At 45.1% G+C, this 57671-nt stretch carries 53 protein-coding genes, 1 tRNA gene, 5 pseudogenes and 1 other annotated feature (2 of these 60 only partly in view); of the genes and pseudogenes, 36 read left to right on the forward strand and 23 right to left on the reverse strand.

Annotation, left to right across the window (positions count from 1 at the left end; translation table 11 throughout):
* Window positions 1-681 carry the 5' portion of an IS6 family transposase gene (locus W03_RS02860; RefSeq protein WP_244071222.1) on the reverse strand. The gene continues 3 nt to the left of window position 1, outside the view, so 681 of the gene's 684 nt are visible here — the first part of the coding sequence; its start codon is at window positions 679-681; the stop codon falls past the left edge of the window.
* Window positions 682-860: 179 nt separating this feature from the next.
* On the opposite strand from W03_RS02860, the gene W03_RS02865 reads away from it, so the two are divergent.
* Window positions 861-1022: a hypothetical protein gene (locus tag W03_RS02865; protein WP_244071224.1), complete on the forward strand. Its 162-nt coding sequence runs from the start codon at window positions 861-863 to the stop codon at window positions 1020-1022.
* A 363-nt stretch (window positions 1023-1385) separates the two neighbouring features.
* The gene (locus tag W03_RS02870) at window positions 1386-1901 is read left to right on the forward strand and encodes a DUF1566 domain-containing protein (RefSeq protein WP_244071226.1); all 516 of its coding nucleotides are present in this window, start codon (window positions 1386-1388) and stop codon (window positions 1899-1901) included.
* A gap of 431 nt (window positions 1902-2332) precedes the next feature.
* On the opposite strand, the pseudogene W03_RS02875 reads toward W03_RS02870, so the two are convergent.
* Window positions 2333-2437 (reverse strand): annotated as a pseudogene (locus W03_RS02875) (IS6 family transposase); the annotation flags it as partial.
* On the opposite strand from W03_RS02875, the gene W03_RS13345 reads away from it, so the two are divergent.
* The 4 genes from W03_RS13345 to W03_RS02900 all read left to right on the forward strand — a co-directional run bounded on the left by W03_RS13345 (window position 2418) and on the right by W03_RS02900 (window position 6174).
* A complete protein-coding gene (locus tag W03_RS13345; RefSeq protein ID WP_279599993.1) occupies window positions 2418-4637 on the forward strand; it encodes an RHS repeat-associated core domain-containing protein in 2220 nt (739 codons plus the stop codon). The pseudogene W03_RS02875 and the gene W03_RS13345 overlap by 20 nt on opposite strands.
* The gene (locus tag W03_RS02890) at window positions 4634-4972 is read left to right on the forward strand and encodes a hypothetical protein (RefSeq protein WP_244071227.1); all 339 of its coding nucleotides are present in this window, start codon (window positions 4634-4636) and stop codon (window positions 4970-4972) included. Before W03_RS13345 ends, W03_RS02890 begins: the two co-directional genes overlap by 4 nt.
* Before the next feature lie 129 nt (window positions 4973-5101).
* On the forward strand, window positions 5102-5860 hold the full coding sequence (locus tag W03_RS02895) for a polymorphic toxin type 37 domain-containing protein (RefSeq protein ID WP_244071229.1): 759 nt from the start codon (window positions 5102-5104) through the stop codon (window positions 5858-5860).
* Window positions 5857-6174, forward strand: a complete 318-nt coding sequence (locus W03_RS02900) for a hypothetical protein (protein WP_244071231.1) — start codon at window positions 5857-5859, stop codon at window positions 6172-6174. The genes W03_RS02895 and W03_RS02900 overlap by 4 nt, the downstream gene beginning before the upstream one ends.
* Window positions 6175-6335: 161 nt before the next feature.
* On the opposite strand, the gene W03_RS02905 is transcribed toward W03_RS02900, so the two are convergent.
* Window positions 6336-6677 (reverse strand): type II toxin-antitoxin system PemK/MazF family toxin, encoded by a 342-nt coding sequence (locus tag W03_RS02905; protein WP_244071233.1) that lies wholly within the window; start codon window positions 6675-6677, stop codon window positions 6336-6338.
* Complete coding sequence (locus tag W03_RS02910) at window positions 6670-6900, reverse strand: CopG family transcriptional regulator (protein WP_244071236.1); 231 nt, start codon at window positions 6898-6900, stop codon at window positions 6670-6672. Before W03_RS02910 ends, W03_RS02905 begins: the two co-directional genes overlap by 8 nt.
* Before the next feature lie 575 nt (window positions 6901-7475).
* On the opposite strand from W03_RS02910, the gene W03_RS02915 reads away from it, so the two are divergent.
* The 3 genes from W03_RS02915 (at window position 7476) to W03_RS02925 (ending at window position 9183) form a co-directional block, all read left to right on the forward strand.
* On the forward strand, window positions 7476-8174 hold the full coding sequence (locus W03_RS02915) for a DUF899 family protein (RefSeq protein ID WP_244071239.1): 699 nt from the start codon (window positions 7476-7478) through the stop codon (window positions 8172-8174).
* A gap of 353 nt (window positions 8175-8527) precedes the next feature.
* On the forward strand, window positions 8528-8767 hold the full coding sequence (locus W03_RS02920; RefSeq protein WP_244071242.1) for an Arc family DNA-binding protein: 240 nt from the start codon (window positions 8528-8530) through the stop codon (window positions 8765-8767).
* Window positions 8764-9183 (forward strand): type II toxin-antitoxin system VapC family toxin, encoded by a 420-nt coding sequence (locus W03_RS02925; protein WP_244071243.1) that lies wholly within the window; start codon window positions 8764-8766, stop codon window positions 9181-9183. Before W03_RS02920 ends, W03_RS02925 begins: the two co-directional genes overlap by 4 nt.
* 89 nt (window positions 9184-9272) lie before the next feature.
* On the opposite strand, the pseudogene W03_RS02930 reads toward W03_RS02925, so the two are convergent.
* The 7 genes and pseudogenes from W03_RS02930 to W03_RS02960 all read right to left on the reverse strand — a co-directional run.
* A pseudogene (locus tag W03_RS02930) lies at window positions 9273-9389 on the reverse strand (type II toxin-antitoxin system YoeB family toxin); the annotation flags it as partial.
* A gap of 137 nt (window positions 9390-9526) precedes the next feature.
* Window positions 9527-9768, reverse strand: a pseudogene (locus W03_RS13505) (type II toxin-antitoxin system Phd/YefM family antitoxin).
* A gap of 200 nt (window positions 9769-9968) precedes the next feature.
* Window positions 9969-10772, reverse strand: a complete 804-nt coding sequence (locus tag W03_RS02940; RefSeq protein ID WP_244071249.1) for a tyrosine-type recombinase/integrase — start codon at window positions 10770-10772, stop codon at window positions 9969-9971.
* Window positions 10769-10918, reverse strand: coding sequence for a hypothetical protein (locus W03_RS02945; RefSeq protein ID WP_244071250.1), 150 nt, complete (start codon window positions 10916-10918; stop codon window positions 10769-10771). The genes W03_RS02940 and W03_RS02945 overlap by 4 nt, the downstream gene beginning before the upstream one ends.
* A 14-nt stretch (window positions 10919-10932) precedes the next feature.
* Window positions 10933-11178 carry a type II toxin-antitoxin system prevent-host-death family antitoxin gene (locus W03_RS02950; protein ID WP_244071252.1) on the reverse strand — a complete coding sequence of 82 codons (246 nt, stop codon included), beginning with the start codon at window positions 11176-11178 and terminating at the stop codon, window positions 10933-10935.
* A gap of 48 nt (window positions 11179-11226) precedes the next feature.
* Window positions 11227-11499: a type II toxin-antitoxin system RelE/ParE family toxin gene (locus tag W03_RS02955; RefSeq protein ID WP_244071254.1), complete on the reverse strand. Its 273-nt coding sequence runs from the start codon at window positions 11497-11499 to the stop codon at window positions 11227-11229.
* Complete coding sequence (locus W03_RS02960) at window positions 11496-11747, reverse strand: CopG family ribbon-helix-helix protein (RefSeq protein WP_244071256.1); 252 nt, start codon at window positions 11745-11747, stop codon at window positions 11496-11498. The genes W03_RS02955 and W03_RS02960 overlap by 4 nt, the downstream gene beginning before the upstream one ends.
* Window positions 11748-11976: 229 nt before the next feature.
* Here W03_RS02960 and W03_RS02965 point away from each other — a divergent pair, with 229 nt between their 5' ends.
* On the forward strand, window positions 11977-12210 hold the full coding sequence (locus tag W03_RS02965; protein WP_244071258.1) for a hypothetical protein: 234 nt from the start codon (window positions 11977-11979) through the stop codon (window positions 12208-12210).
* On the forward strand, window positions 12197-12493 hold the full coding sequence (locus W03_RS02970; RefSeq protein ID WP_244071260.1) for a type II toxin-antitoxin system RelE/ParE family toxin: 297 nt from the start codon (window positions 12197-12199) through the stop codon (window positions 12491-12493). Before W03_RS02965 ends, W03_RS02970 begins: the two co-directional genes overlap by 14 nt.
* Before the next feature lie 200 nt (window positions 12494-12693).
* Here W03_RS02970 and W03_RS02975 read toward each other — a convergent pair whose 3' ends face one another.
* Both W03_RS02975 and W03_RS02980 read right to left on the reverse strand, forming a co-directional pair.
* A complete protein-coding gene (locus W03_RS02975) occupies window positions 12694-13119 on the reverse strand; it encodes a hypothetical protein (RefSeq protein WP_244071262.1) in 426 nt (141 codons plus the stop codon).
* Between the two features lie 278 nt (window positions 13120-13397).
* Window positions 13398-14225 (reverse strand): phosphatidylinositol-specific phospholipase C domain-containing protein, encoded by an 828-nt coding sequence (locus tag W03_RS02980; protein WP_244071264.1) that lies wholly within the window; start codon window positions 14223-14225, stop codon window positions 13398-13400.
* A 62-nt stretch (window positions 14226-14287) separates the two neighbouring features.
* On the opposite strand from W03_RS02980, the pseudogene W03_RS02985 reads away from it, so the two are divergent.
* Window positions 14288-14945: pseudogene (locus W03_RS02985) on the forward strand (IS1595 family transposase).
* 123 nt (window positions 14946-15068) lie between these two features.
* On the opposite strand, the gene W03_RS02990 reads toward W03_RS02985, so the two are convergent.
* A complete protein-coding gene (locus W03_RS02990; protein ID WP_244073750.1) occupies window positions 15069-15248 on the reverse strand; it encodes a hypothetical protein in 180 nt (59 codons plus the stop codon).
* 260 nt (window positions 15249-15508) lie between these two features.
* On the opposite strand from W03_RS02990, the gene W03_RS02995 reads away from it, so the two are divergent.
* From W03_RS02995 to W03_RS03010, 4 genes and pseudogenes are all read left to right on the forward strand, one after another.
* Window positions 15509-15763 carry a type II toxin-antitoxin system ParD family antitoxin gene (locus W03_RS02995; RefSeq protein WP_244071266.1) on the forward strand — a complete coding sequence of 85 codons (255 nt, stop codon included), beginning with the start codon at window positions 15509-15511 and terminating at the stop codon, window positions 15761-15763.
* Window positions 15756-16067, forward strand: coding sequence for a type II toxin-antitoxin system RelE/ParE family toxin (locus W03_RS03000; protein WP_244071268.1), 312 nt, complete (start codon window positions 15756-15758; stop codon window positions 16065-16067). Before W03_RS02995 ends, W03_RS03000 begins: the two co-directional genes overlap by 8 nt.
* Window positions 16068-16250: 183 nt before the next feature.
* Window positions 16251-17507, forward strand: a complete 1257-nt coding sequence (locus tag W03_RS03005) for an IS5 family transposase (RefSeq protein WP_244071270.1) — start codon at window positions 16251-16253, stop codon at window positions 17505-17507.
* Between the two features lie 109 nt (window positions 17508-17616).
* Window positions 17617-18812, forward strand: a pseudogene (locus W03_RS03010) (IS256 family transposase).
* Here W03_RS03010 and W03_RS13510 read toward each other — a convergent pair.
* Both W03_RS13510 and W03_RS03015 read right to left on the reverse strand, forming a co-directional pair.
* Window positions 18809-19078: an IS3 family transposase gene (locus W03_RS13510; protein ID WP_375792723.1), complete on the reverse strand. Its 270-nt coding sequence runs from the start codon at window positions 19076-19078 to the stop codon at window positions 18809-18811. The pseudogene W03_RS03010 and the gene W03_RS13510 sit on opposite strands and share 4 nt — an antisense overlap.
* Before the next feature lie 44 nt (window positions 19079-19122).
* Complete coding sequence (locus W03_RS03015; RefSeq protein ID WP_244071272.1) at window positions 19123-19395, reverse strand: transposase; 273 nt, start codon at window positions 19393-19395, stop codon at window positions 19123-19125.
* Window positions 19396-19694: 299 nt separating this feature from the next.
* Here W03_RS03015 and W03_RS03020 point away from each other — a divergent pair, with 299 nt between their 5' ends.
* Window positions 19695-21035, forward strand: a complete 1341-nt coding sequence (locus W03_RS03020; RefSeq protein WP_244071275.1) for a hypothetical protein — start codon at window positions 19695-19697, stop codon at window positions 21033-21035.
* Between the two features lie 98 nt (window positions 21036-21133).
* Here W03_RS03020 and W03_RS03025 read toward each other — a convergent pair whose 3' ends face one another.
* Together W03_RS03025 and W03_RS03030 are read right to left on the reverse strand one after the other, a co-directional pair.
* The gene (locus W03_RS03025) at window positions 21134-22381 is read right to left on the reverse strand and encodes a PepSY domain-containing protein (protein ID WP_244071277.1); all 1248 of its coding nucleotides are present in this window, start codon (window positions 22379-22381) and stop codon (window positions 21134-21136) included.
* A 4-nt stretch (window positions 22382-22385) separates the two neighbouring features.
* The gene (locus W03_RS03030) at window positions 22386-24056 is read right to left on the reverse strand and encodes a cyclic peptide export ABC transporter (protein WP_244071279.1); all 1671 of its coding nucleotides are present in this window, start codon (window positions 24054-24056) and stop codon (window positions 22386-22388) included.
* Between the two features lie 256 nt (window positions 24057-24312).
* Between W03_RS03030 and W03_RS03035 the strand changes: the two genes are divergently transcribed.
* The 9 genes from W03_RS03035 (at window position 24313) to W03_RS03075 (ending at window position 39708) form a co-directional block, all read left to right on the forward strand.
* Window positions 24313-25413 (forward strand): GNAT family N-acetyltransferase, encoded by a 1101-nt coding sequence (locus W03_RS03035; protein WP_244071281.1) that lies wholly within the window; start codon window positions 24313-24315, stop codon window positions 25411-25413.
* A gap of 10 nt (window positions 25414-25423) precedes the next feature.
* A complete protein-coding gene (locus tag W03_RS03040; RefSeq protein ID WP_244071283.1) occupies window positions 25424-26725 on the forward strand; it encodes a lysine N(6)-hydroxylase/L-ornithine N(5)-oxygenase family protein in 1302 nt (433 codons plus the stop codon).
* A 119-nt stretch (window positions 26726-26844) separates the two neighbouring features.
* Window positions 26845-29043: a TonB-dependent siderophore receptor gene (locus W03_RS03045; RefSeq protein ID WP_244071285.1), complete on the forward strand. Its 2199-nt coding sequence runs from the start codon at window positions 26845-26847 to the stop codon at window positions 29041-29043.
* Between the two features lie 50 nt (window positions 29044-29093).
* Complete coding sequence (locus W03_RS03050) at window positions 29094-30071, forward strand: alpha/beta hydrolase (protein WP_244071287.1); 978 nt, start codon at window positions 29094-29096, stop codon at window positions 30069-30071.
* Between the two features lie 4 nt (window positions 30072-30075).
* Window positions 30076-31482 (forward strand): efflux transporter outer membrane subunit, encoded by a 1407-nt coding sequence (locus W03_RS03055; protein WP_244071289.1) that lies wholly within the window; start codon window positions 30076-30078, stop codon window positions 31480-31482.
* A gap of 48 nt (window positions 31483-31530) precedes the next feature.
* Complete coding sequence (locus tag W03_RS03060; RefSeq protein WP_244071291.1) at window positions 31531-32703, forward strand: efflux RND transporter periplasmic adaptor subunit; 1173 nt, start codon at window positions 31531-31533, stop codon at window positions 32701-32703.
* Window positions 32700-35837: an efflux RND transporter permease subunit gene (locus tag W03_RS03065; protein ID WP_244071293.1), complete on the forward strand. Its 3138-nt coding sequence runs from the start codon at window positions 32700-32702 to the stop codon at window positions 35835-35837. The genes W03_RS03060 and W03_RS03065 overlap by 4 nt, the downstream gene beginning before the upstream one ends.
* Before the next feature lie 33 nt (window positions 35838-35870).
* Window positions 35871-37502 (forward strand): long-chain-fatty-acid--CoA ligase, encoded by a 1632-nt coding sequence (locus tag W03_RS03070; protein ID WP_244071294.1) that lies wholly within the window; start codon window positions 35871-35873, stop codon window positions 37500-37502.
* A 16-nt stretch (window positions 37503-37518) separates the two neighbouring features.
* The gene (locus tag W03_RS03075; protein WP_244071296.1) at window positions 37519-39708 is read left to right on the forward strand and encodes a penicillin acylase family protein; all 2190 of its coding nucleotides are present in this window, start codon (window positions 37519-37521) and stop codon (window positions 39706-39708) included.
* A 122-nt stretch (window positions 39709-39830) separates the two neighbouring features.
* On the opposite strand, the gene W03_RS03080 is transcribed toward W03_RS03075, so the two are convergent.
* From W03_RS03080 to W03_RS03095, 4 genes are all read right to left on the reverse strand, one after another.
* Entirely contained in the window at window positions 39831-41135 is a 1305-nt protein-coding gene (locus W03_RS03080; protein WP_244071298.1) for an IS5 family transposase, read from the reverse strand.
* Window positions 41136-41867: 732 nt separating this feature from the next.
* A complete protein-coding gene (locus W03_RS03085; RefSeq protein ID WP_244071300.1) occupies window positions 41868-43343 on the reverse strand; it encodes a hypothetical protein in 1476 nt (491 codons plus the stop codon).
* A 105-nt stretch (window positions 43344-43448) separates the two neighbouring features.
* Entirely contained in the window at window positions 43449-44468 is a 1020-nt protein-coding gene (locus tag W03_RS03090; protein WP_244071302.1) for a toll/interleukin-1 receptor domain-containing protein, read from the reverse strand.
* Window positions 44469-44740: 272 nt separating this feature from the next.
* Window positions 44741-45969, reverse strand: a protein-coding gene (locus W03_RS03095; protein WP_375792707.1) for an IS3 family transposase whose coding sequence is annotated in 2 segments (ribosomal slippage) — window positions 44741-45678 and window positions 45678-45969 — 1230 coding nt in all. Because the reading frame shifts where the segments join, the coding sequence is not laid out codon by codon here.
* Window positions 45575-45691: a sequence feature (AL1L pseudoknot), on the reverse strand. Its footprint overlaps the gene before it by 117 nt.
* Window positions 45970-46333: 364 nt before the next feature.
* Here W03_RS03095 and W03_RS03100 point away from each other — a divergent pair.
* The 4 genes from W03_RS03100 to W03_RS03115 all read left to right on the forward strand — a co-directional run bounded on the left by W03_RS03100 (window position 46334) and on the right by W03_RS03115 (window position 49954).
* The gene (locus W03_RS03100) at window positions 46334-47239 is read left to right on the forward strand and encodes a hypothetical protein (protein ID WP_244071306.1); all 906 of its coding nucleotides are present in this window, start codon (window positions 46334-46336) and stop codon (window positions 47237-47239) included.
* A gap of 116 nt (window positions 47240-47355) precedes the next feature.
* The gene (locus W03_RS03105; RefSeq protein ID WP_244071308.1) at window positions 47356-48738 is read left to right on the forward strand and encodes a replication initiation factor; all 1383 of its coding nucleotides are present in this window, start codon (window positions 47356-47358) and stop codon (window positions 48736-48738) included.
* On the forward strand, window positions 48735-49064 hold the full coding sequence (locus W03_RS03110; protein WP_244071310.1) for a helix-turn-helix domain-containing protein: 330 nt from the start codon (window positions 48735-48737) through the stop codon (window positions 49062-49064). Before W03_RS03105 ends, W03_RS03110 begins: the two co-directional genes overlap by 4 nt.
* Window positions 48974-49954: a site-specific integrase gene (locus W03_RS03115; RefSeq protein ID WP_244073682.1), complete on the forward strand. Its 981-nt coding sequence runs from the start codon at window positions 48974-48976 to the stop codon at window positions 49952-49954. The genes W03_RS03110 and W03_RS03115 overlap by 91 nt, the downstream gene beginning before the upstream one ends.
* A gap of 35 nt (window positions 49955-49989) precedes the next feature.
* On the opposite strand, the gene W03_RS03120 is transcribed toward W03_RS03115, so the two are convergent.
* Window positions 49990-50065, reverse strand: a tRNA-Thr gene (locus W03_RS03120).
* Window positions 50066-50215: 150 nt separating this feature from the next.
* Here W03_RS03120 and aroQ point away from each other — a divergent pair.
* From aroQ to metH, 6 genes are all read left to right on the forward strand, one after another.
* Window positions 50216-50674, forward strand: a complete 459-nt coding sequence (aroQ, locus tag W03_RS03125; protein WP_244071313.1) for a type II 3-dehydroquinate dehydratase — start codon at window positions 50216-50218, stop codon at window positions 50672-50674.
* Window positions 50675-50781: 107 nt separating this feature from the next.
* Window positions 50782-51264, forward strand: a complete 483-nt coding sequence (gene accB, locus W03_RS03130) for an acetyl-CoA carboxylase biotin carboxyl carrier protein (RefSeq protein ID WP_244071315.1) — start codon at window positions 50782-50784, stop codon at window positions 51262-51264.
* 29 nt (window positions 51265-51293) lie between these two features.
* Window positions 51294-52649 (forward strand): acetyl-CoA carboxylase biotin carboxylase subunit, encoded by a 1356-nt coding sequence (accC, locus tag W03_RS03135; protein WP_244071317.1) that lies wholly within the window; start codon window positions 51294-51296, stop codon window positions 52647-52649.
* 48 nt (window positions 52650-52697) lie between these two features.
* Window positions 52698-53600 (forward strand): 50S ribosomal protein L11 methyltransferase, encoded by a 903-nt coding sequence (prmA, locus tag W03_RS03140; RefSeq protein WP_244071319.1) that lies wholly within the window; start codon window positions 52698-52700, stop codon window positions 53598-53600.
* Between the two features lie 89 nt (window positions 53601-53689).
* On the forward strand, window positions 53690-54682 hold the full coding sequence (locus W03_RS03145; RefSeq protein WP_244071321.1) for a zinc-ribbon and DUF3426 domain-containing protein: 993 nt from the start codon (window positions 53690-53692) through the stop codon (window positions 54680-54682).
* A 70-nt stretch (window positions 54683-54752) separates the two neighbouring features.
* Window positions 54753-57671 carry the 5' portion of a methionine synthase gene (gene metH, locus W03_RS03150; RefSeq protein ID WP_244071323.1) on the forward strand. 792 nt of this gene lie beyond the right edge of the window, so the window shows 2919 of its 3711 coding nt (coding positions 1-2919); it begins with the start codon at window positions 54753-54755; its stop codon lies beyond the right edge, outside the window.

The raw sequence follows: 57671 nt of genomic DNA on the forward strand, positions 1-57671 counted from the left end.
TCCTGCAAGGCTAGCAAACTGCTGAAATCCGGACAACCCTTGTCGGTTCAGCTGCCCCTTGCGGATCATGTGTGCGGTTTCAATGCCGGCCAAGGTTGCTTCGGCAGAATGGAACACCTTGAAACCCAGCATAGGCCGAGTAATTCTTTTGATAAATCTATGGTCTTGTTCGACGATGTTGTTCAGGTATTTGATTTGGCGGATCTCAACCAGGTAGTGCCAGCCAAGCCACAGAAGAAAGAGATTGAGTTTCAACAAACCGGCATAATTGGCTCCGCTTTTGTCGATAACGACCTTTTTTGGCAGCCCGTTTGAGCCTACCGTGCGCAGAAAGAAATGGGTGGCTGCTTCTTCGTCGCGGCGTTCGGATAGCATGAAATCCAAGGTATCGCCGTACTTGTCGATGGCACGGTACAGGTAAATCCATTGCCTCTTGACCTCGATATAGGTCTCATCAGTCCGCCATGACGGATTGCCGGGACGCTTCCTTTTCTTCGCTACCTGGGCAAGTGCCCTGGAATACTTGATGACCCAGCGGTTAAGTGTGGCGTGGTCAAGAGTGACACCGCGCTCAGCCATGATCTCCTCCAGGTCCCGGTACGACACGCTGTAGCGGACATAAAAGTAAACGGCATAGAGAACGACAGCTTCTGGGTAGTGGCAACCTTTGAAAGTGAGCATGATGGGTGTTGCGGCGACAAGGAAAATACCAAGACTAACACCACACGCTAAAATTTGCGACAGAACCGGATTTTGTGCTTATCATAGCAGACGGTTCTCAAGTGATGCACAACTGATATTTTGTGCTCATTTCTTTTTGAGATGTGCTGCTATTCACGCAGCCCGGGCGAACTGCAAAAGTGAGAGAAATCATAGAGCATTATGCCTTGCAAACCGACGGTGACCCACCGGTCAGTATCTGGCGAGAACTGCGCAGAATCAGCGATGCAGATGCACCCGATGGCATTCTGGAACAAACAAACCAAGTAGCAGTCCAAAAAGAGTGGTGGCAATTTATTTAACTGATGGGCGGTGTCACTTCCAAACGTAAAGACAACCCGATCAAGCTCATGAAGATAGATTCCAAGGAGCTGGGAAAGTATGGAGATCCCATAGGGTAAAAGATCTGCGGCGTTGAAACGGATTCGATTCAATTACCGGCCCGCTTGCATCAGTGGCAGTTTCAGAAAATTACAGTTGATGTGGAAGTAACTGAATGACGAGGCGCAAAGCGCCTGAGCGGAAGCGACCGCGAGGCCGCATTTGCAGCGCAGCCGCCTTGTGCTTCGCAAGCAACCGATATCAGAGCTTGAAATCAGCTTGCCTGTTGATTCATGGAAGAACAAGACACAATTTTGTATAACTGTGATTATTAGGAGAAAACTATGAAACAAAATATAGATAAACAACCCGCCGCGATTCTAACCATACTGTTATTTATTACTGCATTAATGCTGTCTGGGAGCGTATTTGCTGATAAGCTGACTACGAAAACTGAATTGGATGCAGCCACTGCTACCGATGCAAATACTAGCACTATTACGGCACCTGTCCGCCATATAGGCGACCGTTTATCTGATGGCAGCATCGTGTTTTGGGTTGATGAAACGGGTAAGCACGGTCTGGCAGCACAGCCATTTGATGATAATCGCCAAGCTAATTGGTATGCTGCAGAAGAACATGCTGAAAATCATGGCTCCGGCTGGCGTTTGCCTACAAAGCCTGAATTGAATCTACTGTTTCAACAGAGGGACGTTGTGGGTGGTTTTGCCGATCACCTCTATTGGAGTTCTACCGAGCACGATGCTACCCTCGTGTGGTATCAGCACTTCCACTCTGGCGTGCAATACTACGGCAATAAGGGCAAGACGCTCAGTGTTCGGGCTGTTCGGGCTTTTTAACTATTTGACTTTACCGCGTAGCGGTCGATTTTATTTTGGCGCTGTATTATGACTTGCCGGTTTATAGGGATACTTATTAGCGCATTCTGAAGATTCTTTGAATGTACTAAAGATTTTCCGAAAGAGTATAAGTATACCCTGGGGCAGGACATGAAGTGTGATGCCCTGCAACTGCTCAGAAGTATTTACCGCGCCAATCAAGCGACGCATAAGAGAGAGCATCTGGAGTTTTTTGGATGAGCTTGAAATTCTCAAACTGAAAATACGCCTATGCGCGGACATGAAGGTTTTGTCCTTCAAAAAAACAGACTGAACTGAATGTGTTAATGGACAGCATAGGCAAACAGATTGTCGGCTGGCATGCCAGTCCGTAAAAGGATTCTGTCGCAAATATTTAAACGAGGTGCAGCGAACACACCCTTCAGGCAAAGTTATCCTGCAAGAGTAGCAAACTGCTGAAATCCGGACAACCCTTGTCGGTTCAGCTGCCCCTTTCGGATCATGTGTGCGGTTTCAATGCCAGCCAGGGTTGTCAATCAACATTCAAAATTTACCAGATATCAACATCCAAAAAGAACTCAGCAACGCGAATATGACGCGCTCAATCGTCTTTGGAAAACCATCGGCGCACAAACCCAAACCACCCAATACCAGTACGACGCGCAAGGTAACCTGAAGCAGATTGCCGATCCACTTTCGCATGCGACGCACTTTCAATTCGACACGCGCAACCGCCTAAAGCAATCGACCGATCCGGCCAATGGCATAACGCAACAAACACTGAATGCACTGGATCAAATCACGCAGGTATCCGATCCCAGGAACATCAACACCACCTACGCGTACAACGGTTTTGGCGATGTGACGCAGGAAATATCGCAAGACCGGGGCACCACGACCTACACTTTTGATGCTGCCGGCAATGTCAAAACCATCACCGATGCCCGTGGCGTCAAACATACCTATACCTGGGATGCGCTCAATCGCCCGACCAAACGCACGCATACCACGGTTACCGGCGTGCCAGGGGCTACCCAACTCGTTTGGAGTTACGATACCGGCGCCAATGGTATTGGACGACTGACCGGCATGACGGACGAATCCGGTTCAACCAGCTTTGGCTACGACATACATGGCAACCTGCTCACTAAGACGCAGATCGCCAAGATCGGCACGATCAATTACACGCAAACGCTCAGCTATCAGTACGACAGCTTTGGTCGCCAGAGCCAGATGACGTATCCGTCCGGCACGCAAATCACCACCACCTATGGTGCCGATGGTCGCGCAAATGAATTACGCATCAATGGCAATCTGCTCTTGAGTAACATCGCGTACCAACCGTTTGGCGAACCCAAAAGCTGGGTGTGGGGCAATGGTCAAGCGTATACACGTACTTTCGACACCGATGGACGGCTTAAAACCCACCCGGTTGGCGGCGATACGCGCACGCTCACCTATGATCTGGCCAGCCGCATCACACAAACCACGGACACCAACCCGATCTACAACCGCAGCTTCGACTACGATGTGAACGATCGGTTGACGAATCAATCGGACAACACCAGCTTTAAAATCTGGAGCTATGACGCCAATAGCAATCGCACGCAATATGAAGCGGGCAGCGCAACCTACGTATATACGACCGCCGCCAACAGCAATCGCCTGCAAACGGTGTCAGGGCCAATGACCAAAACCTACACCTTTGATGCCGCAGGCAATCCGCTGAGCGATGATTTGACGACCTTTACTTGGAATGCCGCCGGAAAACTCGCAACCACGGTCAAGAGCGCCAAGACGCACACCTACAAAACCAACGCGCTCGATCAACGCATCAGCAAGAATGGTCCGATCAATCCCAAGCAGATCTTCTTTTATGACGAAGCAGGACAACTGATCGGCGAATACACGGACAATGCGGCTACTACCACGCCGACCAATGACTGGCTGGTTAGACAGGAAACCGTGTGGCTGGGGGACATTCCAGTCGCCGTGATCAAGAAACCCACCGCTACCAGCGCAATCCAGGTTCACTATGTTCATGCCGATCACCTCAACACTCCGAGAGTGATCGTCAACACCGCGAACACCACCGTCTGGCGCTGGGACAATGTACACGCGTTCGGCGCCAACCTGGCTGACGAAGACCCAGACGGCAATGCCCAACTGTTCGAATACAACCCACGCTTCCCAGGGCAGTACTTTGACAAAGAAACCGGTCTGCATTACAACTATTTCCGATACTATGAACCTGAGACCGGAAGATACATTTCACCTGATCCGATTGGGTTGGCGGGTGGTGTCAATGTTTATGGATATGTGGAACAAAATCCGTTAAGCTTTATTGATCCTTATGGTTTGTGGTCTATCGGTGATCCTCTATCGCAAGAAATAGTCGATGCTGTAGCGGGATTTGGGGATGGCGCCTACAAAGCAATCACTCTTGGGCTTGGTGACTTACAGGATATCCGCAATATTCTTGATATAAATGGAGGTATTAACAAGTGTTCTAATGAATACACAATATCGAGTGTAGCTGGGAATGTCGTAGGTGCTACTGCGTTGGGTGGTGCTTTGGCGAATAAAGCATTTAGACAAAGTGGTTGGTTAAATAATAATCGTTATTTGCGCATTGGTTGGGGAAAGAATGAAGGGCGTCGCGTTTTTAGAATTTCGGGACATGTTGTTAAAACCGAGAGTGGTCACATTGATATATGGAGAGGTTCGCGCTTATGAAAACATTAACCTTGTTTCAAGAAAAATGTGAAACTACGTTAGAGAATATTCTGAAAAAAGATGGCCTAGTTTTACGTAATAGAAATATTGCAGGAAAGCACGAGAAATATATTGTGGCAGAAATACCAAGTGTATGTATTAAAATTTGGATTTATGAGGAAGAAGCAATGTTTACCGTAGTAGATAAAAGCTATTTTTATGAAGCTCTAGATTATCCAGATAAGGATCTTCTCATATCTAAGTTTGTCGAAGCAATTATATCTTGTTCAAAAAATGAGGTGCGGATTGATACTGGAAGCTCGCGTATATCCTTGTTTAAAGGGAGAGAGCTCTAGATTAAAATGCAAACTTGCGAAACCTCAACATAATAAAATAACTGATGAATAGAATGCCAAGGGATCACTGCCACGCCGACCAATGACTGGCTGGTCAGACAGGAAACCGTGTGGCTGGGAGACATTCCGGTGGCCGTGATCAAGAAACCGACCGCCACCAGCGCAATCCAGGTTCACTATGTTCATGCCGATCACCTCAACACTCCGAGAGTGATTGTAAACCAAAGCAATACGCCGGGGCGCTGGGACAACGTGCACGCATTCGGTGCCAACCTAGCTGACGAAGACCCCGACGGCAATGCCCAACTGTTCGAATACAACCCGAGATTCTCTGGACAGTACTTTGACAAAGAAACTAGTCTCTATTACAACTACTTCCGATACTATGAACCTGAGACAGGGAGATATATCAGCCCCGATCCGATTGGGTTGGCGGGGGGTGTCAATGTTTATGGGTATGTGAATGGAAATTCTATGAGCCATCGCGATCCACTAGAGCTTAATCCTACAACTGCTGTTGGCGCGGGAGTTGGTTCGATAATTTTTCCAGGAATCGGTACAGTGGTGGGTGCAGGGGTGGGTACGGCGCTTGGAGTTGGCATTGGTTGGTTAATATACAGCAAACCTCCAGAGAATGCGTATGATCCTAGTGGCCCTAAGGCACCTGGGAAACCCGGTAAAGAGGAAGGTTTTTGCGATCCCAAGGGCGGAGAAGATTGGGTTAGAAACCCAAATGGGCGTGGCAGCGGTTGGCGAGATGCAAATGGCAACGTTTGGATTCCGAGTGGTCCTCCGAGATCAGGTGATGCTCACGGTGGACCTCATTGGGATGTACAAACGCCAGGCGGTGGTTATATAAATATCTATCCAGGAGGTAAGCGACGATGAAAAATTCCACTATCGTCGAACTTGAGGCACGGAGGATTCGCTTTTTCTCGAGAAACGATGAAGAAGCATTTTTTGAGTGGTTGGATAAGCTTACTTGTGTCGAAAAATATTTTGGACAAGGAGATGTTCTGTATATCAGCCTTAAACGAGTTGCTGTAGATGAAGAAGCCTTGCGTGAGTTGTTAGCTATTTCTCATCGCTATGGAATTGATATTAAGCAATTGCGCACATTCGATTGCGACGCATTTTCTTCGTGGTTTAGGGACTCGCGCGCATATTGGTTTGGCTCTGTTTTTGGTGAAGATAAAGAGTGATCTACGACTATCACCTTAACGCCCCGAGAGTGATCGTCAACACCGCCAACACCTAACAAATTGATCCATTTCCCGAGATTACAATCGCATAAAGATTTCACATTATCGACCATCTTTGATTTTCTCTTTCAAAGAACTACGTTTTCTAAACGAAAGAATTTTTATAAATCAAAAATAATGAATAAAGCTTCTTTGATCGATGGTAGATATTCGCTTTCTAGTCTTCCTTGTTTTTTACCGATCCGAGAAATATCAACCGCACGCAGTTGCTTGAGATTGATATGTCGGTCTTTATCTAGGCCATTATGATTACTCGGTATTAAGTTTACTGCAAATGGCCAAGGCTTATGATTTAGAAGTAAAGGCGCCACAATCAGAGTTTTTGATTGGATATTCACCAGATCACTTTGAATGATCACGCATGGTCCGAGTTTTTGCGTTTCAGCACCTTTGGTGGGTTCCAAATCAACCCAGTAAATATCAAGCTGCTTAAACTCAGTCATTTGAAAGACCATCGGACAGAGTTTTTTCCCATTCCTTCAATTCTTGCTGATAGTCAGAGTCTTCAGCTTCTTCTTGGTTTGCCCTTAGCAAAGCTTGCCTGAGATGATTTTTGCGTTCCTGCTTTAGAAGCTCATTAATATATGCACTGCGATTGTCACCAGCAATATTATTGAGAAATGCATAGCTCTCATCATCTAAAGTAATAGTCGTTCTATGTGCCATAGAATTATCACGTCAAAATGAATACATTATGATCATACTATAATGTACTCAAACATTACACTCTATCTATTGGAGTAATGATGTTTCTATATGTGATAATGTCCTTTATCTCATATATGAATGATAGTAAAATTTAAGCTTACAAATGTGGGTAAGAAGCTAGGAAAGAACCAAATGTTACATAGTAATATCTATTGTTCATAAATCTCTTATCCAATTATCTTTATCGGTCAGGATATTACAATCTGATAATCAAATTACGGCGTAATATGCGCTTGTAACTCTGGAAGAAATAAATGTACTGGTATGGAAGCATATACTGCTTCATAGAGAATACGATCTTAGTCACGAAGATACCAGAATTATAACTTTAACTTATATTGGATTTTGAAAGTCTCAAAAAATACTCTAATCATTGCGGATAAATATAAAATCAAAGTTGCTATGTAATATTTGGTTCTTTCCTAACTTCTTACCCATTATTGCAGGTTGCGCATTTTTGCAAAAAATCACGCTACCTTCGTCGGGTTATTTAATTCCTGGCGTTAGTGCGTGCGATTTTAGGGGAGTATGTCATGAAAGAATTAGTGATCCCAAAAATAGTTGATCGTGATGAGTGGGAGCGAGCCCGAGCTGAGCTACTGGTTCGCGAGAAGATGCACACTCGCGCCGGCGACGAAATAGCTGCAGTTCGGCGACGCCTACCGATGACCCGAATGGAAGTGGTCACGGTAGTGGGTCCGGACGGCCCCGTTTTACTGCGCGACGTATTTCAGGGTCGGCGCATGTTGATCGTGTATCACTTTATGTGGAGTCGGGGGGCGCCACACGACAAGCAGTGCGAGGGCTGCACGCATAGTCAAGTAGCGATGAATGCCGCTGTATGCGCTTATCTGGCCGAACGAGACGTGACCTACGCCGTTTTCAGCGCTGGCCCATGGAGTGAGATCGTCGCTTACCGCGACTTCATGGGTTGGACAGCACCTTGGTATTCAACCGCCGATTCCTCAGAAGTATTGGCAACTAGAACCGGCGGTGACCTCCGCTGCTATCTACGGGTTAATGACGAAGTGTTTGAAACATACGAAACGAAGTGGCGTGGAATTGAGGCCATGCTGCCCACACTGCAGTTGCTCGATATGACTGCGTACGGGCGGCAGGAAACGTGGGAAGACTCGCCAGACGGATGGCCGCAAGATCAGGCCGGGTCATGGTGGCGGCGGGACGGTCGACCCGTTGCTCAGTGGACGCGTACCAATGCAACGATCAAATGAACTGCAGTTAAGTGTTGTGGTTCAATAAAGCCGGATATCTTGTTAAGGTAACAGGAGGACTAATTAACGAGGTAAAGGATGAAAGAATCAGGGAAGTGAAGGCTCTAATATGATTTCATTCAAGGACGGCTTATATTCGATATTTGTAGTACCATCTGATACAGTGACATGATACTGTCCTATAGAATCCGCTATTTGAAATCGTTCATCGCTTATATCTATCTAAAAAGCCAATGCTAAACCACAATACAGATTTTTTGCAACAGAGCTCATTTGGGTAAGTATACATCAAAATTGATGTCACCTGTCTGTATATGATATCATTGATTTCGCGTAATAAGGAGTGAAGTCAAATGTCTGTTGTTACTGTTCGTAATTTGCCCGAAGAAACGCATCGTGCGCTTAAGCTGCGTGCTGCTCAGAATGGACGTAGCACCGAAGCTGAAATCCGTGAAATTCTGGAAGAGGCAGTGCGTCCTGAGGCGCGTATCAAAGTCGGATCTGAACTCGCTGCTTTTGGGCAATCCTTTGGGGGGCTCGATTTTAATGATATTCGTGATCAGACACCGGCTGATCCTGCGGTGTTCGAATGATCGTTCTGGATACGAATGTGATATCCGAGCCAATGAAACCCAACGGCAATCCCGCCGTTCAAACTTGGCTTGATCGGCAAACAGCCGAGACGCTGTATCTGACAGCAGTAAGTCTTTCCGAATTGCTAGTTGGTATTGAAATCATGCCGGAAGGAAAGAGAAAAGGAGGGCTTGATGCCGCACTGAGGAAACTGATGGAGAAGCTTTTTGACGCGCGCATATTACCATTCGATCAACAAGCTGCGATAGCATATGCATCCATGGTTGGTCGAGCTAGGACTAATGGTCGTATCATCTCTGTAGCAGACGGGCAAATTGCCGCAATCGCGGTCGTACATGGATTCACCATAGCGACGCGGGATATTGCACCTTTTGTCGCAGTTGGATTACCCGTCATTAATCCTTGGGAAAAATGATCTGTCAATCAACACTCAAATTTACCACCTATTAACACCGCTATTTATATAGACCAACGATACTATCATTAGGCTTACTTTTTTCATTCTTAATGTGTCCACATTCGTAATACTTTGATCTTCTTGTCTTGTGGATATATCTGATATATCAATCGGTGTTGAATAGTGATTCTTCTTGAATATACGCCTGATAAATCACCCATAAGCTTCTCATAAGGTAGAGGAGTTTAGAATGAATTCTCTACGAGTAATTTTAATAATTCAATTACTTTAGGCTTCAATCCGGCTTGACTAATTTTATTTGCATTCTTTTGAGCTTGTCTGGTGAAAAAGATTTCCCAATTCACCAATCCCAATCCCTAGCGCATTCAGATAAATTTGACTCTATGTCCTCCTTGATTGATGCTCGCATTCCTGGAATCAAAAGCAAATACAGCGTTTCATTTATTGCACTCCAATCTTCCTCTGAGATCAATACTGCATTATTTCTTTTGCCTGTAATGAAATTGGCTGATGTGTTTCAGCAGCTTCATCAATAAGAGTGTACAGCTTAGTGCGAGCCTCGGTAGCTTTAAGTATGTTCATAATAATTCCTTTCGCTAACGCATTATCGTACGCTATTCCGTACGGTAACGTAAAATCTTTAGAGGATTCCAAATCAAACCAGTAAATATCAAGCTGCTTAAACTCAATCATTTGAGAGGCCATCGGACAGAGTTTCTGCCCATTCTTTCAATTCTTGCTGATTCAGCTTCTTCTTGATTTGCTCTTAAGAGCTTGCATAATCAATAAGTAACTTTAAATGTTGGGCTATCCTCTGGTCTTGTTTTGCGATGATCATAAATCCTCGTCGTCGCAATATTGGCGTGTCCTAGCCATTCCTGTACTTTGGCAATATCCGCTTGATGATCGAGCGCATTGGTAGCTGCAGTTGCACGCAGTGAGTGTGCGCCAATCCTGAAACCTAACTTAATAGAATATCTCTGTACTAATTTATATATGCCGTCCGGGGTGATGGGTTGTTGCGAATATTTATCTCGGTTATTACTGACAGATCGAAATAATGCTTCGTTTTCTTCATGGCCATGCCCGGCCGCATCAAGATAATCATGAATTAAGCCATTTGCAGCAGGGTGCAACGGTATATATCGCGTTTTTCCTCCTTTGCCAGTTACTTTTAAATGCGGCACACCACGTCGTTCCTGCTTAAAATCTTTGACTTTCAATCGACACAGCTCATCACGACGCAATGCGTGATAAAGTAAGGTAGCCAATATCGCACGATCCCGTTTGCTCTTGAGAGAGTTGTCGTTGGGTGCATCCAGTAATTCACGCGCCTGGTGATCTCCGATTGCAGGTGTTTTGCCTTCATAACTCTCGACGGCTGGGCGCTTTACTCCTTTGACAGGATTATGCGTGACGGTGTTTTTCTCGCATAAATATTCAAATAACGACGACAGTGCAGATAGACGATGGCGAATGCTCATACTGCTCAAAGATCTATCTAATAAATCATCACGCCACGCGATAATATGAGCACGTGTTACAACTCTGAATTCTTCAGGGTTTTGAATGCCGGTAAAATTCATAAATCTTTCAGAGCATTTTCATAAGCGCGACGTGTAGCTTTATTTCCCAAGTTGGCGAACCATTCCAATTCAGGTGGAACATCTGCGAGACCCTGAAATTCTTTTGCAGTGAGTGCGCGATTATTGGTAGTTACAAGATTTGCCATATCACATAATATCCTCATAGACCGACCGGTCGCATGGTGCTCTTATCACGCGTCTCATCTAACTGATCGATTTCGTGTGGCGCATAAAGAATATGTTGCTCGAAACTTTTCTTTTGACCTACCAACCGTTCATATTCATTTCGCGAAAGAGTAACCACGTCACCATCTCGGCGATGCACAATTTGAATTTTTCCCGTAAGTGCATTATCGAACACTTCACTGAATTTATTTTTTGCATCTGTAATACGCCATTCATTCATACTATTTCCTAATTAATCTAGATCTACCGGAATAGGATAGGTTTAATATTAACGGTACTCACGCGAATGCCATAGCCGCAAAACAAAAATAGCTTTGTCAGTCGACTCATAACGTATTTCATAATCACCAATTATTATGTGCCTCACTTCACGGGGCTTAAAATCTTCTAGTCTTATTCCCAATTGTGGAAAGGCATCAATTTTCTCTATACCTTCTATCAACAGTTTTACAGTTTGAACGGCAGCTTTCGGATTGGAGCGCGCTAAAAAATCATAAACCTTTACAATATTCCGCTCGGCACTTGTGGTCCATTTAATCACAGTGAATCGACTGGCTTGTCTAAATTAGCCACCCAAGTTTTCAAGGTTGCGTGTTCAACAACTCGGTTTGCCTCTACATCTGCCAAACCTTCCAATGTTAAGCGGCGGCGTTCTTCTTCGAGTTCTACCCAGACAGTTAAAGCCTGTTTTATGATCCAACCTTTAGGTCGATCGATCCGCATTGCAATTTTGTCTAATGCCTCTGCAAGTTCAATCGGAATATGTGCAGTAACAGCGCGTGTATTCATAGTAAATCCTTTTTAATAAATTTAATTATAATTAAATCTCAATGTATCGATAAGTTAATTTTTATTCAGATCTAAATTCACTATTACGTACGCTGCTTTCTACTATTGATAACATATTTTATCAATAGTAGAGCTTCATAGAAAACAATGACACTATAACGTTATAACATGGAGACATTAAGATTATAAAAACGTTATAATGTTTCTTAAATTACTGGAGAATATTTGTATGAGCAATTTATCAAAACGATCGACTATTTATTTTGATCCTTCTATTCATCAAGCATTAAAAATTAAATCGGTGACTTCTTCACGATCTGTTTCTGAATTGGTGGATGAAGCACTCAGACAACTTATGAATGAAGATCAAGAAGACCTAGAAGCCTGCGCTAAAAGAAAAGATGAGCCTGACATCAGCTATGAGGAACTGCTGAATGATTTAAAGCAGCATGGAAAAATATAATATTACTTTTAAGCGCTCTGTAACAAAAGACTTTATCAGCATTCCAAAACAAGATGTCATGCGAATTCTGGATAAAATTGAGAGTTTGTCAGATAACCCAAGATCTGAAGGAGCTATAAAAATAGCAGGAAAAGAATTGTATCGAATCAGACAAGGTACCTATCGAATTGTCTATGAAATCTTTGATCGATATCTTATCGTCAATGTCATAAAAATCGGCCATCGATCAAATGTGTATGATTCCCTGTTAATTAGTCAGAAGATAGATGGTCAAAAAATATGACCTGCATCAATTTTGAAAATGGCGACCTGATTTGAAAAAAACACCCCCCACTTTTTTATGCTTTCCACTTAGTCGGATTGTCTGTCAGATCAAATTTCGCTCAGGACAATTTACCCAAAATCCCGGTAAGTTTTGCGCGCCTATTGACACCGAAACTCGACAACCTGATCTGACTCCAGATCGACGCCCCAATTAACCTGTCAGCGATCCCCGACCGCGAGATATGACTGGCTTGTATTGCTGCTTGTACAGTAAGCGTCGGCGTCCCATGATCCCGTGTGAGTCCACTGGCCGTCGTTACCACATGTAAAAGCCAGATCGGTCCAGGTCACGCGATTGCATTTCGGGAAGACATAATGGTTGTACGCGCCGCCCGTGATCTTGATCACGGTGCCAGCGGCGGAACCCGGCAATCTAAACTCCGCCCACGATGCGTCGCTCTCCGTCCGGTAGGTGCGCGCCGAGCAGGCCACGCTTGACGCAAAATTGGTCTTGATCGTGCGGTAAATCACCCATTCTCCTGGGAAATCCATGATCAAAACGCCGACCTTCTTCTTTCCAGAATAGGAGCCAATCTTCTCGTAGGCGGCGGCATTTGTCGCACGCGCGATATCACGCGGAACCATGCCGAGGGCACCGCTGAGATGATTTAGCGTCAGCCTGCCGCTCGTCGCCGCACTGTCAATGTATTGGTCGATTGGGCGTTTTTTCTGCGGGAGAGATACCGTGCCTTCACCAAACGGGTTGTCATTCGTGAGCCAATAGACTTCGTAGGCATCCTAAATCTCGTTGGCCGGATTGCCGTACATCAGTTGTCCATACCCCGTAAAGAGCGTATTGCTATCGCAGAGCACCACGATCTTGCCGCGCGCTTCGCCTAGCGTCGGCAAGCGACCGAAATCAGTCACACAAACAAATACCCGTAATTCCGCATGTAGCCGTCCCAGATATCGGAAAACGAACTACTGCCGTCTTCGGGCGTATACTCTTCCTTGACGCGCATCAAGATCGTTTCCCCCGGGTGAACCCGCAGGAAGTCCCGTATTTGGTTCAGCACGTCACCAAACATCATGTTCTGATAGCAAAGGCCGTGATGAATGGCGAAAGACGTTTTCGTCCTTCGATTTCGGATATCGAGGTAGCGAATGCCTGCCTCAAGCTGCTGCGCGATCGTCCAGTATTGCGTTTCGCATGCCTCGCCACCGAAGCGAGCGCCAGAATCGTGCGTTCCTGGAATCGAAATATCTCGAAGTTCAGTTGAATCCGGGAGCCGCCCCATCCAGTCCGATGTTGCCATTTTCAACCACCCCTGTGGCGTATCATCGGATGCAAGCGTGTCTCCGGCCTTTGTCTCTTCGTCGAAGAAACTAAAATCGCCGGACGGTGGCGTCCAGGTCGACCCGCCAACCTGCTCGACTTTGATGGATGAAACAAGGTCGTTGAATTGGGCAGACACGAGGCAAGATGAATCTGACGTAAGTTGCAGGGACTTGCCCCCATAGCTTGCGTGTTCATAGAGCGTCACCCGAAAAGCCGCAGGCACCCGTATTGAGGAAAGATCGTCGTTTTTGACACCGCGGCGTTGAAGTTCCGCCAAGTCATAAGAACCAACCGGAAGAGTGACGGAGTATCCGTCGTAACTGCAGTGCTGATAGACGATGACTCCTTGCGCGTGTGCATACCCAGTTAAGGAAATTGCGACGAGAAAGAACGTGAAGAAAAACCATGCCAACCTGGCGTATTTTGATTGTTTTAGGGGCTGTAGTAGATTAGCTTAGATGTTAAGCTAATCAAATGAAGATAAGTCATTGTAGATTATTAAGGAAAATACAGTTAAGGTTACTGGAATTTTTTGTGCTGGAAGTTACAGCAAGATCAGCAGCCAATATACTCGGAATACAACCCAATAGCGCCGCGTTGTTTTATCGTAAAATACGTGAAGTTATTGCTTATCATCTGGAGCGGGAATCTCACGAAATCTTTGATGGTATAGTGGAGTTGGATGAGAGCTATTTCGGTGGCGTTCGTAAAGGTAAACGTGGCCGTGGAGCTGCTGGTAAGGTGGCTGTGTTCGGCATATTGAAGCGTGGTGGTAAGGTATACACAAAAGTTGTAGGCGACACTAAATCAGAAACACTTATGCCGCTGATAACCAGAAAAATAGCACCTGACAGCGTAGTTTATACAGATTGTTATCGCAGTTACAATGCGCTTGATGTGAGCCACTTCTACCATGAACGGATTAATCATTCCACGTTATTTGCGCAAGGCAAGAATCACATTAATGGGATTGAGAATTTTTGGAATCAGGCCAAACGTGTTTTAAGAAAATACAATGGAATTCCCAAAGAGTCATTTCCATCTTTTCTTAAAGAATGTGAATTTAGATAGATTCAACTATGGAACACCTAAACATCAACTAAAAATATTGAAAAATTGGACTCAAATTTAAGCTGATCTACTACAGCCCCTTATCTTTTTCTTGTAAATTCAATAGTAATATGTTTGTCTGATATGTCCGTGTTTCAAAAAATGATGGAAATCAGACACAAAGAACATTCGAGATGTTACTCATTTACGAAGGAATCCTTACGGTACCCCAAATAGGTTCTTTCTTGCGCTGATAACCCGGTGGTACTGAATATTGGCACATCTTCTTGACTGTCTTCCGGTGAATACCAAAATAGCGCGCAACTTCTCGCTCACTTCTGCCTTCAACCATCACCGTTCGTCTGACCTTTATATAGTGTTCCACTGTATACATCCTTATCGCCTTCCTCTCGATATTCATCACATCAGATTACAGGCTAAAATCGGTACACTTTTACTCTGCGATTACCGCAAAATTTAGTATCCCTCAGTGGTACATTTTTACACCGCTATTTATAAATCTGAACATATCGTTGAGATAATTGATAGATTGGTTGCATAAAATAACCAACAATTATCAGATAATGCTAACATGCAATAAAGCACCAATAGTATGATTAATTCACTCAATACTTGAGAACCAAGATGGGAACCATACGAAAAACTATTACATTAACGGATAAACAGGATCAATGGATTAAAACGCAAATTGCGGCCGGTGAGTTTACCAATGACAGTGAATATATCCGTGATCTTGTTCGTCGTGATCAAGAACAAAATGCTCAATATATGGCATTAAAACAAGCTATTCAGGAAGGATTGGATAGTGGCGTAAGCAATAAAACTATAAGCGAGATTTGGGAGGAAGCAGAGCAACGTTCTAAAAATAGACGTGGGTAAATTCCACTTAACAAATCGTGCGGTTACTGACCTGTCTGAAATTGCCGATTTCACCATTCAATCTTTTGGTATTGAACAGGCTCGATTCTATCGTGATGGATTAAATAACTGCTTTGAAGTCCTGGCTGAAAATCCTCAGTTAGGTCGCAGTGCTGCTGAGCTTGCGCCAGACTTAAGACGGCATGAATATCAATCCCATATCGTGTTTTATATGTCTCAGGATACAAGTATTTTGATTGTTCGTATCTTGCATCAACGCATGGATTTCAAACGACACTTACCATCTTCGAGAAAAGAGCCGTGACACAGATTAATCTCTACCGGGGATTCTAAACCCAAACCCCGGAAATTTTGGAAGTTCTATTATAACAACGCCTTATGAAACAATGATGCAGCCGGCAGGGATTAATTAGTCGTCCCTGAAGAAAGTACAACTATTTGATAATGAGAAGAAATACAGAGATGTGTGTGATCCGATCGACCAGAAATGCTAGAATTGCAGCTTGATCGTTCTGATCCATTGCTACAGCTTGCATTGGAAATACCTTGGCTTGAGTTTGACGAAGCATATTCAATACACTACAGCGAAGGATTAGGCGCACCCAGTAAACCGATTCGGCTGATGGTTGGATTGTTGATACTCAAGCAGTTAGAGAACTTGAGCGATGAAGCAGTAGTATTGCAGTGGAAACGCAATCCGTATTACCAGGCTTTTTGCGGGATGAAAGAGTTTCAGCGAAGATTGCCCTGCCACAGCACGGAGTTGGTGCATTTTCGTAAGCGCATTGGCGCTGAAGGTGTTGAGCGTATTTTCCAGATGAGCGTTGGTTTGCATGGAGAAGCTGCGCTGGAAGACACGGTTCACATTGACACGACAGTGCAAGAAAAGAACATCGCCTATCCGACAGATAGCAAGCTGGCAATTAGAATCATCAACCGACTAAACAAGATAGCCCAAGCGCATGGTGTTCAACAGCGGCGTACTTTCGTCAAAGAAGTAAAATCATTGCGTCTGGCTATTCGGCATTTCCGTCACGTCACCAAAAGAGCAAAGGCCAAGCGAGCGCTAAAGCGGCTTAGAACGATTGCGGGCATCTTAATACGGGAACTGCGCCGAGAATTGCCGCAATACTGTTTATTTGAGTGCTACCAACAAGATTTTCTGATGTATGAGCGCATTTTAAGGCAGCAATCTAAAGACACAAACAAGATCTATTCATTGCACGAGCCGCAGGTGTACTGCGTGGCCAAAGGAAAAGACCACAAACAATACGAATATGGCAGCAAGGCATCGATAGCAAGCACCGCGCAAGGCAATCTGATCGTCGGTGTAGTCAGTCACGAACAAAACCGGCATGACAATCATACGCTGCCGGAAATACTGCGTCATGTTGAGGCATCTCGCGGCAAAGCCGTCAAACAAGCAGTATGTGATCGCGGCTATCGCGGCAAGCGAGAAGTTAATGGCACGAGTATTATTTTGCCGGGGAAAGCACTCAAACAAGATACTCGTTATCAAAGGGACAAGAAACGAAAGCAATGCAGAAGACGTGCAGCGATTGAACCCATCATTGGTCATTTGAAATCGGATTTTAGGTTGATCAGAAATTATTTAAAAGGTGCTATCGGAGATCGTATCAATCTATTGATGGCTGCTTGCGCATGGAATCTGAGACAATGGCTGCTGGCCATTCTTTGGCTGTTCTTCTCATGGCGAAAAACGCAAATTACCCCAATTTGTTAATGAAAACTTCAACCAGCGAAAGTTGTTTTCTACATGCAGCAAGGAAATCTGATCCACCCCAAAAAATAGCAATCGTCGAGGCTTTTTTCAGGGGCGACTAAGTAACGAATTGATTGACAGGCTTCTGGCCGATTACAAGAGACCTGAGGATTTGATAGGAGAGCATGGTCTGCTCAAACAGCTCACGAAGAAACTGGTTGAGCGGACGTTAGAAGTCGAGATGGCAGAGCACCTTGGTCATGGCCGCAATGAGCCGGTTGCCAACCCTGCTGGCAACACCCGGAACGGCAAGAGCAAGAAGACGCTGAAGGGCGAATTTGGGGAATTGCCGCTAGAAATTCCCCGCGACCGCCACGGCAGTTTTGAGCCACAAATCATTCCCAAGCATCAAACCCGCTGGACGGGCTTCGACGACAAGATTTTGTCACTGTATGCCCGCGGCATGACGGTGCGGGAGATTCAGGAACATCTGGAAGAAATATACGGAGTCGAGGTTTCTCCTACGCTGACTCGTCAGTCACCTATGCGGTCATTGACGATGTTAAGGTATGGCAATCTCGACCGCTGGATGCGCTGTACCCCATTATCTATCTGGACTGCATTCACGTTAAAACCAGGGATACCGGCACGGTTCGGGTGAAGGCGGTTTATCTGGCTCTGGGCATCAACCTGGCTGGCGAAAAGGAATTGCTCGGCATCTGGATCGCTCAGACCGAGGGTGCCAAGTTCTGGTTACAGGTAGTGACCGAACTCAAGAATCGCGGTGTACAGGACATCTTTATTGCCTGCGTTGATGGACTAAAAGGCTTTCCTGAAGCCATCGAAGCAGTTTACCCCAAGACAGCCGTTCAGCTTTGTATCGTCCATATGATGCGCTACAGTCTGAACTACGTCAGCTGGAAACTACGCAAGATAGTCGCTGCCGATCTGCGCCTGATTTACACTGCTGCCACGGTTGTGGAAGGCGAAACCCGGTTGGCTGAGTTCGAGGCAAAATGGGGAACAGACTATCCATCCATCGTGCAATCCTGGCAGCGCAACTGGATGCGCATCATTCCGTTCTTCGACTACCCGCCAGAAATCAGAAGGATCATCTACACCACCAATGCCATTGAGTCGATAAACATGTCATTGCGCAAGGTTACCAAAAACAGGGGGGCATTCCCCAGCGATGAAGCATTGCTGAAATTGTTTTATCTGGCACTGATGAACATCAGCTACAAATGGACCATGCCTCTGCTAAACTGGAAAGCCGCTCTCAACAGGTTTGCCATTATGTTCGAGGAGCGTATGCCTATCCATTAATACAAACACCGTTTACACAAAATTCGGGATACCCTTATCAATCCCAGTTTCTTCATGAGAAAACGTACTCGATATCGACCTACTTTAAAGCCTTCTTTGCGTAATTGCTTCATCATGCGTCGGCTACCCATGCTTTCTCTGGATTGAATAAAGTGCATCTTTATTCTCTGACACAGATTCCAGATTTGGCTATCTATAAGTTTTGCACCCTTTTTTCGCCAATCATAGTAAGCGCTGCTACTCACCCCCATCAATCTACAAAGCATAATCACTGGATAATGATTTTTCCGCACTTGAATGAAACCATATTTCACTTCATTTCTTGCGCAAAGAAGGCACTGGCCTTTTTTAGAATTTCTTTCTCCATGCGCAGCGTTTTTACTTCTCGCCTGAGACGATTTAGTTCTGCACGTTCATCGCTTATTCCTTGCACTTGTTGCTTGACCCACCGCTGCAGATTCTTCTCACTCGTATCAACTACTTGGGCTGCTTGCACAATAGTGTAACCGCGCTCAGTAACCAGTGATACAGCTTCCTTTTTGAATTCCTCTGGATAGAGTCTTCGCTTTCCTGATCCTTTCATCCTTCACCTCGCTAGTTAATAGTATAACTCTCTTAACAAGATATCCGGTTTTATTGAACCACAACACCCCTCTCAAATCATTTTATGTCCTGAAAATATACGGCGATTCAGTTCGTCTCAGATGCATAAGCTTGTTTTGAGATTCTCATAAAAACATGTGTGCTTTCTCACATACTTCTTAAGTAAGAAGAATTATTCTTGAATATGAATAATTTATGCTTGAAATCGTTAAAAAATTTGCTTATCAGGATTGGGGGAGTACCTAACCCGATCATTAATGAACATTAGTAGAAGGAAATATGAAAGGCACAACTCAAAAACTAAAAGAAGCAGCTCATAAGACTCAACTTGCTTCTCGTCAAGAGCTATTTAAATTTCTGGATTCAAAAAGCACAGAGTTTGAGACGGCTGAGAATGAAGCAGCGATATTAAAGATTTTAGAAGAGGCGATAGCGCAAAATTTGCTAACTCCTGAGGAGAAAAATGACTTATTAAGCGCTATTCAAGAACCTGAGAAAAAGAAGATCTGTAAAGTTGCGTCCGATTTAATTGCGGATTCCCGTAGTTATATAAATGCATTGGGAGGTATGTTATGGCTTCTTTTCCTATACATAGGCGCTACTTGGCTGGTTGTGGGAAGCCTTAGCTCCATTCAATTACGAGAAGATCTTGAAAGTAGCGATATTAAGCTTTATCGAATAAACGAATTAATAGAGGTTAGTCACGAATTGGAAAAATATAAATCTCAATCACTTGCTAATGTTTCAAAATGGGAGCTTGAGATTGCGAAATTTGCAGAAATACATCATGTTGATTTAGATTCAGATACTCATAAAACACTCTATAAAACATTTTGCATAAATGGAATTGAGAAAAATGAAGATTGTCAATCCTTAGTTGAAGCCACAGCGAATTTGAATGTTTATTTTTTGAATATAAATGAGAAATATAAAATAATTGAATCAAAGAAAATAACTAGCTCTACCGACAGTTCCAATCAAGTGACGAATGACTTGAGAGATTTTTTACCCCGAATTGAGTTTATGCGCAAGTTTAAATTTTCGGCGATGCTGGTGATGCCAGTACAAGTACTTACCTTAATATTAGCCATTGCTATGGGGATATTAGGCAGTACTATTACGATGACTTGGGCATTTTTCAATCAAAGTACGAGATTGTCTTCTGAAGAACTAGGTATGGTACGTTCTTTACGGTGGAATTTGCTACGCCCTTTTGTAGGAGCCTTGAGTGCACTCGTCATATTTATTTTTGCAAAAGCCGGACAGATGACTTTGCTGTCAGAAGCTGCTGATGCTACTTTGAATCCTTTTATGTTATCGCTATTGGGAATAGCTGCAGGTCTTTTTGCTGATCTCGCTTATAAGCGAATGTTTTTAGTAAGCAGTACAATTTTTGGAGGTACGGACGTTGAAAAAGAGCGATGGTCGATTAATTTAGGAAAGGCATTGGTAGGAAAGGGAGCTACACCCCAATCTTTAGCAACAGTCTTAAATCTGGATCAACAAAGAATTCAAGATATTGTAAACGGCCAGCAAGCAGCCACTTCAGTAGAACAGCAGAGAATTAGCGATTATTTAGGGATTCCTCTACGTGAGCTTTTTACTGATATACCACCTTAATTTCTGCGAGCACTTGATAGTTGAGGTATGTTATCAAAAATGGTGTGATGTGGTTTGACTTAAAACAAATAGTCTTTGGAAAACCTGGATGATTCAGGCTAGCGCATTCGCGCCCTGCGTTTGCGATACCAGATGATTACACCTGTAACCGACAGAGTTGCGACCAATAAGCCCAGTATCGAAACCATGATGCGTCCTGGTAACCCCAAGATACGGCCGGAATGGAGTGGAAACTGCGCATCCAGAAAAATATCGCCAGCACTGCCGTTACCTGGGACTTTATTGCCCAGAAAGCGGCCATCCTGACCGTCAAAATATAACCAGGGATTGCCGAGTCCACGATCCGCGTGATCTTTGCTTGGCTCATGAAATGTCACACCATAAATGCTATATTCCGGATCATAAAACATTCCACCCAGGGGTGTATTCCATCCTAGCCGATGCGCTTCAGCTTGTGCCGAATTAACGATTTCGTGCCGGCTTATACCAGGTTCGATCGGCTCATCATGCGGATTGGGTGATCTCATTGCAAAAGGATCTGGACTGAGTGTGGAAAATACCGAAACAATAGGGCGCATCACTTCCTGATTCAAGTTCATTGATACAGCCGTGACAGCTAAAATTAGCAAGAAGCCCCATAACCAGACCCCGCCGGAACGGTGTAAATCGAAATTCAGCCTGTATCCACCCTGATGCCAACGGAAAATAAATGATTTGCGCCATGCTTGCCAGTTGGGAAAAGACAGCAGCAAGGCCACAAAACAATCGATGGCCCAGACAATGGCCAGTATGCCCATGAACAGGATGCCGAATTCGATATCAAAAAAATCAGGAAGATGCATACTGTAATGCAGCTTGTATAGGAACGGTACGAAATTTTCCCGTGTCAGCGCAATATCGCCCCACATGCGTGATCCCTTGATTTCTGCAGAAACCGGATCAAGGGCGATTTGGTTTACTCCGATATCGATCGCTTTCCCGGTTTGTGGATCCGGTCGACCGATAACTGCTACCCCGAGATTCTGATCGAATTCAATGGAAAGTGGTAGCCAAGTGATTAGGATGCGGGGATCGGTTTTTTCTAAATGATCGGCTAGCGCGAGCGGAGGCAATGTTTCACCTTGGCTCTGTCGCTCAAATAGTTGTGGATTTAGCCATTCATCCAGTTCGTGATCCCATGAAATAATAGCTCCGGTAAATCCGGCAATAAACAGAAAAACGGCCAATAAAAGACCTGCCCAGCGATGGAGTGAAGTCAAAATGAGGCGTGTTGTTCTTGTTTTTGTGATGTTTCTTGTGGATTGCTGAGGATGACCAAGCAATTCCGTTGTGAGAGGCTTTTTCATAATGTCAAGTAGAGCTATTGAGAGCAAACAGCGGAACTGAGGTGGATCTAGATTGGTTAGAACGGCCGTGATTTTGATCAATTGTCAAACGACCATTTTCCATACGCAATAAACGATCAGCCAAATGAAAATAACGATCGTCGTGCGAAATCACCAGTACGGTTTTACCCATCGCGCGTAATTCGGGTAGTAGCTCGTGATAAAAAATATCCTTGAATAAAGGATCCTGATCGGCAGCCCATTCGTCAAATACCAAAAATGGGCGTCTTTCGAGATAAGCTACTACTAAGGCAAGCCGCTTGCGTTGACCCTGCGATAATGATAGCGTGGTAAAAGCGCCGTGCTGCACCTTGACCTTGTTCTGCAGATGCAGCTTGGCAAGCAGTTGGTTTCCGTTGTGATCCAGTTCCGTGTTTAATCCGGTTTCCAGAATCCTGTCAAAGAGGTGAAAATCCGAGAAGATGGCGGTGAAACATTGACGGTAATAATCGCGATTAAGATCTGTAATCGGAGTCTGATTCAACATAATCGTACCTGCTTCGGGTGAATATAAACCGACGAGCAGCTTTGCTAGGGTGGTTTTTCCACTGCCGTTTCCGCCTACCAGGAAAGTAATTTCACCTGGGTGAAACGATAAATCAATCGGACCGAGTGTGAACATTTCATCTTTTTGTTCATGATAGTAGCGATGCAGCACACCTTTGAGCACCATCGATTGGAGCGGTGGCACCGTTGTTTCGGTTACCGGTTGTTCCGTGGAAGCCATGGCTTGCGCAATTTCTTCAATCCGGTCTGCAGAAACCTGTGCTAAATTGGCACGTGGAATATTTAATAGCAATGCTTCCAGTGGTCCCACCATATAAACGAAAATCAAGGCATAGCCGGTCATGATCAGCGTACGGTCAGGCACATCACCTACCAAAACGAATAGCACCAGACCGATGAAGGCATAAATCAGAAAGTTGCCCCATCCGGCAGATGCGACAAAAACCGACATACCGAAGGTACGCTCCCTGCGCACTTTTTCGATGGAGCGTTGCAAGACATCGTCAAAAAAGACAATCCGCTTATCGTGATTAAGGCGCAATTCTTTTGCGCCATCAGTCAAGGAACGGAAGTGACCGAATAATTGATCTTGTTCCTGTGCTGCTGCATCGAGATGCCGGATTGCACGCAAGTGGGCAATGTGATAACCGATGCAACCAAGGCCAATGATAAGGATCGCCAGTAAAAAAACTTGCCAGGATAATAAGGCCATATAAACCAGACAACCAATTACGATCACAGCATTGGTCAGAATGACCGGAAAGCTAACGAAAAATTCGGCAACCCGACTGCAGTGATCGGATAGGGCGGATTGCACTCGTGCTGCACCCAAAACTTCCAATTGCCGATAATCCGCAGTAATCACTCGTTTTGCTATAAAGCTACGCAACTCGGCATGTGCCTGTTGGCCGAGACGTTCGAAGAGAATAGCTGCGATGACATAAGTGAACATTACACCGAGCGCGGTAACGGCAAAAAGCCACGCCATTTGCCCATGCTCTATATTTTCCGAAGTCAGTGCGGAATTGATTTGCGCTAATAACATTACACTGCCGATACCATGCAAGATGCTGGCAATTGACGCGCTAAGTAGCAATGGCTTTGACTGTTTAACAAGATATTTCAACATACTTCACCCGATTCATTTTGATACAACTTTTGAGACGAATGACAATAAGAATTATTTACAAGTCTACTGCCAAATTGTGTTGTGACAGTGTGACTTCCAAAGTTTCTTAAGTATCTCCATTGAAATATAAGTCAATTAATTAATTCTATTTCATGCAATTAAAGATAATAAAATTGATTTTTTAAATATTAATAATTCTCATTCGTCTTCAATTTTTAGAAAGCATATTGTTAAAATAAAATCGCATTGAATATAAATGAAACCAAATCTGCTAAGTGATTCGTCCGTGATTTTGATTGACGAGAGAATATCTGTTCAAGCGAGTTTACTGTCATATCCAGATCGGGGGTGTTGTGTCATCAGGCTTGATGGCCAAAGATTGCGTATTGAGCATCGTGAATATGGGCAATCATCAGCATGGTTATTGAGAAGTGTCGATGAACGACTCGAATTGGAGCCGATAAATGCCAGCAATCAATTCTCGATATGGGACTGCCTGGCAGCCATTGAAGCCTCCCTGGTTTGCTATCCATCTCAAAACAAGCTAACACTGGCAGTGGCACAATCGCAGTTTCCAGAATTGCTTGCCTCTGGGGTGTTTACTACCGAAAACAACCAAGTGGTGACCTATGCAGAAATGTTTTGGCAACAACCCAGGCTTTGGCATCAATGCGTCAGTGAAACACCTTATCCGATTCGATATGGATTCAGTTCAGGGCGACGTCATCCGCTGCGCCCGCCAAAACCTTCTGGGGTAGTCTATCGACGATATATTCCATGGCTTGGATGCACATTGAATTTCCGTCGACCGGAAATCAATATCGACTTGCAGCGTTTCAATCGCTGGATGAATGATCCTGTGGTTGCTGCTTTCTGGCAGGAAACTGGAGGTATACAGAAGCATCGAAGTTATCTCGAAGCGGTCGATGCAGATCCCCATATGCTGAGTCTGATTGCGTGCCTAGATGATGATCCATTCGGCTATTTCGAAGTTTATTGGGCCAAAGAGGATCGCATTGCGCCGTTTTACGATGCACATGACTTTGATCGCGGCTGGCATGTATTGATCGGAGAACAACAGATGCGTGGCAAGCCTTTTGTAACGGCTTGGCTACCATCTATCTCGCATTATTTGTTTCTCGATGAATGCCGTACACAACGCATTGTCATCGAGCCTCGTGTCGATAATCACAAGATGGCGCGGAATCTTGCTTATGCCGGTTATGCCAATCTCAAGGAATTCGACTTTCCGCATAAACGCGCTGCCTTGCATATGTTGCTGCGGGAGCGGTTCTTTTCTGATCAATTATGGGTGCCGCGCAATTCGGTTGCCACACATTCCTTATCGCTATCCTGAGGGTTATTTCATGCAAGTTTATGATTTGATAGGTATTGGTTTTGGTCCTTCAAATATCGCCTTAGCCATTACATTAAAAGAAAAGATGCAGGCCGGATATCACATCGATTCATTTTTTATTGAAAAACAGCCGGAATTTGCATGGCATGCCAATATGATGCTGAACAGTACTCATATGCAGGTTTCATTTCTCAAAGATCTGGTTACGTTGCGCAATCCAGCCAGTCATTTCACATTTATCAATTATCTGCACCAGAAAAATCGATTGCAGGATTTTATTAATTTAAAGACTTTTTTCCCCAGTAGACACGAGTTTAATGATTATTTGGCTTGGGCTGCTTCGCACTTCGAAGATAGTAGCTCTTATGGAGAAGAGGTAATTGAGGTTCTGCCGGAAAGAATCGGTAATGATGTGATGTACTTGCGCGTAAGGTCTCGCGATCAGAATAATAATTTGCATGAGCGGTTGACGCGTAGTTTAGCCGTGGGCATCGGTGGCAAACCGAGAATACCGGATAGTTTTTTGGCATTGAGGGATGACAACCGGATTTTTCATTCCAACGACTATTTGAGAAGGATTAAGGAATTCTCAAATGCCAAAAAAATCGCTGTTGTAGGTGGAGGGCAAAGTGCTGCGGAGATTTTCATGGATTTGCATGACCGTTTCGATGCCGCTGAAGTTGATTTGATTATGCGTGCCCGTTCGATCAGACCTTCCGATGACAGTCCGTTTGTTAATGAAATTTTCAATGCCGATTTTACTGATTTTGTTTTCAATAGTACGGAACAGGAACGTAGCAGGCTTCTCGGGGAATTCTGGCATACCAATTATGCCGCGCCGGACTTGGTGTTAATCGAGCGGATATTCAATGTGTTTTATCAGCAGAGAGTAGTAGGTGCGAAACGACACCGTTTTTTACGCAGGCATGAAGTAAAACGAGTTGATTCGTTTCCGCAAGGAATTAAGTTCGCACTGCACAATTTAAACAATAATCAGGGGTTCTCCGAAACCTATGATGCCGTAATACTCGCAACCGGATATCACCGTGATCACTTTCAGGCATTGTTGTCACCGCTTATGCCTTTTTTTAAGACTTTATCGGTGGATCGAAATTACCGATTGGATGCCATTCCGCAATTCAAACCGGCTATTTTTCTACAAGGAGCTTGTGAATCCAGCCATGGACTGAGTGATACGCTATTGTCCGTTACTGCAATTCGCGCCAGTGAAATTACACGAGCTCTGGTGGATTCATTGGATCAGATCAAGTCCCCGGTAACTGTACGAACTGTTTCACCGCTAATCGCCTGAGGACACTCGGGTTGATTTATTTTTTAACTAGAGCTTTTTATTTTTCCGTCATGTACAAAAAAATAATAATATTACTTGGCAATTCAATTCGGTGTGTATTTTCTCTTGCCTTCTTCAGTGTGAGTGTCACAGCCACGAGTCATAGTTTTGCGCAAATGCAACAGACCGAAGTGCCTAATTCAACCAAGGCAACAGATAGTAAAGCGAAATCACGCGAAGAAGGAGGCAATCCCGATACGGAAAAGGCTGCTAATTCGGTCCTGCCGACCATTGTAATCGAAGCCAAAGATAATGGAGAAGTCATAGGGAATGTTGCCAAGCGCAGCGCCACTGCAACCAAAACTGGTACACCGATTATCGAAACACCACAGTCAATCACGGTCGTGACGCGTAATGAGATGGATATGCGTAGTGTGCAGCATCTTACTGAAGCCTTGCGTTATGTACCTGGGGTTACCGTCGATCAATTTGGATTCGACGGGCGTGGTTTTGAGTATTTGTTTATGCGCGGATTCAATGCCACGACAACCGCCAATTTCCGTGATGGTTTGAGCAATGCGGCTAAGGGTTTGTTTTTTGCTGAGTTTATTACGGATACTTTTGGCTTAGAGCGGGTAGATGTTTTGCGAGGTCCTGCATCGGTATTGTATGGACGCGGTGATGCGGGTGGTATTGTAAACAGGATTACCAAGCGACCGACTGCTGCTCCGATTCGTGAGGTGGAATTTCAGTATGGTAATTTTGAACGGGAAAGGTTTGCCGCTGACCTTGGAGTGGTAAGTAAGGATGGAACGATCATGATGCGACTGGTGACTACCGCACTGGACAGTGATACACAAGTCAGATACCCGAATACCGGAGGTGATCGAGCACATAATGAACGGTTTTATATTGCGCCGTCCATCACTTTCCGGCCGAACGCCATGACATCTCTCACGTTAATGGGCGATATGCTCAACAACCGGAGTGGTTCGTCACCATTTTACATTACCGCACCGGATGGCCGGTTTACCAATGTGCTGCAGAGCGATCCCAAGTTTGCACGTTATTCCACTAATCAGGCTACATTCAGTTATCAATTTGAACATCACTTTAATGAAATACTGACAGTTCGGCAGAATTTTCGCTACGCATCTCAGAAAGGCCGCTTTCAGGATTTGTTTGCGTTGGGGTATAACGATCCTGATCGGCCGACTTTAATGGATCGCGGTACTTATGCCACGAATGAGCGTTTGAATCAAGCCGTGCTTGATACTCATTTGCAAGCAAAGATTGCCACCGGTCCTGTCAATCATACTATGTTACTTGGGGTAGATTGGAATCAGACCAATGCATTCATGCGCTATTTTGAGGGCTATAATAGTGATTATGTGCCGCCTCCGATTGATATTGACGATCCGGTTTATGGCGCGCAACCGATTCTGAGACCTGATTTGTTGGTGCAACATTCTAAACAACGGATCGATCAACTGGGTTTCTACATACAGGACCAGCTTAAATACGATAACTGGGTTTTGACTTTAAGCGGGCGGCATGACAGGCTTCATACTAAAGATAGCGACTTATTGAACGAATCGGTAATCCGGAACAAGAATAATGCATTTACTGGTCGAGCCGGTTTAACCTATCTGTTTGCAAACGGCATAGCGCCTTACTTCAGTTATTCGCAATCATTCATGCCGCAACCCGGCGTTGATGCTGAAAGCAAACCGTTTGACCCTTCTCGAGCTTCGCAATACGAAGCGGGTATAAAGTTTCAGCCGACAGGAGGGAAATCTCTCTATACGGTAGCGTTTTTTGACCTGACCAAAACGAATGCACTGACGCGGGATGTGAATGATCCTACCGGGGTGCATCTTATGCAAACTGGGGAAGTCAGGTCACGTGGCGTTGAACTGGAAGGGCGAAGTGAGTTGCTGCGCGGCCTGAATGTTATCAGTTCCTTCACTTACCTGGATGTAGATAATATAAAAGATACGGACTTCAAGGGAAAAAGACCGATACAGGTTCCCACTACAATGGCGTCTGGTTGGCTCGATTATTCCTTCGGTGCTTTGGGTTACGAGTGGCTGAAAGGATTTGGGCTGGGAGGAGGGGTTCGTTATGTCGGCAGCACATTTAACGATCAGGATAATACCAGCACCACACCATCGTTCACATTGTTCGATGCCACATTGCGCTATGAAAGAGGCCCTATGTTATTCAATATCAATGCCAGTAATATTTTTGATAAACACTACGTTAGCACATCATTTTTCAACAGATATTATCTCGGAACGGAACGTACCATAATCGGTACTTTGACATTCCGGTTCTAGCAGATGATTGCGGTTTTTTTCTACTATCGAATTAAGATTGAGGGGATCGCATGCCTTTGAATGACGAGCTTTTAGTATTTCTAGACCTGGCGGCTGAAGCGATGGCCAATGGTAGCCGATCGGCCATTCATGATCTGCCTCCGGATCTGGCGCGCCGGGAATACGAAGCGGCCTCACAGATACTAGATGTTCCTGGTCCAGAAATGGCAAGCGTGCAAGAACTGAGCATTGAGGGTCGCGACGGATACCAGATCGGCGCGCGGTTATACAAGCCTTTGGAATTTTCAGAAACCACAGATCCGCAACCGGTGTTGTTATACTTTCATGGCGGCGGCTATTGTCTTGGTAGTTTGGATTCGCATGATGCGCTGTGTCGCTCATTGGCTGCGTTGACACCTTGTTATGTATTGCATATTGCTTATCGACTGGCACCCGAAAATCGCTTCCCCAGCGCAGTGCATGATGCGCACGATGGATATCAATGGCTTCTGCGGCAAGGGTTAGCTTATGGCCTTGATACGAGCCGTATCGCTGTTGGCGGCGATAGCGTAGGTGGCTCATTAGCAACAGGAATCACGATTATGGCACGGGACAAGAATCTGCAACAACCGGTTTGTCAGCTCCTGCTGTATCCCTGTACGAGTGCGTGGCAAGATTCCGAATCCCATCGTCGACTTGCCAGCGGGTATTTGTTGGAAGCAAAAACCTTGCAATGGATGTTCAATTTTTATCTCCGCACTGATGCCGACCGGGTCGATTGGCGATTTGCGCCACTGGAAGCGCCCGATTTGTCCAAGCTGGCGCCAGCTCACCTTGTTTTGGCCGAATTTGATCCTTTGTTGGATGAAGGAATGGCTTATGCTGAGCGATTGCTAGACAGCGGGGTAGTGACACAAGTTCATGTATACTCAGGTATGGTTCATGATTTTGCCCGACTGAGCAATATCGTCGAAGAGGCCGAAGAAGTCCGACAGGATTTGGCGAAAATCCTGGCAAAAGCTTTTTATCCTGAAAATGACCGTATCTAGAAACATGAAAATGCGCACGCTAGCAGGTAATTGTTTCACTTTAAAACCATTCCGTATGGTTTTCTTTTTCCTGTCTTTACTTGCTATAAGTGCTTGCAGCATGTTGCCCGAACGTCGCGTCGGCGATGTTGGCGCAAACATTCCAGAGCAGTGGACTGAGTACACAGTAGAGCAATCGGTGGCAGTGAACTGGGTGGAAACATTTCAGGATGCCGCGTTAAAAAATCTGGTGGATATTGCCTTAGAAAATAATTATGAATTGAAAGCCGCGTCAGCAAGAATTCAAGCTGCTGCTGCACAAGCGCGCATTGACGGTTCTCCGCGCTGGCCGCAGTTTTTTCTCTCGGCGGATTATGAGGAAGCGAGAATCCGCGAAGCTGGTTTTGGTTCAGCCAGGCTAAATGTTTTCGAGGTTTTATTCGGCGTCAGTTGGGAAGTGGATTTATGGGGAAGAATTCGCGATTCACATATGGCAGCTATAACTGAAGCCACTGCAGTGCAGGCGGATTTCCGTGGAACTCGCTTGTCACTGGCGGCGCGTGTTACGCAAAGTTATTTCGAATTGATTGAAGCCAAATTGCAATCGGCTATCATTGAACAGTCGATCAAGGATCGAAGCGTGATTGTCGATTTAGTGCGTGGCCGATTTCAGCGCGGCCTCGTTCGTGGGCTGGATTTGCGCTTGGCCTTAACCGATCTGGCAAATGCCGAGGCGCAACTGAAGCAGACGCGTAATAGCATGCAGCAAATTTCCAAAAGGCTGGAAACCTTGTTGGGTCGCTACCCCAAGGATGAAGTAAGGGCTATCGCACAATTGCCGTCGCTACCGGTAGCCATGCCGGCAGGACTGCCATCAGAACTGCTGGAACGCAGGCCTGATCTGGTAGCTGCATTTAAACGCTTGCAAGCAGCTGATTTGCGAACAGTCAGTGCACAAAAATTACGATTGCCACGGATTACACTGACGGCGACGGGTGGAAGCCGTAGTGCTGATCTGACCGAATTGATCGATCCCAGAGCTGCGTCCTGGAATATGCTTGCCGGATTGGTGCAACCCATATTTACCGGTTGGCGTATTCAAGGTGAAATTTTTCGCAACAAGGCCCGTGTCGAAGAGGCTTTAAACCAGTACAAAAATTCGGCATTGAATGCTTTTCGCGAGGTGGAACAGGCACTGGCAGCCGAAGAATGGCTACGGCAGCAGGAAGCTGCGCTGCGCAAAGCGGTTGAACATACCGGATCTAGTCAGAAGCTGGCTACTTATTCCTATCGAAACGGCACCATTGAGATTCTAACACTGCTGGACAGCTACCGAAGCATGCTGAATGCACAGACGGCACATCTTTCCATAACCCGGCAGCTACTGAGTAATCGTGTCAATCTTTACTTGGCTTTGGGTGGTAATGCTTGATCGATCTGATGTAGTCATCCTACCACTTGTACAGAATTTTGTTCGTTGATGAAAGTACGTAAACAACTATTCATCGCTTTACTGGTGGTAATGGCGGGTATTGCTGCGGCCATAATTATTGTTCGGATGCCGCCTCAGGCGATTCAGCAACCACAGACTTTTGAACCGCCAGCGGTACAAACGATTGTGGTGCAACCACAGCGGTTGCAGATGACGGTACAAACCCGAGGACGTGTTAAAGCGCAAACCGAAATCGAGGTCATAACGGGCGTTTCGGGGAATATTACCTATGTGGCGCCGGCATTTGTCAGTGGCGGTTACTTTAAAAAAGGAGATTTGCTGGTTTCTATCGATCCGGCTGAATACGATTTACGTGTGGCGCAGGCACAGGCTCGAGTCATGGAAGCGCAATATCAATTGACTCGTGAGGAAGCCGAAGCAGAACAAGCGCGACAAGAGTGGTGGCAACTGGGGGAGGGCGAACCTAGTCCCTTGAATTTGAGAATTCCGCAGTTAAAAGAAAAAAAAGCGAAACTTGCCGCTGAGAAGGAAGAATTGAAAAATGCACGCTTGTTACGACAACGGACAGAAATACGCGCACCCTTTAATGGTCGAGTGCGCAACAAATCTATAGGAATGGGGCAGTATCTGAATACTGGAGACGTATTAGGCAGTATCTACAGTAGCGATTTGGCAGAAGTGCGTTTTCCACTCAATACACAAGAATTGTCTTGGATTAATGTGCCGGAGTGGCCATCGCGCTCCGCTGCAACTGAAGGTGCTGAAGTAGTTTTGTCAGCAAACTATCGTGGAGAAATGCAAGCCTGGCGAGGGCGGATCGTCCGCAGCGAGGGTGCTATCGATGAGAAAACGGGTATGGTGGTGGTTGTGGCCCAGGTTAACGATCCGTTTGGGTTGTCAGGAAATAAGCAGGATCGCGCGGCTGCGATGTTGCCGGTAGGTTTGTATGTTGAGGCGAGTATCGAAGGTCGCTGGTTGGAGGGTGTTTATGTGTTACCAGCCAGTGCATTATTGCAAGATGATCGTGTTGCAATTATTGATCAGAACAATCGTTTGTATATTCGTCAAGTTATTATTATAAAAAAAGAAAATGACCGTGTTGTTCTGAAGGAAGGCTTGATGCCGGGTGAGCGAGTTATGGTTGCTGGTCTACTGCATCCGGTTGAGGGCATGTCCGTAACACTGAAGGAAAGCCCATGAGATTGATCGTCTGGTTTGCTAGGAATCCGATCGCGGCAAATTTCTTGATGCTACTCATTATTGCAGGCGGAATTCTGGGACTGACAATTGCAAAACGTTACACTATTCCCCCAGTACCGCAAAACCAATTGCAAATCGAGATCGAATATCCTGGCGCGAGCCAGGCAGAAGTGGAGCGTGCATTGTGCATTCCGATTGAAACTGCACTGCATGATCTGGAAGGTATCCGGCAAATCAATGCAACCGCTCATCAAGCTCAATGCGAGGTTATTGTCGAGTTCGATCCGAAAATCGATGCGGCGCGGTTTCAGGCCAGCGTGCAAGCTCGAATGGATCGCATCACAGTTTTCCCAAAAAATGCTGAGAAGCTGAGAATTACGGAATTAAAAACGGGTACTACTGCAGTGACCGTGATGGTGCATGGAGATGTCGATCTGTTGACCTTGATGCGTCAGCGTGACCGACTGCAAGCAATGTTGAGCCGACATCCGGATATAGGAAAACTGACATCCTGGCCCGAGATTCCCTATGAAATCTCGATTGAAGTCACAGAATCTGAGTTGCGTCGCTACGATTTGAGTTTTGATGAGATTGCGATGGCAATTCAAGCCGCCTCACGAAATATACCGGCTGGGGAACTCAAAAAAGCGGACAGCAAATTGCTGTTGAGAAGCAAGCATCAAGCCATGACTGTGGCGGATTATGCAGCGATTACCTTGCGATCGGATGTCAATGGGGCGCGTTTGTTACTGGGTGATGTCGCACGGATTAGAGAGACAGTCAATGACAAGGATATGCGGGCTAGGATCGATGGCAAGCCAGCCGTGCAAATATTCGTGATGTCCAAGGATCGAATTTCGACATCGGTCGAAGCGGTTAATTCAGTGATCGATGCATTTCGTCCCGAACTTCCGGTTGGTGTTGGTATTTCAACATGGGATGATTGGTCGAAATACTATGTGGAGAATATGAGCATGCTGAAGGAAAATGCCATTTCGGGTTTTTTCCTGGTTTTTCTGGTGCTAATGTTTACACTGCGATTCCGCCTGGCGGTTTGGGTTAGCAGCGGTATTCTGGTGTCGTTGTTCGGTGCATTATGGTTAATGCCGATTCTGGGCATCTCTTTGAATACTTATTCGATTTCTGCATTGATTTTGATTATTGGGGTTTTAGCCGACGATGCCATTGTCGTTGGAGAGAATATTTATACCCATCAGGAACGGGGAAGCCCAGGATTAGATGGCGCCATTAGCGGTACGCTGGAAGTAGCACCGCTGATTGTCATGATGGTGTTATCCACTATGATTGCCTTTGTGCCTGGCTTGCTCCTGCCAGGGCTTAGTGGTTACTTGATGTATAACGTTTCTGCCGTGGTGATTCTGACATTGGCATTCTCGATGCTGGAGGCGTTATTGATTCTGCCCGCACATTTATCGTCGTATGACCATCCGGTAGCCACACAGAACAAAATCGGAATGCTGTTCGATCAAGCCAGAACCAAGATCGACGAAGCGTTGCAATGGTTTATCAATAGTGTGTACATACCGGTATTGAAACGATTGCTGTATTTTCGTTACATAACACTATCGATGTTTGCGATGATTTTGCTGGTGGCGGTCGCGCTCGTTTCATCCGGTCGGATTCAGAGCGTTATGGATGCGCCGGTCAATGATTATTATTTGTTCGCCATTCTGCAGTTTGTTCCGGGTACACCGTTCGAGGAAGTCAATGCATATGTGTTGCGCCTGGAACAAATTGCTAACGATATTCGCGCAGAACTGAATGCGGAACTCGGATTGGGTGCGGTGGATAAGTTGCAGGATAGCTTCCAGCACATCATATCCGTTAGCGAGGATAATGCCGCATTTGTGGATATTGAAATCGCCATCGATGAGCGGATCCGTTCGCGCATGGACAGCATAAAACAGCAATGGGAAGAACGCTTGGGTAAATTGCCAGCCGGTGCTATGCTGTCGTTCCAGACTTTTTGGCCAAGAAATCTGGGAATCACTGCGGCACAATCCGCTAAAGCCATCGAATTGCAACTGATTGCTCAGGATATCGGGCAACAAAGCGTTGTTAGTGAAATACTCAAGACCAAATTAGCTGCATACACGGGTGTACATAGTGTCACTGGTGCAATGCAGATGGGTAAACCCGAGCTACATCTTAAGCTCAGGCCGGAAGCTGTAGCACAAGGGTTGACCGTGCATGATCTGGGAGAGCAAGTACGTAATGGTTTTCTGGGTTTGGAGGTGCAGCGATTCTTTCTAGATCGTGATGAGGTTCGCGTCATCATTCGCTTGCCTGCGCAACAGCGTCGCTCACTGGATGATATTTATCGCTTACCAATTCAGTTACCCAATGGTAATAGTGTGCCATTCGACGCGGTGGCGGAAACTGAATTGATGCCAGGTTTTGCCAGTATCATTCGACAGAATCGAGAGCGGGTTCAGTTGATCAGTGCAGAAGTGTATAAGGAGCAAGCCAGCGTTGAAACTATTCTTGCTGATTTGCGTGCTCATGTAATTCCTGAATTGGAAGCGCAGTTCCCGGGAATAAAGATTGAGTCCGGGCAAATTCGGCAGAAACATGAAGCCACCATGTCGGAACTATGGCGCTATGGCATGTTCGCGTTACTGGGCATTTATGCGCTTCTGGCGATTCCGTTGCGGTCCTATTTGCAGCCGATGATGATCATGCTGGCAATTCCTTTCGGTTTCATCGGTGCGATATTGGGACATCTGTTACTGAACATACCCTTATCGCTAGAGTCTTATGTGGCCTTGTTTGCGGTCGGAGGAATCGTGATCAACGATAGCCTAATACTTGTGGCCCAGATAAATAAGGCCGCACGGGAGAATTTCACCCGCTATCAAACCGTGATTCGGGCTTGTAAGGCACGATTCCGCGCAATTTTTCTGACTAGCACGACCACTTTTGTTGGGCTGTTGCCGTTTATCAATGTGCAAAGCTCAGACGCGGAGAAAATCCTTCCAATGGCGGTTACTCTGGCGTTTGGTATTTTATTTTCAATGTTGGTTACTTTGGTGCTGGTGCCCGTCAGTTGCGTGGTATTGCGGGAAATATCGGAACAAATGAACGCTTCAACGCGCGCCGGAGAAGTATTCTAACCGACACATATTTTTATCGAGTTTTTTCTACAAATGACTTCAAATTATCAATTGCTTCTCAAACAGATCTGGCATACGACATTGGTTAACGCGGCAGATCGACCAATCATCTATCACGACCGGTATCGCTCGAATTATCGCCAGACCTATGCGCGCATCAATCGATTTGCTGCCGCGATGGCTGCATCGAATATCAAACAGGGCGACGTTATTGCGGTGATGGATCATGATAGTCACCGCTATTTAGAGTGCTACTTTGCAATTCCGATGTACGGAGCTGTCATGATGACCGTCAACAGTCGGTTGACGCCAGCACAGATTATCTACACCTTAAATCATTCGCAGGCCATATTATTATTGCTGCATACCGATTTCATACCGGTTATCGAAAGTATTCGATCGCAATTGACTGGAATACGTAAGATTATTGTGCTGAGCGACGGTGATGCGCTACCGTTTACTTCGCTGAGCTTGGATGACGAATACGAAAACTGGTTGAAGGATCGGTCTGATCATTTTGTTTTTTCCGATTTTGACGAAAATACGCGAGCTACGGTTTTTTATACCACCGGTACGACCGGATTACCCAAGGGTGTTTTTTATACTCATAGACAGTTGATGCTGCATACTCTTGCGGCAGGTATGGCGTTAGCGATGCCGGCGAGAGAACAACGGTTTCATGCCGGCGATGTATATATGCCGCTAACACCGATGTTTCATGTGCATGCTTGGGGGATTCCCTACATCGCCACGTTATTGGGCGTCAAGCAGGTTTATCCGGGGCGCTACACGGCTGAATCGTTGTTGCGGTTAATTATTCAAGAACGCGTAACGTTTTCGCACTGTGTACCGACAATATTAAAAATGATCTTGGTGACGGCACAAGCGGTTGGTGCCGATTTGCGCGGCTGGAAAGTGGTGGTGGGTGGTTCGGCGCTATCGAGAGACTTGGCCAGGCAAGCATTGGATATGGGAATTGATTGTTTTTCCGGTTATGGTTTATCTGAGACAGCGCCAATTCTGACGCTGGCGCAATTAATCGAAGAACCTGACCATACGATTTCTCCAATGCATGAAGATGCCTCGATGATTCAACGTTGCAGCGCCGGTCGTGCGATTCCATTGGTAGATATACAAATTATCAATGAAGCGACGCAACTTCAGGTTCGTGATGGCCGCAGTAATGGTGAGATTGCAGTACGCGCACCGTGGTTGACGCAAGGCTATCTGAATGATTCCGAAGCCAGCGTTACTCTTTGGCAAGGAGGGTATTTACATACCCAGGATATCGGTACGATGAGTGCGGATGGCTACTTGTACATTACTGACCGGCTTAAGGATGTGATTAAAGTGGCAGGAGAATGGGTATCGTCGCTGGAAGTGGAAAATGCCCTGGCTTCCGTTGCTGGTGTCCGGGAAGTTGCGGTGATCGGAATACCGGATTCACGCTGGGGGGAAAGGCCGCTGGCTTTACTGGTGGTGGATTCGGCAATGTTTGACGAATCTGCGGTGCAGCAACAAATTCGTTCATTGGTTTCGCAAGGTGTGATTTCCAAACATGCGTTGCTGACCCAGCTCAAACAGGTGGAATGCATTGTTAAAACCAGTGTCGGCAAGGTCGATAAAAAAGCATTACGTTGCGAACATGGAGTTGTTCATCGTTAAACCCGGAATGAAATTGATGAAATCTTTTTTTGCCAGTTGTGCGCTGTTGTCTGTTTTGGTGTTGAATGCGTGCCAAACAGCCGAGCCATTACCGGTCAAGCACGGAAATCCCGAAATTTTGTGGGATTCCTGGGGTGTTCCGCACATTGTTGCAGCTCACGATAGCGATGCTTTTTATGCGTTTGGCTGGGCACAGATGCGCAGCCACGCCGATTTGCTGCTCAAACTGTATGCGATGGCGCGGGGACGCGGCGCCGAATACTTTGGTGAAGACTATCTGGCCGCAGATCGCTCGGTGCGTCTGTTTGGTATTTCAGCACTGGCTGAACAGTGGTATCAGCAGCAGGAAACTAGGTTCAGAGACAATTTGGCGGCATTTGCCGCTGGCATTAATGATTTTGCCCGCCGCCACCCTGAAGCGATTTCTGCTCAAGTAAAAGCCATTCTACCCGTAACGCCGCAAGACATCATTGCACATACCACGCGAGTAATGACTATTTTTGTCGCTGCCATTTCGGAATGCGGCGCCGTGCTGCCGGGCTTGGATTTTAATCATCAACTGGCAGGTTCAAACGGTTGGGCACTGGGTGCCAAGTATTCCAGCAGCGGCAATACGATGCTGCTTGCCAACCCTCATCTAAGCTGGCATGGCATGGAGACACTGTTTGAAGCGCATCTTCTGCTGCCCGATGTGAATCTCTATGGTGCAGCTTTGGTTGGATTTCCTGTGTTACAAATAGCATTCAACGATTATCTGGGTTGGACGCATACGGTGAATCCCATGGATGGTTGTGATGTATACCGGCTGAGGTTGGCGGGTGATCATTTGCATGAGGGCTACTGGCTCGACGGTAAAGTAAATGCTTTCGAGGTAAGCAGTGAAACTATATTGATTCGCCGGGACGATGGTCGTATGGAAAGTGAAGTCTTGACTATTCGCCGCGCGGTACAGGGGCCTGTGATCGAACATGCAGGAGAAATGCTGTCGATTCGTCTGGCATTGCTGGCAACGCAGCGATTGGCAGGGATGAATCAACAATGGTGGGAAATGGGGCGTGCGACCGATTTGGAAAGATTCCAGGAAATCCTGGCAGGCGGTCATTTGCCTTTATTCAATGTGATTTATGCTGATGTGAACAAGCATATTCTGCTGGCGTACAACGGTATCATTCCGCAGCGCGCGGCCGGCGACACAGCTTTTTGGCGAAAACCCGTGACTGGCGACGATTCCCGGTTGATCTGGAAGGACGTGCATCACTACCAGGATTTGCCCAAGGCTGTGAACCCGGATTCCGGTTGGTTGCAAAATAGTAATGGCGCGCCATGGTATATGACCTTGCCCATTCTTGAGAAGAATCAGTACCCGGAAAATATGACTGCTGATGTCACCAATAATCGTGAATTGCAAAGCTTACGAATGCTGGCATCCCGATCAACAATGAGCTTTGAAGAATTGATCGCTGCTAAGCATTCGACCCATTCATTGGCAGCGGATCAACTACTGAATGATCTGTTATCCATCGCACTCACCAGCAGCGATCCACTCGTGCATCAAGCTGCGGCAATATGGCATCGATGGGATCGACAATTTCTGGCAGAAAGCCGCGGTGCAAGACTTTTCAGTATCTGGTTCGAAAAATGGGTTGAAGCCACGATCGCCAAAGCAACCAGGGTAAAACCTGAGTATGTGTTTACCCCTGATCAGTTACTGGGTAGTCTTTTTTATTCGCAGCCATTTGATTCTTCAGAGCCGCTGATTACACCACATGGTTTGGCTGACAAGTCGCTTGCATTGAATGTCTTACGTGAGGCTGTGACTCAATTGCTTGCCGAGACCGGAAAACTTGACGTCGCTTGGGGTGAAGTTGCTCGCTTGCGTCGAGATGGATCTGATTTTCCTGGTAATGGCGCTGATACGGACTTAGGCGTTTTCAGGGAAATTGCTTATGAATCGGATATCGATGGGAAATTGAAATCATCGTATGGAGATTCGTTTATAGCAGCTATTGAATTTTCTAAACCGGTACGCGCACAAGTACTAATGACCTACGGCAATGCAACACAACGCACATTTTTTGAAACATATAATCAATTAGAACTCTCCGCAAAACAGCAATTACGACCTGCCTGGCGCAATCGAGATGAAATTGAGGATAATATTAAACTCCGTGAAATTCTGACTTATGCAACTAATTGGAGAGCATAAAAAAGTGGGGTGTGTTTCTACTTAGTCGCCCCTGAAAAAAGCCTCGACGATTGCTATTTTTTGGGGTGGATCAGATTTCCTTGCTGCATGTAGAAAACAACTTTCGCTGGTTGAAGTTTTCATTAACAAATTGGGGTAATTTGCGTTTTTCGCCATGAGAAGAACAGCCAAAGAATGGCCAGCAGCCATTGTCTCAGATTCCATGCGCAAGCAGCCATCAATAGATTGATACGATCTCCGATAGCACCTTTTAAATAATTTCTGATCAACCTAAAATCCGATTTCAAATGACCAATGATGGGTTCAATCGCTGCACGTCTTCTGCATTGCTTTCGTTTCTTGTCCCTTTGATAACGAGTATCTTGTTTGAGTGCTTTCCCCGGCAAAATAATACTCGTGCCATTAACTTCTCGCTTGCCGCGATAGCCGCGATCACATACTGCTTGTTTGACGGCTTTGCCGCGAGATGCCTCAACATGACGCAGTATTTCCGGCAGCGTATGATTGTCATGCCGGTTTTGTTCGTGACTGACTACACCGACGATCAGATTGCCTTGCGCGGTGCTTGCTATCGATGCCTTGCTGCCATATTCGTATTGTTTGTGGTCTTTTCCTTTGGCCACGCAGTACACCTGCGGCTCGTGCAATGAATAGATCTTGTTTGTGTCTTTAGATTGCTGCCTTAAAATGCGCTCATACATCAGAAAATCTTGTTGGTAGCACTCAAATAAACAGTATTGCGGCAATTCTCGGCGCAGTTCCCGTATTAAGATGCCCGCAATCGTTCTAAGCCGCTTTAGCGCTCGCTTGGCCTTTGCTCTTTTGGTGACGTGACGGAAATGCCGAATAGCCAGACGCAATGATTTTACTTCTTTGACGAAAGTACGCCGCTGTTGAACACCATGCGCTTGGGCTATCTTGTTTAGTCGGTTGATGATTCTAATTGCCAGCTTGCTATCTGTCGGATAGGCGATGTTCTTTTCTTGCACTGTCGTGTCAATGTGAACCGTGTCTTCCAGCGCAGCTTCTCCATGCAAACCAACGCTCATCTGGAAAATACGCTCAACACCTTCAGCGCCAATGCGCTTACGAAAATGCACCAACTCCGTGCTGTGGCAGGGCAATCTTCGCTGAAACTCTTTCATCCCGCAAAAAGCCTGGTAATACGGATTGCGTTTCCACTGCAATACTACTGCTTCATCGCTCAAGTTCTCTAACTGCTTGAGTATCAACAATCCAACCAGCAGCCGAATCGGTTTACTGGGTGCGCCTAATCCTTCGCTGTAGTGTATTGAAAATGCTTCGTCAAACTCAAACCAAGGTATTTCCAATGCAAGCTGTAGCAATGGATCAGAACGATCAAGCTGCAATAACAGGTCAGTCTCAAACAAACTGAGTTGGTGCAAAGTTCTACTGAGTGTGAGCATCTGTAATCACCATTTCGACCAGAATTTAGCTGCAATTCTAGCATTTCTGGTCGATCGGATCACGCACATCTCTGTATTTCTTCTCATTATCAAATAGTTGTACTTTCTTCAGGGACGACTAATTAATATATTTGTAATGGGGTATTTATGGGGCAATTTGAAATAAAAATAAGGAATGGCATGGTTCTTTTGCTGAAATTTATCAAGGAAAGAAATGGGCAATCTAAGAAAGTTACTTGTTACAGATTGCTTTAATCACGTGTCCCACCAGTGCCCCTTGATTGGCATTTATGGGGTCGTTATTTTTTAATTCATTGATTTTATGGTGCTGTTGAGAGGAGTCGAACCTCCGACCTACTGATTACGAAACGTAACTATAAATTTTAGTTGTATATAAATCAATTGCTTGCGATGCTTGCCAAATATAAAAACAGTGCCACACAACCTCAAGCAGTGGAGTTCTTAGAGCGGTTTGGCACAAATTTGGCACAATGATTTAGCAACTCATTTGGTTCACCAAACCGGATAAAGCTGGTAATTGGTTTATTAAGATTTCAGTTTGACATTATATTCATGTGTACACATATATATGTAACGTTCAAATTGAGGGGGCTGACCGACCGTAAAGATTGGCCGTGGCCACCGAGAGTTCAATAACTACAGGCCGAGAAGTGAGCGCTTATCGACCAGTCCCTCTCGAGTGTAGGGTTAAGTTTCTCCGCGACGGAAATGTTAATCTTCAGTTTTGACGTTGGATGCTGAAGGCTTATTGTCTCGGCTTGCATCAATCACAACAATGCCTTTGGGGCCGGTCAGTTTAAGCTCATTCAATATCCTTTCTGTTTTTACAAGCTCAATTTCTGAGAAGCACATGATGACCTTGATTGACTGCTTGGTCTGATTCGCAGCTTCGTAGACCGCAATTTGATTTTCTAGATTTTGCTTGAGCTTTGAATTGCTTGCGAGTTTGAATTCAACAAGGGTGCTGTCTTTTGAACCACGTGATATTTTATAATCTACTGGACCTCTTCCATTGTTCACCTCACTATTTACGTCTTCTTGGGCTGCATACCAAGTAAGGCGAAACATAAGTTGAAGATCGGATTCGCGTTTGACAGGCTGGCCTTTTACATAAAATACGCGGTAACCGTCGTTATTTTCTATTACTTGCTTTAGGAAGTGGACTCGTTTGAGGGTTTCCTCATATGTCCCCGCTCGTTTTGCATAGAACTCATTTGCAGAGTGCAGTGCCGATATTAGGCTACCTACTTGATTAATGAAAACAGACTCTGTTTCTTTTATTTTTTCGTCGCTTAATTTAACTGCATTAGCGCCATTGTCTTCCTTAAATCGAATGTAATAGTCGATTAGTTCGGGGAATTTTCTGAGTGTTGCGGCAACTGCGCGATTTATATCCTTTTGATTTGCGTTATCTGGTATTTGGCGAGCAAGATACTCGTTGACTTGGCTGCGAAGCACCTCGTTCGGTAGTGATGAAGCAACTTCATCGAAGTCGCCAATAAGGTCGTGCTTGTTTATCCATGCCTCATCTTTTGTGAGGATGTCTTTTGGTGTCAGTAAGACAAAGTCGCCATCTATATATGGCAAATCGAAGTACGATGTTTGCCAACTTCGCGTTTCATAGTTGAACTTCGTGTGGGTTACAGGAACTCGTTTGATTCTATTTCTGGCTATGTGTTCTTTGGCGAAAGCCTGCGTGTAATCACAAAGGAACCCTTTTATTAGATTGGTTGTGAAGTCACTTATGTTGTCTTTGCCCACGCCATCTTTGATAAGACAAAGTTTTTCAAGATGACTGCTTTTGGTGATTTTCTCATCCCCGAAATCTTTGAATATCGAATGAAGGTTCTCGTTTAGGGCTGAACTAAATACCTGACCAAGCCCTGAACCTCCATTACCAACCTTGCTGTAGCCTAGCCATGTTTGCTTAACTTCCGGGAAGCGATACCATGACCTCAAGAGACCTGGTGAAATTTCACCTTCCACTGACATTTCTCGTAGGAATCTCACATATTTGATAATTTCTAGGTGAAGCTCTTGATATTGAGGCTTCTCACTATTGAATAGCAGGAACGGATCAACAAATATCGGCAGATCATTGATTAGTGAAACATTGAATGCGCCGTGTGTATCTAATGTTTGAGGTTTAACACAAAAATAGTCCGAAAAATATACATTCACTTGCATACTGTTGTTCTTTTAGTTATTTGTGCAGCTTGAGGTCGATCCAGAAGAAACTTAACGTAGAGTTGAGAGGCTCCGCGCTTTTCGGCAGCCCTCTCGAACGGCAGGTTATACATGTTCGAATGCAATTTTTTCCAAGCTACGGAGAATTACTTTGGGAAGCTCCATCAATAGGAAGTAATCTTCTTTGTCCTCCATAAAAAACTCCTCCATTATCGGGTGTCTGGTGCTCACTATAAGCAACTCCTCGAACTCATGAATGTGGTGCTTTATTGTCGTGGGAGTTTTGCTACCCTCAATTTTATTTAGAAGCAGTATCCCTTCATCGTATACCCACGGCATTTTTTCTCTGTAAAAACTTAGCGCGATACGAATACCCAGTTTTCCATCTTTGGTCGTGTGAATCATTTCCTCAATCATGCCGGGATGAATTCTTCTCCGGCGTTTTCTGCTATCGATTGGATCTGCTCTTTCTATTCTTGATGGAAGATCTTGAAACATGATTTTGATTTCTTCAAAAAGCTTCGCAGATGAATTTTCAATATCCCTGGTGTCTGCAGAAGGCTTTGTGCCACCGTCTTTCTTGGCGGACGTATCTAACTTCTCCAGTATGGCGGAAATTGACTGTTTAAATTTCCCCACTTGAAACTTGATCGTATCTTTGTCTGGTTCCGAGTTTGGTATTCTTTTTACAAGCTGGAACACAAGTTTTGTAAGTGAATCTTCGTCATCGCCGCAGTTTTGAAATTGTGCGAATGGCCCTGATGATGCGTCTTTCAGTTCAATTCCCAGCGCAACGCCAAGGATTGGGGTGTCAAGCTTGCCCTTTGCCATACCTGCCTCAAACAATATCCACGGCCTGTCCACGCTTCTTTTTGTGAGCAGACAAACAACATCAGATGCACCTTGTATATTTTTGATGATTTCTGGATACCACTCCACGCCATACTCAATCCCTTGGTTCCCTTTTCTGTCGGATGTTCGGAAAGTCTTTAGAACGCCTGCACTTACGCTTTTTAGAAGATTGCTAAAGGCCTCTGCCAACTCTCCATCGCGCGTGTCATGACTAATAAACACTAGCGGATTGAGCGATTTGGAAATGTTTTCTTCTGTTTGTGTATCGCTCATTTCTCTTCCTTATGTATAACGTAATAGATACTACAGAAAATGTTTCATAATCTGGAGCGGAATACCATATAACTTGATCAATGCTTTGTAACCATTTATTTTTTGTGTGATTCCAAGGAAAAAATGCCCGATCTTAAAATAAATACGCTATTTAGTTCTCCCGTCCAAGTAACACGGGGGGGGCTACAAATACATACCTTAGTAATCAGCCGCAGAATATAAAGGTTTGTTGCCTTTATGAATCGCCCCGGATTCTGTGGAGGCTATTTGGTTTAAGTAACACTGGCAGAATCCGAGTTGGCTAACTGCCGGTAGTATTGTGCCTCAGCTTCTTCCGGCGGTATATAGCCGATAGATCCCAGCAAACGCTGGCGATTGAACCAGAATACCCAGTTTAACGTCGCCAATTCAACAGATTCCCTGTTTTTCCAAGGCCCTCGTTTGTGAATCAATTCAGCCTTGTACAGCCCATTAATCGTTTCGGCCAGTGCGTTGTCGTAACTATCGCCACGGCTTCCTACTGACGGTTCTATTCCAGCCTCGACAAGCCGCTCCGTATAACGGATAGAAACATACTGGGAACCCCTGTCGCTGTGATGAGTCAAGGCACCTAGCTCCGGTTGCCGAGCGTATAAAGCCTGCTCCAGTGCATCCAGTACGAAGTCCGTGTGCATGCTGGAACTGACGCGCCAACCCACGATGTACCGGGCAAACACGTCGATGACGAACGCGACATATAGCCAACCTTGCCAGGTGGAAACATAAGTAAAATCCGACACCCACAACTGGTTTGGGCGATCCGCCTTGAATTGCCGGTTCACGCGATCCAGTGGGCATGGCAGCCCCCTGTCAGGAACTATCGTGCGGACAATCTTGCCGCGCCGCACACCTTCCAGCCCCAACCGTTTCATCAGCCGTTCTACTGTGCAGCGAGCTACCAGCATCCCTTCGCGCTTGAGTTGCCGCCATACCTTGTTGGCACCATAAACCTGCAGGTTGACCTGCCAGACTCGTTGTATCTGCGGCATCAGCTCATCATCGCGAATAGCTCGGGCACAGCGCAATGCCGGATTACGCAGCTCGACAGCGTGACGTCGATATCCTGACGGGGCAACCTGCAATACCTTGCAGATCGGCTCGACCCCGTGGGTGTCGCGATGCCGATCGATGAATGACCTCAGGATTTGAGTTTGCGGTCGAGCTCCGCCTGGGCGAAAAAAGCACTGGCCAGTTTCAGAATTTCATTGGCGCGACGTAATTCCTTGACTTCACGTTCCAGTGCTTTGATATGCTGACGCTCTTCACTGGTGATGCCATCTCGCAGGCCTGTGTCGATCTCATGCTTCTTTACCCAATCATGCAATGTCGGCGGTGTGCAGCCAATCTTCGGCGCTATCGATTCTATCGTTGCCCACAGCGAAGAATACTCACTGCGATGCTCTTGCACCAGACGAACTGCTCGTTCTTTGACTTCGGGGGAAAATTTATTTGATTTGTTCATGGCTCCATTCTCTCAAGATTTAGAGCCTCCTCAAAACTCGGGGCGATTCATTTAAGACAATCAGTTAAATTCTATCAAGCCATTTTCACTAGTACTAAAGCAAAAGTCGACATTCCTCTGAATGAGAAACTAGAAATAGTTTTTAGCGCTCGCGCGTTTAACGACAACGACGACGAAGGAATAGGAGAAGGAAAGGAGCGCGAAGGCGTTTTTTATATTGATTTTTCGCTTTTTCAGCAATCTCAATAAAGTACAGAGACAATCCGTTAGGAACTGATGCACCCGGATATTTGATATGACGGGATACATTTATCTGTTTCTTAATCTGGAATTTTATACTGATCAATGGGATTCTGAACTTCATATGCAACCTCGTATAGAAAAATCCATTGCCATAACACTGGCTTCTCAACTGGTGCCTATGTGTGCAGAGCTTTTGATGGATTACATGGATAAACGTAACGGCTGGATTAAGATGCCCAAAGAATTTGAGCTTATTCGACAAAATTCAAATCTTGGTGACTCGTATGTTCTGGCCTATGATGAAGAAAATAGAATCTTATCGTGTTTGATGAAATCTATGTTTCCTGAAGATACAGCCAAACAACTGAATCAATTTGATAATGAATTCTTAGCCATTAAAGAAAATGAGAAACTCAAATTTGTGGATTCGTATTTGAATGAAAAGCTAGGTGGTGATCTTTTCCATTTGTTTGAGAGTATTTCCAATATGACCAATGAAGATCAGCAAATTGCTCGAAAGGGATTGGAAGCATCGTCAGAGGATGAAAAGAAAACAATATTTCTCTCAATGCAGTTATTCTTTGCTTATATTTACGCCTATTTCTACAACCATATTGCGCTCATGGTACACGGTCAAAAATTGACTACACTTGTACCACTGGCACTAAAAGGTGATAAGAAAGCTTTCTGCAGAGCTATACAGATAGATCGAAATATTTTGACAGGCCATCCTTACTTTCGCGATACCTATGCACGCCTCCAGACAGGTGAAGACCCAAATTTTCTGAATTCAGTTACAGCATATATCGACCGCCCCGCTATTAAATGCAGGATTGATTATCCAGCGTTATATATGTTATTTGCTGTACTGGATGGATTTGAATGGCTAAATGATATGAAAGCGCGAGAGATTCTGGATTTGTATAACGGAATGGGGTTGAATGGCGACCAAGGCTACATTGAGGATGAAAATTCTATAATTAAGAAACGTATTGAGTACCGTAAGAAGCAGAAATACGGCTATTAGTCAATGCACTAAAAAATAATTTTTATTGCATTCATGCATCTCATCTTGATGCATAAAGTTCGTATCTGTTGCGATGCAGCAATATTTGCATGATCGCCGTGGATATGAGGTTTATCATGAAGAAAGAAATAAATGTTTCACCTGGAGCTATAGCATCTAATAAAATCGAAGCCGCCGAGCCAACGCAGAAGACGACGAGCTTCAGCGAGGAGGAGAGATGCGAAGGCGAGGTGGAAAATGATTTGACGGATGCATTGCATCAGCCTGATTCATCCTCACAGGGTACGCCTCCTAGTAACACAGTACCCTATAACTGCAATAATGAGTATTTCAAGCTTTTAAGGTTTGGGGTTGATAGCCTGTATTTATCCTATCAAGGTGAACTGTTTCCAGAAGTCAAAGAACGGTTAGCCAAGCTTAAACAACTGGCACAGCATCCAGAAGCAGATCAACAAGCGCAAGCACAATATGCCATTGCTGGTCATATCTTTGAAGTCAAGGATAAAGGCTCGTCAATATTCCCGTATGTCCTGGAAGATGGGGCATTCCGCATCAGTCTATCCAAAACCGGCAAGAAAACACCAATGGCGTATGTCAAGGTATCCTCCCGGTATCTATCCAGCGTTACGCCTGTTGAAGCTGAAAAACACTTGCGCCAAATTTTGAATGAACTGGGTACATTGGAAAGTTCTGCCCATGTCAGCCGTATCGATTTATGTGCTGACTTTGTTTCTCCTGAGAACATGGAGTCCTGGGGGCGTGAAGCATGGATAACGCGCGGCAAGAAGATAGATGCCCATGCAGTTAATGAAAAATTCACCGGCTGGTCGATTGGCCTGGGCGGCAAAATTTCCTGCCGGTTGTATAACAAGCTATTAGAAATTCATACCAGTGGCAGAACCGATCTTGTTCCACTATGGAAAGAAAATGGTTGGCAAGAGGATGAACCCGTCTGGCGTGTTGAATTTCAGTTGATGCGCGATGTATTGGCAGAACATGGTTTGATAAGCCTTGATACCGTGTTAGCCAATTTAAACGGCCTATGGAGTTATGCTTCAACGGAATGGCTTCGTCTTACGTTGCCAAATCCCGATGACCAAACCCGCTCACGCTGGCCGATTCATCCGCTGTGGGGATATATCTCTTCCATAGATTGGGAAACCGACTCCAACACGCTTTCCAGATTGTTCAAACCGGAACGTTTACCAGAAGATAAACGAATTCTGACGCTAGGCATCAGTTCAATGGCTTGTTTTATGGCCAAGCATGGCATAACTGATTTTGATGAAGGTCTGGATCGCTATTTGCTGGCACTGCATCAGCATCTTTTTTCCTGCGGTGAATTTATTGGATTGTCAGCGGGAGACTATCTACTTGAAAAGGTGCGCTTACGTGGCAAAGAATACAACACCATTCTAAACTTCAATGAAGCAGATCAAAAACGCTTAGAAGTCGAAAAAGCTGCAAAAAATTACCGCAAAGCTTCGGAGGGTGAATGAAAACTCTTACCTTAAATGAAGCTGCCCAATTTCTTAAAATGCACCCTGAAGAAGTGCGCCGCCGTGCAAAGGCGGGAATTATCCCTGGTGCAAAGGTAGGGAAGTGTTGGGTATTTGTTGAAGATGATCTTGTTGCCTACCTGCGCTCGTTATATGCTACACCTCGGCAAGCGTTGCAAGTGGGACATGAGGAGAAACAATTATGTCACTCTGTAAACGTGGTAAGACGTGGTGGATTAGTTTCACCACACCAAGCGGCGAGCGAGTTAGATGCTCTGCTGCAACTGAAGATAAAACCCAAGCACAGGAATTCCACGACAAGCTGAAAGCGGAATCTTGGCGTGTCGTGAAACTGGGGGATAAGCCAAAACGCACTTGGGATGAAGCCGCTTATAAATGGCTGATGGAAACACAGGATAAAAAGACACATCATGATGACGTGGCTAAAATAAACTGGCTCCAACAATTTTTTAGAGGCAAGTATCTCGACGAATTGACGCGCGATGTGATTGCGGGGATTGGTGAATTAAAGCGAAAAGAAACGAGTCCGGCGACTGCCAACCGTTTATTGGCTCTGATTTGTTCAATCCTGCGCCGTGCGGCTCTTGACTGGGAATGGATCGATAAACCCCCGGTCATTAAGCTGTATCGTGAAGCAAAGCGCCGGGTGCGTTATTTGAGTGCAACACAGGCCAGCATTTTGATTCAGGAATTGCCGCAGCATTTGGCGGATATGGTGACGTTTTCACTGGCTACTGGTTTGAGACGGTCAAACGTCACAAAGCTGGAATGGTCGCAAGTGGATATGCAACGCAATGTGGCATGGATACATGGCGATCAGGCCAAAGCAGGAAAACCGATTCATGTAACCCTGAATGCGACGGCAATAGCGGTATTGACTAGACAGATTGGCAAGCATCCAAGATCAGTATTTAGTTACAAAGGCAAGCCAATCACGCAAGTGAATACAAAAGCTTGGTATAAGGCGTTAAAACGTGCCGATATTGAGGATTTCCGCTGGCATGATTTACGTCATACCTGGGCAAGCTGGCTGACTCAGAATGGCGTACCATTGAATGTCATTCAGGAGATGGGTGCATGGGAATCAGCTGAGATGGTGAGGCGTTATGCTCACTTGGCACCTGAGCAATTTGCTCAACATGCCCGGATCTTGGATGGTGTGCTAAATGTCACGAATTTGGCACAATCGAAGTAAAACAGGTTCGGTTACGTTTCTAAGTTACTGATTATTGGTGCTGTTGAGAGGAGTCGAACCTCCGACCTACTGATTACGAATCAGTTGCTCTACCAACTGAGCTACAACAGCCAAGATGAGAATAAGCGCGACATTATAGTAGTTCATGATATTGTCGGCAAATGCTAATCGGTTTGGCAAAAAAATTACAATATCAGATTAAGTTCGGCGAAATTCTTCAAAAATATGTACATTTTGACTGCAACAGTACATAATTAACCAATGAATGAAAAAGAATATAAATTAACTAATGTTTTAATTCTTCACGGACCGAATCTGAATTTGCTGGGTGCACGTGAACCAGGAATATACGGTAACATCACGCTTGACGATATTAACAGAAATTTGAAGAAATTAGCCGAAAATAACGGCGTTAAAATTGACTTCTTTCAAAGCAATGCAGAGTCTGCGTTGATTGATAGAGTGCAACTTACCATGACTGATAGCACTGATTTTATTATCATTAATCCCGCTGCGTATACACATACGAGCGTTGCTTTGCGTGATGCTTTGGCTGCGGTGAAAGTGCCATTTATCGAAGTTCATCTATCGAATATATATTCTCGTGAGTCGTTCCGTCGGTATTCTTATTTTTCGGATTTGGCAATTGGCGTCATAAGTGGTTTAGGTGCCAAAGGGTATGAGCTGGCGCTACAATACGTTTTACACCAAAATCACTAACATCCCATTAAGTTTTATAGATATTTTTAAATGTTTCTTTATTTCAACAAGCATTTTATAGTGCGATATTAATTCTTTTTTAGTGACAATCTCGCAGGAAATTTGACATGGATTTAAGAAAGCTGAAGAAGCTCATTGAGTTAGTCGAGGAATCGAGCATTGCGGAACTGGAAATTACTGAAGGTGAAGAGAAAGTTCGTATCAGTAAATCAGGTTCTGCTATGGCGCAGAATTATGCATTTATGCCTCCTATGATGCAGCAACCGATACCGCCGCCGTCTACGCCACAAACAACGGGAGCGGCTACCGCAACAGGTACTAACAGCGCTCATGATAATAGCCATCAAGTGCCCAAGGGGCATTTGGTTAAATCGCCTATGGTGGGAACATTTTATCGATCGGCATCACCAGGAGCGAATCCTTTTGTTGAAATAGGACAAACCGTCAAGGTGGGCGACACGCTCTGCATTATTGAAGCAATGAAATTACTGAATGAAATAGAAGCCGACAAAAATGGAGTGATTAAAGCTATCCTGACAGAAAATGGCCAACCCGTTGAATATGGTGAACCGCTATTTGTGATTGAATAGCCGTTTAATCTCAATCCATCAAAAATATTATGTTTGAAAAAATCCTGATCGCCAATCGCGGTGAAATTGCCTTGCGAATTCAACGTGCCTGCCGCACGATGGGCATTAAAACCGTTGCTGTGCATTCAACAGCCGATGCCGAGGCAAAATATGTGAAACTGGCCGATGAATCGGTGTGCATTGGACCCGCACCTGCTGCGCAAAGTTACTTAAACATTCCAGCTATTATCAGCGCGGCAGAAGTAACTGATGCTCAGGCTATTCATCCAGGCTACGGATTTTTATCTGAAAATGCCGATTTTGCAGAACGCGTAGAAAAGAGTGGCTTTGTATTTATTGGTCCACGCCCTGAAACGATTCGTTTGATGGGCGATAAAGTTAGCGCCAAAAATGCCATGAAAAAAGCTGGCGTTCCTTGCGTACCGGGCTCAGACGGTGCGTTACCTGAAGATCTTGATGAAATCAAGAAGATTGTTAAGCAAATCGGCTACCCCGTTATCATCAAAGCCTCGGGCGGTGGCGGTGGGCGCGGTATGCGGGTGGTACATACCGAAGCGGCGCTATCAAATGCCGTAGTCATGACACGTAATGAAGCTCAGGCCGCTTTTGGTAATCCGGTTGTATATGCTGAGAAATTTCTTGAAAATCCGCGTCATATTGAGTTTCAATTACTGATTGATGAGCATGGTAATGCAGTGCATTTGGGAGAAAGGGATTGTTCTTTACAACGCCGTCACCAAAAAATACTTGAAGAGGCGCCTGCACCAGGAATCACTGAAAAAATGCGTAACAAAATTGGCGAGCGCTGTGCAGACGCATGCCGTCGAATTAAGTACCGAGGTGTTGGAACTTTTGAATTCTTATTTGAGAATGATGAGTTTTATTTCATTGAAATGAATACTCGCCTACAAGTCGAGCATCCAGTTACAGAATGGATTACTGGTATTGATCTCGTTCAAGCGCAAATTAGGGTGGCCGCTCATGAAGTTTTAACCATTCACCAAAAAGATATTAACATCAAAGGCCATGCAATTGAATGCCGCATTAATGCAGAGGATCCTTACAAGCTTACACCCTCAGCAGGTCGTATTACACAATATCATATCCCCGGTGGAGCAGGTGTGCGGGTCGATTCGCATGTTTATCATAATTACTTGGTTCCTCCTCATTATGATTCAATGATTGGCAAAATCATTACCTACGGAGATACGAGAGAACAGGCTATTGCAAGAATGCGTATCGCTTTGACTGAAACAGTGATCGAAGGTATTAAAACCAATATTCCATTGCACCTGGATTTATTGGCGGATTCTTCTTTTCTGCATGGTGGTCTTGCAATTCATTACCTTGAGCAGAAGCTTGCCTTACACAATAAAAAAGATTAATTCATTTTCTCTGTATATTCATTGTACGTATTATCGTAAGAAACCAGCATGCCTTGGATCGCGCTGATATTCCGAACCGACGCGGATCACGCGGAGCTACTCAGTGATGCGCTTATGGAACAAGGTGCCATATCGGTGGATATTCATGACGCCGCAGCCGACTCCCGCGACGAACAACCGCTTTTTGGTGAACCAGGAAATACTAGCGAAGAGATTTGGCAAAATGCAGAAATATCAGCATTATTTGATGGGAAAGCCGATGCCGATATTGCCCGCATTGTAGGAAATCTCGTGCAATTGAATTGCTTGAGTGAGCCTGTCAGCTATCGGGTCGAGCAAGTCGAGGAACAAGACTGGGTGCGACTGACACAATCGCAATTTACACCTATTCAAATTTCATCCCGCATGTGGATTGTTCCTACTTGGCATACGCCACCTGATCCTACTGCTATCAATCTATTACTAGATCCGGGATTGGCATTTGGATCGGGTAGTCACCCAACCACGCAGCTTTGCCTATGTTGGCTGGAACAAAACTTAAAAACGGGAGAGACACTGATCGATTATGGTTGCGGTTCCGGTATTTTAGCGATTGGAGCGCTAAAACTAGGGGCCTGCCATGTGACGGGTATCGATATTGATCCTCAAGCGATTACGGTCAGTCATGATAATGCAATACGTAATCAATGCAATCCATCACAATTTGTTTTTTCCATCTCCCATTCATCTCGCGAGCCAGTGGATATCGTTATCGCTAATATTCTTACGAACCCTTTAACGGTTCTTGCTCCGCTACTTATATCCTTGGTCAAACGAGGGGGCAATATTGTATTATCTGGAATTTTGTGCGAGCAAGCAGACCAAGTAATCCAAGCGTACCAGCCATGGTTCGATATGAAACTTGCTCGCCAGCAAGAAGATTGGGTATTGTTAGTAGGTCGTAAAAGATGAATAATCGCTAATACATCAGTATTTGATATCGCACTCAAGGTAATTCTTAAGAAAAATTACCTTGCCATTCATTAAGAGAGATACGCAGCATGGCTTTGGTAACCTTCTGTCCTGATTGTGGTGTAGCCTTTCGAGTTAACGCTACACAACTGCAAATGCATAATGGCGATGTGCGGTGCGGGTGCTGTCAACAGATATTTAATGGTTTCTCAACGCTGATCACAGTCAGTGAGTCGGCCATCATTTCTTCACAAGATATATCATTGAAATCGGATGTTGCGTTAGAAACCGCAGTAGAATCTAGTTTGCCAGATTTATCAGAAGCGGCACAAACGGAGCGATCTGCTCAGCATTTACCGCACGTACAACAAGATTCATTGCCACAGCATCAACCGCAGCCACTTTCACGACCGCAACCACATTCTTCGATAAATTTAGAAATGCCACTGACTCAGTCAGATGCTCCTGTTACGGTTGGCTTGACAGTGCAGCAAACTGCATCTCAAACCAATTTAATCCTAGCTGATTTAAATGATCACGGCGAAATGACTGAGTCATCAACGGACAGCTTACTGGATGATCATGAGCATTCCGTCTCAAAGTGGTTGCAATTTTTCCTAGGCTTCGCAAATATCATGCTACTGATGCTTTTGTTTGCGCAAATCACTTATCACTACCGTACAGAATTGACCATTATCGCTCCAGAAAGCAGACCAATATTGGAACGTTCTTGTATGTTGTTGGGATGCCTCGTACCTTATCCGCAACAAATTGAGCAGCTAGGTATTGAAACATCGGATCTTCAAAAAAGTGAGACGAAGCAGCCTTCGACTTCAACATTATATGTAGTAATCCGCAATCACGCACCCTTCCCGCAAGCATTGCCACTATTACAATTGTCTCTATTGGATGCCAAAGATCAATTAACAGCCAATCGTGTATTTGCACCTCGTGAATACTTGTCCAATGAAAACCAAGTCTTGCAATTTATTGAAGCTAACGATGATCTGGAAATTCGTTTAGATTTTGACAACAGTCAACTGGATGCATTTGGTTATCGGTTGAACTTACTCTATCTCTAATCGTTCTAGAATAAGATAATAAGCAGTACGTTATAATTTGGTTGTTACTTCTTTTATCTATATAACCTTCATGAATAGCAATACTCGCACGCAATTACTGGAAAATTTATTCCCACAACGCATCCTAGTTCTAGATGGTGCAATGGGTACGATGATCCAAACTTTCAAACTGAGCGAAGCGGATTATCGTGGGAAGCGTTTTGCTGACTTTCCACATGATCTGCGCGGTAATAATGATTTGTTGACCCTAACTCAGCCTCAAGTCATTCGATCGATTCATGAAGGTTATTTAGAAGCTGGCGCGGATATTATCGAAACCAATACTTTCAATTCGAATGCTGCGTCAATGGCTGATTATCATATGCAAGATTTGGTATATGAATTGAATCTCGCCGCAGCAAAGCTAGCCCGTGAAGCAGCACAGGAATTCGAACGCAGAACACCGGAAAAACCGCGCTTTGTGGCCGGTGTCATTGGTCCTACTACGAAGACTGCGTCGATTTCTCCGGACGTCAATGATCCTGGGTTTCGCGGCATTACTTATGATCAACTGACAAAGGACTATACCGAATCAATTCGCGGATTAGTGGATGGCGGCGTGGATATTTTATTAGTTGAAACTATTTTTGATTCGTTGAATGCTAAAGCTGCATTGTTCGCAATCGATCAATATTTTGAAGAAAATAACATTCGTTTGCCGGTTATGATCTCTGTAACCATTACGGATGCATCAGGGCGCACTCTCTCAGGACAAACACCGGAGGCTTTTTGGAATTCGGTCAGTCACACACGCCCATTATCGGTAGGGATTAACTGCGCATTAGGTGCTGAATTAATGCGGCCCTATGTTGAAGAACTCTCGAAAGTGGCCAATGTGTATACCAGCGTGCATCCAAACGCCGGATTACCCAATCCGCTCTCAGAAACCGGCTATGATGAATCTCCCGAGTATACTGCAAGCCAGATCCGCAGCTTTGCTGAATCAGGTTTTGTCAACGTCGTAGGCGGTTGTTGTGGCACCACGCCTGCACATATTAAAGCCATTGCAGGGGCTGTCAGCAATATTACTCCCAGAAAAATACCCGATATTCCTAAAAAACTTCGCTTGTCTGGCCTTGAGCCGCTGAATATTGGCGATGAATCGCTATTTGTTAATGTTGGAGAACGAACCAACGTGACTGGATCACGCGCGTTTGCAAGATTGATTTTGGGCGATGATTATGCGGAAGCGTTGAATGTTGCACGTAACCAAGTAGAAAATGGCGCGCAGATTATCGACATCAACATGGATGAAGCCATGTTGGATTCGCAAAAAGCCATGGTGACTTTCTTGAATCTGCTGGCTGCCGAGCCCGATATCTGCAAAGTTCCGATCATGCTGGATTCAAGCAAATGGTCGGTGATAGAAGCGGGGTTGAAATGTATTCAAGGTAAGCCGGTTATTAATTCGATTAGTATGAAAGAAGGTGAAGCCGAGTTTATCCATCACGCTAAACTGGCGCGCCGTTATGGTGCGGCAGTTATCGTCATGGCTTTTGATGAACAGGGTCAAGCCGATACTTTACAGCGCAAAATTGAAATTTGTACACGCAGCTATAATTTATTGGTTGGCATCGGTTTTCCACCGGAAGACATTATTTTCGATCCGAATATTTTTGCAATCGCAACAGGTATCGAAGAGCATAATAATTATGGCGTCGATTTTATCGAAGCCACTCGTTTGATTAAACAATCCCTACCTTACGCCAAAATTAGCGGCGGTGTATCGAACGTATCCTTTTCTTTTCGTGGTAATGAACCGATCCGCGAGGCGATTCATACGGCTTTTTTGTATCATGCGATCAAGGCCGGTATGACGATGGGTATCGTGAATGCCGGGCAATTGGGTGTTTATTCCGATATCCCATCCGAATTATTACAAAAAGTAGAAGATGTCATTTTAAATCGCCAACCAGATGCCACTGAACACTTGGTCGAGTTTGCCGAAAATTTCAAAGGAATGAAAAAGGAGCAAATCGAAGACTTATCCTGGCGCGATCAACCGCTACAACAACGTTTGACGCATGCGCTGGTTAAAGGGATTTCAACCTACATCGTCGAAGACACTGAAGCAGCACGCATAGAAATCGATAAGCAGGGTGGGCGTCCGATCCAAGTGATTGAAGGTCCGCTGATGGAGGGCATGGGTGTCGTTGGAGACTTGTTTGGTGCAGGAAAAATGTTTTTGCCGCAGGTTGTCAAATCGGCGCGTGTAATGAAACAAGCCGTCGCACACTTATTGCCTTTCATTGAAGCAGAAAAGAAATTGCTGGGTGACGACAAACCCAAAGGTAAAATAGTCATCGCAACAGTCAAAGGCGATGTGCACGACATTGGTAAAAATATCGTGACCGTCGTATTGCAATGCAATAACTATGAAGTCATTAATATGGGTGTCATGGTTCCGAGTGCGCAAATTCTTGATATGGCGCAACGAGAGAATGCAGACATCATCGGCCTTTCCGGTTTGATTACACCTTCGTTGGAAGAGATGGCGCATGTCGCTAAAGAGATGCAACGCGAAGGTTTTACCATTCCGTTATTAATAGGAGGGGCTACCACTTCGCGTGTGCATACCGCCGTTAAAATTGCCCCGCATTATGAAGGACCAACGGTATGGGTGCCTGATGCTAGCCGTGCAGTGGGCGTATGCAGTAATTTATTATCACAAGATTTACACGAAAATTATGTGCGAGAAATCAGAGAGGAATATGAAAAAGTCCGTACGCAGCATAAAAATAAAAAAGGTGCTTCCAAGTTACTCACTTTAAACGAAGCACGTGCCAATGCATTCAAAATCGATTGGCAAAATTATCATCCTCATGCGCCTGAGCTACTGGGTATCCGCACTCTAAACAATTACCCATTGGAAAAAATTGTACCGTATGTCGACTGGACGCCTTTTTTTCAGGCTTGGGAGTTGGTTGGACGATACCCCAATATACTGGAA

Origin of the sequence: Nitrosomonas sp. PY1 (genome assembly GCF_022836435.1) — a bacterium.
Taxonomy (GTDB): domain Bacteria; phylum Pseudomonadota; class Gammaproteobacteria; order Burkholderiales; family Nitrosomonadaceae; genus Nitrosomonas.

Coding starts and splice junctions, on each gene's coding strand:
- W03_RS02870 (WP_244071226.1), top strand. CDS start 1,386: ATGAAACAAAATATAGATAAACAACCCGCCGCGATTCTAACCATACTG.
- W03_RS13345 (WP_279599993.1), top strand. CDS start 2,418: ATGCCAGCCAGGGTTGTCAATCAACATTCAAAATTTACCAGATATCAA.
- W03_RS02890 (WP_244071227.1), top strand. CDS start 4,634: ATGAAAACATTAACCTTGTTTCAAGAAAAATGTGAAACTACGTTAGAG.
- W03_RS02900 (WP_244071231.1), top strand. CDS start 5,857: ATGAAAAATTCCACTATCGTCGAACTTGAGGCACGGAGGATTCGCTTT.
- W03_RS02905 (WP_244071233.1), bottom strand. CDS start 6,677: ATGACTGAGTTTAAGCAGCTTGATATTTACTGGGTTGATTTGGAACCC.
- W03_RS02910 (WP_244071236.1), bottom strand. CDS start 6,900: ATGGCACATAGAACGACTATTACTTTAGATGATGAGAGCTATGCATTT.
- W03_RS02915 (WP_244071239.1), top strand. CDS start 7,476: ATGAAAGAATTAGTGATCCCAAAAATAGTTGATCGTGATGAGTGGGAG.
- W03_RS02920 (WP_244071242.1), top strand. CDS start 8,528: ATGTCTGTTGTTACTGTTCGTAATTTGCCCGAAGAAACGCATCGTGCG.
- W03_RS02925 (WP_244071243.1), top strand. CDS start 8,764: ATGATCGTTCTGGATACGAATGTGATATCCGAGCCAATGAAACCCAAC.
- W03_RS02940 (WP_244071249.1), bottom strand. CDS start 10,772: ATGAATTTTACCGGCATTCAAAACCCTGAAGAATTCAGAGTTGTAACA.
- W03_RS02945 (WP_244071250.1), bottom strand. CDS start 10,918: ATGGCAAATCTTGTAACTACCAATAATCGCGCACTCACTGCAAAAGAA.
- W03_RS02950 (WP_244071252.1), bottom strand. CDS start 11,178: ATGAATGAATGGCGTATTACAGATGCAAAAAATAAATTCAGTGAAGTG.
- W03_RS02960 (WP_244071256.1), bottom strand. CDS start 11,747: ATGAATACACGCGCTGTTACTGCACATATTCCGATTGAACTTGCAGAG.
- W03_RS02965 (WP_244071258.1), top strand. CDS start 11,977: ATGAGCAATTTATCAAAACGATCGACTATTTATTTTGATCCTTCTATT.
- W03_RS02970 (WP_244071260.1), top strand. CDS start 12,197: ATGGAAAAATATAATATTACTTTTAAGCGCTCTGTAACAAAAGACTTT.
- W03_RS02975 (WP_244071262.1), bottom strand. CDS start 13,119: ATGGTTCCGCGTGATATCGCGCGTGCGACAAATGCCGCCGCCTACGAG.
- W03_RS02995 (WP_244071266.1), top strand. CDS start 15,509: ATGGGAACCATACGAAAAACTATTACATTAACGGATAAACAGGATCAA.
- W03_RS03005 (WP_244071270.1), top strand. CDS start 16,251: ATGCTAGAATTGCAGCTTGATCGTTCTGATCCATTGCTACAGCTTGCA.
- W03_RS13510 (WP_375792723.1), bottom strand. CDS start 19,078: ATGCTTTGTAGATTGATGGGGGTGAGTAGCAGCGCTTACTATGATTGG.
- W03_RS03015 (WP_244071272.1), bottom strand. CDS start 19,395: ATGAAAGGATCAGGAAAGCGAAGACTCTATCCAGAGGAATTCAAAAAG.
- W03_RS03020 (WP_244071275.1), top strand. CDS start 19,695: ATGAAAGGCACAACTCAAAAACTAAAAGAAGCAGCTCATAAGACTCAA.
- W03_RS03025 (WP_244071277.1), bottom strand. CDS start 22,381: ATGAAAAAGCCTCTCACAACGGAATTGCTTGGTCATCCTCAGCAATCC.
- W03_RS03030 (WP_244071279.1), bottom strand. CDS start 24,056: ATGTTGAAATATCTTGTTAAACAGTCAAAGCCATTGCTACTTAGCGCG.
- W03_RS03035 (WP_244071281.1), top strand. CDS start 24,313: ATGAAACCAAATCTGCTAAGTGATTCGTCCGTGATTTTGATTGACGAG.
- W03_RS03040 (WP_244071283.1), top strand. CDS start 25,424: ATGCAAGTTTATGATTTGATAGGTATTGGTTTTGGTCCTTCAAATATC.
- W03_RS03050 (WP_244071287.1), top strand. CDS start 29,094: ATGCCTTTGAATGACGAGCTTTTAGTATTTCTAGACCTGGCGGCTGAA.
- W03_RS03055 (WP_244071289.1), top strand. CDS start 30,076: ATGAAAATGCGCACGCTAGCAGGTAATTGTTTCACTTTAAAACCATTC.
- W03_RS03060 (WP_244071291.1), top strand. CDS start 31,531: ATGAAAGTACGTAAACAACTATTCATCGCTTTACTGGTGGTAATGGCG.
- W03_RS03065 (WP_244071293.1), top strand. CDS start 32,700: ATGAGATTGATCGTCTGGTTTGCTAGGAATCCGATCGCGGCAAATTTC.
- W03_RS03070 (WP_244071294.1), top strand. CDS start 35,871: ATGACTTCAAATTATCAATTGCTTCTCAAACAGATCTGGCATACGACA.
- W03_RS03075 (WP_244071296.1), top strand. CDS start 37,519: ATGAAATCTTTTTTTGCCAGTTGTGCGCTGTTGTCTGTTTTGGTGTTG.
- W03_RS03080 (WP_244071298.1), bottom strand. CDS start 41,135: ATGCTCACACTCAGTAGAACTTTGCACCAACTCAGTTTGTTTGAGACT.
- W03_RS03085 (WP_244071300.1), bottom strand. CDS start 43,343: ATGCAAGTGAATGTATATTTTTCGGACTATTTTTGTGTTAAACCTCAA.
- W03_RS03090 (WP_244071302.1), bottom strand. CDS start 44,468: ATGAGCGATACACAAACAGAAGAAAACATTTCCAAATCGCTCAATCCG.
- W03_RS03100 (WP_244071306.1), top strand. CDS start 46,334: ATGCAACCTCGTATAGAAAAATCCATTGCCATAACACTGGCTTCTCAA.
- W03_RS03105 (WP_244071308.1), top strand. CDS start 47,356: ATGAAGAAAGAAATAAATGTTTCACCTGGAGCTATAGCATCTAATAAA.
- W03_RS03110 (WP_244071310.1), top strand. CDS start 48,735: ATGAAAACTCTTACCTTAAATGAAGCTGCCCAATTTCTTAAAATGCAC.
- aroQ (WP_244071313.1), top strand. CDS start 50,216: ATGAATGAAAAAGAATATAAATTAACTAATGTTTTAATTCTTCACGGA.
- accB (WP_244071315.1), top strand. CDS start 50,782: ATGGATTTAAGAAAGCTGAAGAAGCTCATTGAGTTAGTCGAGGAATCG.
- accC (WP_244071317.1), top strand. CDS start 51,294: ATGTTTGAAAAAATCCTGATCGCCAATCGCGGTGAAATTGCCTTGCGA.
- prmA (WP_244071319.1), top strand. CDS start 52,698: ATGCCTTGGATCGCGCTGATATTCCGAACCGACGCGGATCACGCGGAG.
- W03_RS03145 (WP_244071321.1), top strand. CDS start 53,690: ATGGCTTTGGTAACCTTCTGTCCTGATTGTGGTGTAGCCTTTCGAGTT.